Source organism: Rhodanobacter sp. C05 (genome assembly GCF_002001165.1).
GTDB lineage: Bacteria > Pseudomonadota > Gammaproteobacteria > Xanthomonadales > Rhodanobacteraceae > Rhodanobacter.
Genome location: NZ_MUNQ01000018.1, coordinates 172,465 through 230,135, shown reverse-complemented (window position 1 = coordinate 230,135; position 57,671 = coordinate 172,465). Strand labels below are relative to the sequence as shown.

Genomic DNA, 57,671 nt, shown 5'->3' with positions numbered 1-57,671 from the left:
GGATTCGTGTTGCAGCGTCTCGCGCTGTTTCAAAACAAACGGCTCAGTCATGACAGATACCTCGAAAAAATGGATGAGAGTAGTAGCGCTAGCTGGAAATCCTCCGTCAAATATAAATGTGGCTATAGCAGGTATAGCGACACAATCTCTGCCGGCCCGACCAACAGCTCGCCTAGAATGCGAAGAAATTACCCATAAGCAATGTTCGCCTGCCTCAGATCTAAATTAGGTAAATTGCTGTGAGTGCTGCTTGGCCGAGACCTCAAACCATCGGCAACTTCAACCCCTGCTCCTTCGCACACTCAACAGCAATCTCATACCCCGCATCCGCATGCCGCATCACGCCAGTACCCGGATCGTTCCACAGCACCCGCGCAATGCGCTTGTCCGCTTCCGGCGTACCGTCGCACACGATCACCACACCGGAATGCTGCGAATACCCCATCCCCACCCCACCGCCATGATGCAACGACACCCACGTCGCGCCACCTGCGACATTCAGCATCGCATTGAGCAACGGCCAGTCGGACACCGCATCGCTGCCATCCTTCATCGCTTCGGTTTCGCGGTTCGGTGAGGCAACGGAGCCAGAGTCCAGATGATCGCGCCCAATCACCACCGGCGCCTTCAACTCCCCGTTGCGCACCATCTCGTTGAACGCCAGCCCCAGCTTGTGGCGCAGCCCCAACCCGACCCAGCAGATACGCGCCGGCAAGCCCTGGAAACTGATGCGCTCCTTCGCCATGTCGAGCCAGTTGTGCAGGTGCTGGTCGTCGGGGATGAGTTCCTTGACCTTGGCGTCGGTCTTGTAGATGTCTTCAGGATCGCCGGACAGTGCAACCCAGCGGAACGGGCCGATGCCGCGGCAGAACAGCGGGCGCACGTAGGCAGGCACGAAGCCGGGGAACGCGAACGCGTTTTCGCAGCCGACGTCCTGCGCCATCTGGCGGATGTTGTTGCCGTAGTCGAAGGTGGGGATGCCCTGCGCGTGGAACGCAAGCATCGCCTCGACGTGGGTGCGCATGGAGTGCTTGGCGGCGTCACGGGTGCCTTCAGGATCGCTCTTGCGGCGCTCGAACCACTGCTCCACCGTCCAGCCCTGCGGCAGGTAGCCGTTGACCGGATCGTGCGCGCTGGTCTGGTCGGTGACGGCATCGGGACGCACGCCGCGCTTGACCAGTTCCGGCAGGATGTCGGCGGCGTTGCCGAGCAGCGCGATGGATTTCGCTTCACCCGCCTTCGTGTATTTCTCGATGCGCGCCAGTGCGTCGTCCAGGTCGGTGGCCTGCTCGTCGACGTAGCGCGTCTTCAGGCGCATGTCGATGCGGCTCTGCTGGCATTCGATGTTGAGCGAGCACGCACCGGCCAGCGACGCGGCCAGCGGCTGCGCGCCGCCCATGCCGCCGAGGCCGGCGGTGAGGATCCACTTTCCTTTCAGGCTGCCGTTGTAATGCTGGCGGCCCATCTCGACGAAGGTTTCGTAGGTGCCCTGCACGATGCCCTGCGAGCCGATGTAGATCCACGAGCCGGCCGTCATCTGGCCGTACATCATCAGGCCCTTCTTGTCGAGCTCGTTGAAGTGCTCCCAGGTCGCCCACGCCGGCACCAGGTTGGAGTTGGCGATCAGTACGCGCGGCGCGTCCTTGTGCGTGGGGAACACGCCGACCGGCTTGCCGGACTGCACCAGCAGGGTCTCGTCGTCGTTCAACTCGCGCAGGCTGCGCAGGATCGCGTCGAAGCACTCCCAGTTGCGCGCGGCGCGCCCGATGCCGCCGTACACCACCAGCTCCGCCGGGTTCTCCGCCACCTCCGGATCGAGGTTGTTCTGCAACATGCGGAACGGCGCCTCGCTGAGCCAGCTCTTGCAGGAAAGCTCGGTGCCGCGCGGCGCGCGGATGGTACGGGTGGTGTCGATGCGGGTGGGGGCGTTCATCACGAAGGGCTCCGGTGGGACAGACTCCGGAGTATAGGCCAGCACCCGCGCGGGCCGAACCTGCCGGCAGCGCGCTAGGCGGCCGCAGGCAGCTGCAGGCGCGGGAACGCCAGGGTCATCGTGGTGCCCCGACCCGGCGCGGATTCCACATCGACAAAACCGCCGGCCTGGCGCATCACGCCGTACACCTGGGCCAGGCCCAGTCCGGTGCCGGCGCCTTCGGGCTTGGTGGTGAAATACGGTTCGAACATGCGCTCGCTTACTTCCTCGGCCATGCCGCAGCCGTTGTCGATGACCGCCAGCGTGACGTAGTCGCCCGCGGGTCGCAGGGTGCTGGCCTGCGCCTCGCTGACCACCAGCTCGCCCAGACGGACCCGGATCGCGCCCTGCCCGTTGCAGGCGTCGCGCGCGTTGATGCACAGGTTGATGAAGGCCTGTTCGATGGAATGGCTGTCGCCCAGGGTTGGCAGCTCGACGGCGGCCGACTCGACCTGGAAATTCATGCTGGCGCCCAGGCTGTGGCGCGCGAAGCTCTCGATGTCGCGGACGATGGCGGCCAGCTCGACCGGCTCGGCGGTATAGCGGTGCACGCGCGCAAAGGCCAGCAGGCGTTTGGACAGCAGCGCAGCGTGGTGCACACCGTCCATGCTGTAGCCAAGCAGGCGGCGCTGGGTCTCGGTGAGGTTGGCCGGATCGTCCTGGATGCTGCTCAACGCCACGATGGCGATCTGCAGCATGTTGGAGAAGTCATGCGAGAGGCCCGCCACCAGCTGACCGATCGCCTCGTTCTTCTGCGCCTGTTGCGCGGCGTGCTCGGCAACGGCCTGCGCGGCGCTGGCCAGACCCAGCTGCAATCTCAGCGACTGCTCGCGATCGACCACCTGCTTCTGGAATATCTGTGCACGGGCCAACTGCCGGCCCAGCGCTTCGTTGCGGGCGACGCCGGTTTCTCCTGCGGACTCGCTGAGGCTGAGCCGGCTGTGCAGGCCGAGGATCACCGTGTCCAGCGCCTGCTTGGCCTGCACGCGTTCGGTGATGTCGTGACTGATGACGGCGATACCCTCGACTTGATCGGCACTCCCCAGATACGGATGCACGCTGACCAGCCACCAGCACACCTCGCCGCTGACCGATGGCAGCGTCTGGGTGAACTGCGCGGACTGCCCCATGCGCGCGGTGAACAACGCCGTCTCGATCGCAGCACGCGCTTGCTCGGGCCAGAACGCGGCCAGCGGCTGACCGATCGCGGCGACCGGGTCGGCGATGCACAGCGCGGCACAGCCACTGTCGTTCATGTGGATGATGCGGCCCTGCACGTCGAGTTCGTGCACGCCATCCGGGGAGAATCCGATCAACTGCCGATAGCGTTCGAGATCGTTCATACGCCCAGCTCTGCCCTAGAAACACAGCATAAGCGCAATCAAGCCTCACTGCTCGTTGACATGGAACAGACCATGGTCACCGGCAGATTCCCTCTATCGAGAATCCGAATACCCATGACCCACGCGCAGAACAACACCATCCTGCTGGCCGAGGATGACCGCAGCGCCCGTGAGGTCACTGCCCTGGTGCTGGAGGCCGAGGGCTACCACGTCATCACCGCCAGCAACGGCACCAGCGCGCTGAACATCCTGCTGCACGACGCCACCATCGGCTTGCTGGTGAGCGACATCCACATGCCCGGCGGCATCGATGGCATCGAGCTGGCCCAACGCGCGCAGATGAACCGGCAGATCCGGATCATGCTGATCTCGGCCGACCCGCGCAGCAGCTTCGCCTACTTCCCCGAAAACGTGGCGTTCCTGCCCAAGCCCTACGACCGCCGCGCCCTGCTCGGGGCCGTGGATGGGCTGCTGCGCCGCACGGGTACATGACGCCTGACATTGCCTGCGCTGACCGGCCCGACCCTAACGAGACTCGGGGCCTTTGCCGGCCGGATCGCCGTGCGGCGCCTTGGCGAGTAGCTCGCGCATGTGGCTGATCTGCCATTGCATGCCGGGGTTGGGATCATTGCCAAAGTGGCTGACGAAATACCGATAGCTTTCGTTCAAACCAGCGCGCGGCTGGTTTTCCTGGATGGTGACTCGCATGACCCAGCCAGCCTGACCGCCGGGATATTTGCGGATGATGCGATCGGTGATATCCCAGGCCTTGTCCCACTCATGCGTCTGGTCGATGTAGAGGCTGCCGAGCGGCACGAGCACATTGATGTCGTCGGGATTCAGGGCAAGCGCGCGCTCGAGGTCTTTTTCGGCGTGCCGAGTGTCCATGAGGGACATGTAGACCGTACCGCGCAGCTGGTAGTTGTCGGCATTTTTCGGATCAGCCGCGATCAGGCTGTTGGCATCGTCGAGCGCCATCTGGGACTCGCCCACGCCGGAGAGGTTGGAATCACGCCGCCGGCGTGCGTCGTCGGCCCACGGCTGAAAGCGCAACACCTCTGAAAGATAGATCGCTGCCTGTTCGGAATGCCCATTCTCGCTGGCGGCATAACCGGCACTGGAGAGGAGAGCGGTGCTGGCGACGTTGTCGAATACCAGGGGATAGGCCGACCAGTTGGCTGACGATTCGCAGTTGCACACGTCGTATCGGTAAGCAGGTTCCGCGGACAGCAGGATCGCCAGCAGCGGGTTTTGCTTTACGTGGGCCTGCGCCTGTTCGGCGACATGATCCATGGCGACCAGCGAGCCGCCCCATTTGGGCTCCGCCGCATGGCTGAGCAAACCGTAGATCGCGTAGTTGTCCGGCGCCGCGGCGAGACCTCGCCTGGCGGCATCCTGGATATAGGTACTACCAAGGCTCATCGAGCCGGCCTTGATCATCGCGACATAGGCTGGTGTGACCTTCGGATCCAGGGCAACTGCGCGCTGCAGATCGGCATCGGCCTGCGACAACAACCGGTCCATCGCATCAATGTTGCTTTGCGGCGTATCGCGAATGTAGGCCCCGCCGCGTGCCTTTGAAGCCATGGCCACATAAGCCCAGCCACTGGCCGCGTAGGCAAAGGCGCTGGAGGGCGACGCGCGTTTCCACGCATCCAGCGTCGAACGGACGTCGAATGAAGCATCGTCGAAAGCGCTGAAATACGTGCGATCAAGCAGACCATGCGATTCGGGACGGGTCAGCTGTGCCTGCAAATCCTGCGCAAGCCGGCGATCCAGATCGGCGGCATGTCCGCTCTGGATAAGCGTCTGCACGTCGGCGAACGAGAGCACCGGTTGCAGGTAGTACTGGCAATATGCCTCTACCGTCGCTGGCGACCAGTGGCTGCGAGGCGGATCGGGATAGGCCACGCAGCGCTGCAACGGATCCTTGATCGCCTCGGCCTGTTTGGCTGCGGCGAGAAACGTCTTCACCTCGGCGCGAGTGAAAAGATGAAGCTTGCTGGCGTCCAGGTGGCGAGGAGCTTGCTGCTTCGCCAACTCGGCAGTCATCTGGTGGAACTGTGTCATCCCTGACCAGATACCCCATGCCCACTCGCCAATGGCGAGCAGGATGATCGCCACAATCAGCAACCAACGCGGACCTGAACCCATGTTTGCCTCCCCTGGCAGATGTGTCGCGACAGTATCACTGGCCTGACGCAGATGTCAGTCGAGCCAGCCGCCTGCAGGACCATCCAGCCATCGAATTTTCGTCGTGCCTGGGGGTGTCGACGCGAGCGAGAGCGTTCAGCGCACCCACAACGTCATCGCTTACTCCCCCGACTCCCAAGTGCACGACATGATCAAGCGGATGCGTACCATGTCGGAAGCGTCGACATTCATGCGCCCGCATTTCGCGCTGGCACCATGAATGACTGGAGCATCGGATACGCCACAGGTTATCTTGCCGCCTCGGTTCAACAGGAGTGAAACCCCATGCATGCAATCGGACGCGTTGCTGTTGGTGCCGTTCTGGCATTGCTCGCGTCGTCGGGCATGGGCGCAGCAACTGAGGCCATCAGCCAAAGCCACGAACAGGTGGCTGCGTTCGCCAGGCTTTATGGCGTGGTCCGTTATTTCTATCCGGGCGACACCGCAAGGGACATCGACTGGAACCGTTTCGCCGTGGCCGGCGTCAGCGACGCACAACAGGCGCATGGCAGCGCCGACCTGCAAGGAAAATTGAGCGCCCTGTTCGAACCGCTGGGACCGGGCATCGACATCGTTGCGGACGCAGCGACATTTCCCGCGTTGCCGCTCGACACTGCAACGCAGCCGCTGGTGGCCTGGCGTTACCTTGGCTTTCCGGCGAGAGATCCAGCCTACGCGCGTGAAAGAACGTCACGCGCAGCGATCAGCCAGCTCACCGGCATCGCCACCAACCCGCATGGCGAGTCAGGCGCAAGGACCTTGTTCGATGCGCCCCCGGTGGCGGGGAAAACCGCTGAATTTCCGCTGGGTGACGGATTGAAGGCGCGGGTCGCGCTGACCTTGACCGATGCGCAGGCGCGTCCGATGCCGGATCGCGCCACGGCACTGGCGGCACTCAAGGCCCGCCTGGCCGCACTGCCTGATCCGAAAACCGGGATGGCTTCTTCTGCGGTGCGTGAGGCCGACATCGTGGTGGCCTGGAACGTGTTTCGGCACTTTTATCCGTACTGGGACGTGATCCACGTCGATTGGAACGATGCCCTGCCACGGGCGTTGGCTGACGCCGACAAGGCGGATTCACGGCCCGCACAGAAACGCGCCCTGCAGCGGCTGCAAGCTCCGCTCGAGGATGCACACGGCACGGTTGTCGACACGACGGTAAAGAAGTGGGCCAGCCTGCCCATCGCCCTTGAGCCAGTCGAGCATCAGTGGGTAGTTGTTGCCACGACGGTGCCCGATCAAGCCCACGTCGGCGATGTCATCACTTCGATCGATGGCGTGGCCATGCCACAGGCCAGAGAGCGTGCCGAGGCTCTCATGTCGGGCCAGCCATCCAAGCGTCCCTGGAAGGCATCGCAAGGCCTGCAGTGGGGGCCCGCATCGGAGTCGCACACGTTCGGCTTGGTCCACGCCAATGGATCAGCCAGCACCGTGTCGCTTGCTTATACCGAACAGACGGGGCCGCTCGCGGCCCGACCCGCACCGATCACGGAACTGAAACCAGGCATCTGGTACGTGGATGCGGCACGTACCGACATCGCGCAGTTCTCGGCGAACTTTGCGCAAATGGCAAGCGCACGCGCGGTGATTTACGACGTGCGTGGCTACCCGAAGGATTTCAACGTCAGCCACGCCATCGTTGCCCATCTGCTCGACCACGCCGAGAACGCGAAGTGGATGCACATTCCGCGCTATGTCGGACCGTTTGGCGAACTCGCCGGCTACAAGGACGAAGGCTGGGACATCCAGCCCGCGATCCCGCATTTCACGTCGCACGCGATCTTCCTCGTCAATGGCAACACGATGAGCCAGGCCGAGTCGATCATGGGTTACGTGCAGGATGAAAAACTGGGCACGATTGTCGGGGCGACCACCGGCGGGGTGAACGGAGACATCACATCGTTCTATGTCCCGCTCGGATTCCGGCTGATCTTTACCGGCATGAAGGTGACACATCACGATGGTGTCAGCCGCTATCACGCGCTCGGCACAAGCCCGGATGTGGCCGTGTCGCCGACGATCGCCGGCATTCGCGCCGGGCGCGACGAAGTGCTGGAGGCTGCGCTGAAGCTGGCGAAGTGATGCGGCGCCTGCCTTCCAGCACTGGCGGCCTGCCGCCGCGGCGTGGATGCTGGTCTTTCCAACGATGAGAGGGGTAGCTCATGTCACGCATGTCCTGGATCGCGATCTTGCTGGTCTGTTCGCCCGGCGCGTTCGCCGCGACGCCATCGTCCGGCTCGGACAAGGCCGCGTGCGAGGTATGGCAGCGCGAGCTGTCGTTTGCGCAAAGCGTCGAGCAGCACGACTCGACTGCATTTGCAGGCTACCTCCAGGCAGATGCGATCTTCGATGCGAACACGGCCAAGCCGGTGCGCGGACATGATGCGATCCGGAAAAATTGGGCCGCAATCATCGCCGGCAAGAGCGTGCATCTGGGCTGGTATCCGCAGCACGTCGTCGTCACGGACGATGGTCGTCTGGCGAATTCCAGTGGTGCGTATCTGTTCGAGGATCCGGCACCGAACGCGAAGCCGCGTTACACGATCGGCAAGTTCTCCACGGTGTGGCGGCGTGGCCGCGATGGCCAGTGGCGTGTTGCGTTCGATGGCGGTGACGAAGGCAAGCCGGCAAGCGATGCCGAAGCCGCTGCGTTCCACGCGGGACGACAAACTGGTTGCCCGGCAGGTGCCGGCGCAGGCTGATTCACGGCTTGGCATTGATGTCCGAAAACGGCGAGTCCGGCCTCGCGCCCGGTGCTAACCTGCGTGCATGTCCGAACCTTCCATCGCCGCCCTGCCCGACATCAAGGTCTGTGAACGGGCCCGCCTGAGTCGCGATGCGCGCTTCGACGGCCTGTTCTTCACCGCCGTCACCAGCACGCGCATCTATTGCCGCCCGGTGTGCCCGGCCCCGTCGCCGAAACCGGCGAACATCCGTTATTACGCGAGCGCCGCGGCAGCGGAAGCCGCAGGGTTCCGGCCGTGCCTGCGCTGCCGGCCGGAGCTCGCGCCCGGCAATGCGGTGTGGCAGCGCGGCGAACATGTGGTGGCGCGTGCGCTGAAGCTGATCGACGCCGGCGTGCTCGCGGATCATTCGCTGGAGCAGCTGGCGGCACGTGTCGACATCGGCGCGCGGCAGTTGCGGCGCTTGTTTGTCGAACATCTTGGTGCGCCGCCGATCGACGTGCACACAACACGGCGCCTGTTGTTTGCGAAGCAGCTGCTGACCGAGACCGCGCTGCCGGTGACTGAAGTGGCGCTCGCATCGGGCTTCGGCAGCCTGCGCCGCTTCAATGCTGCATTCCTGCAGGCGAACCGCATCCCGCCCCGCGAACTGCGCCGGCATCCTCGCGCGGTCGTCGGCGAAGCGCTGGTGCTGCGGCTCGGCTATCGGCCGCCGTATGACTTCGAGACCTTGCTGGCCTTCCTGCGCACACGCTCGCTGCCGGGTGTGGAGCTGGTCGACGAGCACAGTTACATGCGCGTGTTCGGCAGTGCCGATGCACCGGGCTGGCTGCGATTGAGCGCGTGGCCGAACGGTGAGCATGCGCTGAAACTGGAACTGCACTGCCCGCAGCCGGCGCAGCTGTTGCCGGTGGTGACGCGGTTGCGGCGGATGTTCGACCTGGACGCGGAGCCGCAGGCAATCGCCGCCACGCTCGGTGCCGGCGGCGTGCTGAAGCCGCTGCTGCGCAAGCGCCCGGGATTGCGCCTGCCCGGCGGCTGGGACGGCTTCGAGATCGCGGTACGTGCCGTGCTCGGCCAGCAGGTCAGCGTGGCGGCGGCGCGTACGCTGGCGACGCGCATCGTGCACCGCTACGGCGAGCGGCTGGCGGTGCCGTTGCTGCCAGGACTCGAACGCTTGTTCCCGTCGCCCGAGCGGTTGGCCGAAGCAGACCTGCGCGAGATCGGGGTGACCACGGCACGGGCCGCCACGATCCGCGGTGTCGCGCAGGCGTTGCTGGACGGTCGCATCGACTTTCGCGCCGAGCAGCCGCTGGACGAATTCGTGGAGCGCTGGATCGCGCTGCCCGGCATTGGCGAATGGACTGCGCACTACATGGCGATGCGTGCGTTGAGTCATCCGGATGCGTTTCCTGCCGCCGATCTTATCCTGCGCCGCGTCGCCGCCGGCGATGCGCCCGAGCTGAGTACGAAAGCGCTCACTGCGCTGGCCGAGACGTGGCGCCCGTGGCGCGCGTATGCGGTGATGCATCTGTGGCGCAGTGCCAGCGATGCCGCGCCGGCGAAACGGAGCAAAGCATGACCGCTGACAAAATCCATTACGACGACATGCTCACGCCGATCGGCACGCTGCGCCTGGTCGCCGATGCATCGGGCCTGCGCGAGGTATGGTTTGAAACCAACCGGCACCCGAAGGCAGCATCACCGTCATGGGTGCATTCGTCCAAGGCACTGGCGTTCGCACGTGTGCAGCTGGAGGAGTATTTCGCCGGGGCACGGCAAGTGTTCGATTTGCCGCTGCATCCGTTGGGCACGCCGTTCCAGCTTGCCGTATGGGACGAGCTCAAGCGGATACCGTATGGCATCACGGTCAGCTACGGCGAAGTGGCCCGACGCATCGACCAGCCTGCTGCGGTACGCGCTGTGGGCGCCGCGAACGGTCGCAACCCGCTGCCGATCATCGTGCCCTGCCACCGCGTGATCGGCAGCAACGGCAGCCTTACCGGTTTCGGCGGTGGCCTGCCGACGAAGCGCTTTCTGCTGGCGATGGAGGATCGTGTCGCGCGCGGCGATTTGTTCGTCAGTTCGCTCTAAGTTGCGAACTTTCCGCGTGGCACTGGCTCGACACGACACCCAGCTCGTCATTCCGGCGCAGGCCGGAATCGCTTTATCTGCGGGAACAGGCCATTCATCAGCGAGGAAGGGGAAAGCAAGTGCGATTCCGGCCTTCGCCGGAATGACGACTTGGGGCCTTCGCCGGAATGACGACTTGGGGCCTTGCGCCGGAATGACGACTTGGGGCCTTGCGCAGGAGTGACGACTTGAGGCTGCTCGAATGAGGCCACAGGGCCGCACGGCTATTTGCTCTTGCTCGATTCTGCTCGATATTGACGCGATGAAAATCGCATGTATACACTGTATACATGAAGAAGCTAACCACGCCGGAAAAGATCCTGCGCGCAGCCCACAAGCTGTTCGATCGCGAGGGCGCCGATGCCGTCAGCATGCGACGGGTCGCCGACGCGGTCGGCATCACGCCGATGGCGATCTACCGGCATTTCCCGAATCGCGAGGCGTTGCTGAAACGGCTGTCCGACGATGCCTTCAACACGACCGCACAGACCTGGGCACAGCGCACCAGCGACCCTGACGTGCTCAAGCGCCTGATGGCGCTGCTGGAGCCGTACCTCGACTACGCGCTGGCGCATCCGCACTTGTTCGACCATGCGTTCTCGGTACGCCGCGACGATGCACGACGCTATCCGGAGGATTTTCACGCGCGTCGCTCGCCAACTTTCAATGTCGCCCTCGATACGATCATCGAAGGCATGGCGCAGGGCGTGCTGAAACAGGACGACCCGTACGACGTCACGATGGCGGTATGGGCACAGCAGCATGGTCTGGTCGCGCTCTACCGCGCCGGCCGCTTCAGTTACGACGAGGCGCAGTTCCGCGCCTTCTATCTGCAATCGCTGGGGAGATTGATCGATGGCATCAAGGCTTGATCGTTTCGCGCTGCCCGCCTGGCTGGCAGCGACCACACTGGCCGCGTTGGGCTGGTGGTTCGGCAGCGGCGTGCAACCACTGTGGTGGCTGACCTGGCTGGCACCGCTGCCGGTGCTGTGGCTCACACCGCGGGTTCGCGCCCACTGGGCGGCGCTGGCAGCCTTCATCGCGTATGCGATCGGCGGACTCGATCAATGGGACTACCTGCACGGGTACATCGGCCTGCCGCTGGCGATGATCATCAACGCCGTTGGCACACCTGCGCTCGTGTTCGCTCTGTGCGTGCTGCTGTTCCGGCGACTGTTGCTGCGCGGCCACGCGCTTGCGGCGATGTTGGCGCTGCCGGCAGTGTGGGTTGCCGTCGAATACGTCAACAGCCTGGTCTCGCCGCACGGCACGTTCGGCAGCATCGGCTACACGCAGATGGATGCGCTGCCCGTCATCCAGGTCGCCGCTGTTGCCGGCATCTGGGGTATCGGCTTCCTGGTCTTGCTGTTGCCGGCGGCGATCGCCGTGCAGATCGCGCCGCAGGCGCCGAAACATGGCCGCATGCCGGCGGCGGCGACTGCCGTACTGTTGATCGTGGCTGCGCTCGGCTACGGCGGCTGGCGACTTCAGGCGCCGGCCACGGCAACGCTGCGCGTCGGTCTGGTGTCGCTTGAGAAACCGATACGCCCCGCACTGCACGATGCCGACGGGCAGGCGCTGGAAGCGCGTTACGTCGATGCGATCGGTCGCCTCGCCGACAAGGGCGCAAAGGTCGTGCTGATCCCGGAAACCTCCTTCGCCACCACCGACGCCAGCGTGCCTGCGTTCGCGCAGCTGGCGCAGCAACATGGTCTGATCGTGGATGCCGGCATCGACTTCAAGGGTGATCCACACGCCGAACGCAATATGGTGATGGTGTTCCAGCAGGGAGCCACCTCGCCGGCCACCTATAGCAAGCATCACCTGATCCCCGGCTTCGAAAGGCAGTACACGCCGGGCGACAGCTATACCCTGCTCGACGGCACGCCACGGATCGGACTGGCGATCTGCAAGGACATGGATTTCCATGACATCGGCCATGCCTATGCCGCGCGCCATGCCCAGCTATTGCTGGCGCCGGCGTGGGATTTCAGCATCGATGGCTGGCTGCACAGCCGCATGGCGATCATGCGCGGCGTGGAAAGCGGTTTCGCCATCGCGCGTGCCGCCCGCTCCGGCCGCCTCACGCTGAGCGACGACCGCGGTCGCGTGCTGGCCGAGGCTTCCAGCGAGCAGCACGACGCCGAATTGGTCGGCGAGCTGCCGTTGCGCGAAACGCATACGCTGTATGCGCGCTGGGGCGACTGGTTCGCCTGGCTGGATCTGGCTGGCTTGATCGTGCTGCTGGGGTTGGCCTTGCGCCCCTCGTCCCGTTGAAGCGACCGCTCAGCCGCCGTTGGTTGGCGCCGGCTGCGGTTGCGGCACGACACGTGGCAAGCCGGCGGCATCCTGCTGGCGATCGAGCAAGGCCCGCTGAGCGGCACGATCGCGATCCTGCTGCGCACGATCGGCCTGTTCGATCTGCTGCTGCGCCTGCGGGTTGTCGGCGAGCGGGCGCTTCGCGTTGTCCGATACGTCCTGATGCAGCTGCTGTTGCTGCTGGCTCTTCTGCAGCTGGTCGCGCGTCTGCTGCTGTTGCACGGTCTGCTGGAACTGCGCAGCCTGCGCCTGGGTGGACTGCGCGGCACAGGCTGCACCGAAAGGCAGCAGTGCGATGATGCCGGCGAGCAGCAGGGCATGCGTAACGGAAAAATGCGTGACGAAGCGTGTAATGGTCATGACAGTGCGCGATCATGTGCGGATGGTTGCCACATCGTAGGACTCCCCCCATGAAATTCCCGTTTCGCCTGCTGCTGTGCCTGCTGGCGGCATTCGGCGCCGGTTGCGCCACGCAGCCGCCGGTTGCGCCAGCGACCACCGTGTCGACTGCCGCCCAGCCTGCGCCGCTGCTGCTGATCTCGATCGACGCCTATCGTTACGACTATATCGACCGCGGCCTCAGCCCCACGCTGGCGATGCTGGCAAAGGACGGCGTGCAGGCGGCATCGATGCAGCCGTCGTTTCCGTCGCTGACGTTCCCGAACCACTACACCATCGTCACCGGCCTGTACCCGGATCACCACGGCATCGTCAACAACACGATGTTCGATGCGCAACTGGGCAAGTTCTCGCTGGGCAATCGCAAGGCGGTCAGCGACGGCCGCTGGTGGGCCGAGGGCACGCCGATCTGGGAGACCGCCGATGCGCATGGCCTGCGTACCGCGACGATGTTCTGGCCTGGCGCCGAGGCGAACATCCACGGTCGCCATCCGGATGAGTGGATGCCTTACGACGGCAAGGTGACGCCGGACCAGCGGGTGGATCAGGTGCTGGCGTGGCTGGATGAACCGGCCGGTCAGCGACCGACGTTCCTCACTCTGTATTTCGATGCGGTGGATCACGCCGGTCACAAATACGGACCGGATACGCCGCAGGTGAATGATGCGCTGCGCGAAACCGACGAAGCGATGACACGGCTGGTGCAGGGACTCAGGCAACGCGGCCTGTTCGACAGGATCAACCTGATCGTGCTGGCCGATCACGGCATGGCCAGCACGCCGCTGCCGAACAGCGTGCTGATCGACCGGCTGATCCCGCTCGACCAGGTGCAGACCGTGGCCATGGGCATCCTGGCCGGCTTCAACCCGAAGGACGACAGCGCGAAGGCTGTCGGCGATTTCGCCGCGATCGAACATCAACTCGAGCAGCCACAGCAGCACATGCAGTGCTGGGACAAGACACGGGTGCCGGCGCGCCTGCACTACGGCAGCAATCCGCGCGTACCGCAGCTGCTGTGCCTGGCCAATGTCGGCTGGCGCGTCACCACCACCGACTACCTCGCCAGCCACAAGGGCGACGTGAGCATCGGCGAACACGGTTACGACAATGCCGATCCGCTGATGCAGGCGCTGTTCGTGGCGCATGGCCCGGCGTTCCGTGTGGGAGCGAAGGTTCCGGCGTTTCCGAATGTGGACGTCTATCCGCTGATGACGCACCTGCTCGGCCTGCCGCCCGCAGCGAACGATGGCGACTACGACGCGGTGAAGGACATGCTGAAACCGGCCACGCGCTGAGCCTTTACCCCTCCCCTGCTCGCAGGGGAGGGCTGGGGTGGGGTGCTCTTGCCCGCACTTCAGATCAAGAGCCTTACCCCTCCCGGCCTCCCCCTGCAAGCAGGGGGAGGAGGAGTGCAGGCGCTACGGCATCGCGCCCTTGCTCATCGGCGTCGGCGGCGTCGCCACATTGACCAGCGGCGGCAGGCGGAACAGGCGCAGTGCGATCAGCAGGCCCGCCAGCACCAGCGCACCGACGAACAGCGCCACGCCATTCCAGCCATGTGCGGCGTAGAACAGGCCGCCACTGGCGCCGGCCACACTCGATCCCATGTAGTACGAAAACAGGTACATCGACGAAGCCTGCGCCTTCGCCGCACCGGCGCGGCGGCCGACCCAGCTGCTGACGATGGAATGGCCACCGAAGAAACCGAAGGTGACCGCCACGATGCCGAGCATGATCAGCAGCAGCGGCTTCATCATCGTCAGCACCGCACCGAACAGCATCAAGGCGAAAGCCGTCCACAGCACCTTGCGCCGCCCGAGCTGGCCGGCCAGATGGCCCATCCACGCCGAGCTGAAGGTGCCGACCAGATAGATGCCGAAGATCAGCCCGACCACGGCCTGGCTCAGGCTGTACGGCGGTGCCAGCAGGCGGTAACCGAGGTAGTTGTAGACCGTGACGAATGCGCCGAGCAGCAGGAAACCCTCGGCAAACAACCACGGCAGGCCACGGTCACGGAACATGCCGGTGAAACGCCCCAGCAGGATGCGCCAGCGCAATGGCTGTGCCACGAAATGCCGCGACGGTGGCAGCGCGCGCCAGAAGATCAGGCCCGCCAGCACACCGATCACGCCGACCACACCCACGCCGATACGCCAGCCGAAAAAATCAGCCAGTACACCGCTGATCAGTCGTCCGCCCATGCCACCGACTGCGCTGCCGCTGATGTACAGGCCCATGCCCAGGCCGATCGACTCGACGTGCATTTCCTCGCCGAGGTAGGTCATCGCCACCGCTGGCAGGCCGCTCAGGGTCAACCCGAGCAAGGTGCGCACCAACAGCAACGCCGGCCAGTTCGGCATCAGCGCAGTCACCAGCACCAGCAGCGCGGACGACAGCAGCGACACCACCATCACCGACTTGCGTCCCCACGCGTCCGACAGCGCACCGGCAAACAGCATCGCGAACGCCAGCACGCCGGTGGTCAGCGACAGCGACAGCGCGCTGACCGCCGCGCTCACGCCATAGTCGTGGCTGAACTCCGGCATCAGCGGCTGCACGCAATACAGCAGGCCGAACGTGGCGAAGCCTGCAGCGAACAACGCGAGGTTGGTGCGACGGAACGCCGGCGTGCCATGGCGGATCGTCGATGTCGTCTCGGCGCTGTTCATCGGCACAGTGTAATCGCCGCATCGTGCAGATGATCCCGCTACTCGGAGTACCCGCGTGCAAAGAACGCCACGATCAGTCCGAACAGCATCATCGCCAGCAGGTTCTCGATAAACGACGGCGTGGTGAAATGCGGTTTCGGCCATGCTGCGGAAAGCGGCACGACCACATATTCCATCACCGCGAATACCACTACGCCGTACAGCACGCCGGCGCTCACCCAGCGTCGGTTCAACCAGGTCAATTGCCGCGCGGCAAACACGAAGATCGCCGCGATCAGCAACGACATTGCCCATTGCAAGCCCAACCCCAGCAGCGAGACCGGCAAGCCACCCTGAAACGCCGCCTTGCCCAGCAGGCCGCTGGCAATCGCACGCAGGATGATCAATGGGTTGATGCCGTTGATCAGGGATGCGACGCCAATGTCGATCGTGCCGGCCATGAAACCGCCGTAGAGAATCGCTATCAGCGTCGTTGAGCGCGTGTTTGCCATGGAGATACCTCATCGGGCAGGAGTTGTGCGGTGGCTTCGACACGGACTGCAGGTCGCGATCCGCGCTATGTCCGTATGGCGATATGCCAACGGGCTGACCACCAGGCGGTACAGCCTGATCGAGATACGCCAGCTCGGATGCGCTCACATGTGCCAGCAGTCATGGCGTCCAGTCGACGCCCCGATCAGGAGCAACGCCCCGCGCGTGCACGACCCTCGCCGATGGAAGCAACGCTGGTCGCCCTGGGTACCGGCGGAACAGCATCCGGTGCCTGCCAGAACCAGCGCTCTTCGAACGGCAGCCTGGCATCGGATTCACCAAGGGCGAACACCACGGCACTACGCGGCGCCACACGAAGTTCGGTGCCGACTTGCAGGCCCAGCCGGGCTACGTCTTCGCCGCCCACGTCGGCCTCCAGTGTCTGGCCGATCGCGGGAATATGCAGTTCGAGATGGGCCACACTGCCGGCCAGGTAGACATGCCGCAACCGGGCCGTCCATCCGGGTCGGGTTTCGGGCAGGCCCAGCGACAGATGTTCCGGGCGGACATAGGCCACCACCTTGGCATGACGATCGTTCCCGGGGAGCCCCTCCAGCACCCAGTCACCCACGCTCATGCGGCCATCCGCACAGGTCACCGCAAGCTTGTTCATCTTGCCGATGAATTCGCAGACGAAAGGTGTCGCCGGCTGCTGATAGATGACCTCGGGCGTGCCGACCTGTTCGATGTGGCCATGGTTCATGACCGCGATGCGGTCGGCCAGCTCCAGTGCTTCTTCCTGGTCATGCGTGACGAAGACCGTGGTCAGCCTCAGTTCCTCGTGCAACTCGCGCAGCCAGCGACGCAAGGCGACACGCACTTGCGCATCCAGTGCACCGAAGGGCTCGTCCAGCAGCAGCAGGCTCGGCTCCACCGCCAGCGCACGCGCCAGCGCCACCCGCTGGCGCTGACCGCCCGACAGTTGCGCCGGGTAGCGACGGCCGTAGCCATCCAGTTGCACCCGTTTGAGCAGCTGCTCGACGCGCCTGTTGATATCCGCATTCGAAGGCCGCGATTTCCGCGCTCGAACGCGCAACCCGAAGGCCACGTTCTCCGCCACGGTAAGGTGGCGGAACAGCGCATAGTGCTGGAACACCAGACCGACCTTGCGCTCACGCGCTTCGGCCGCCAGAAAATCACGACCATCCAGTTGCACGGTTCCGGCATCGGGATAATCCAGCCCCGCCAGGATGCGCAGCAAGGTGGTCTTGCCCGAACCGGATGAACCGAGCAGTGCGAGAAATTCACCGGGTGCAATGGCCAGACTGACATCGTCCAGTGCAGGAATGCCGGTGAAACGGCGACTCAGATGCGAAAGCTGCAAGGTCATGGCAGTCTCAATGGCCACCGGGGGCATGTGCGGCAATCTCGTCGCTGTATCGCCACTCCAGCAACGTCTTGATCGCCAGGGTCAGCAGTGCAAGCAAAGCCAGCAGGGTCGCGATGGCGAAGGCTCCGACATAGTCGTATTCGTTGTAGCGCATCTCCACTTCCAGCGGCATCGTCGTGGTCAGGCCGCGGATGTGCCCGGACACGACCGACACCGCACCGAATTCACCCATTGCACGGGCATTGCACAGCAGCACGCCATACAGCAGGGCCCAGCGGATGTTCGGCAGGGTCACCCGGAAGAACATCTGCCAGCCGCCGGCGCCCAGCACCCGCGCAGCCTCTTCCTCATCGCTGCCTTGCGACTGCATCAACGGAATCAGCTCGCGCGCGACGAATGGCAGTGTGATGAAGATGGTTGCCAGCACCAGGCCTGGCACCGCGAAAATGATCTTGATGTCGTGTGCGCCCAGCCACGATCCGAACCAGCCCTGGGCGCCGAACAGCAACACATAGACCAGGCCGGAGATCACCGGCGAAACCGAAAACGGCAAGTCGATGAAGGCGCCAAGCAGCGCCTTGCCGCGAAACTCGAAGCGCGCCATGAGCCATGCCGCCGCGACACCGAACACCACATTCAGCGGCACGGAAATCGCCGCCACCAGCAGGGTCAGCCGGATCGCCGCCAGCGCTTCGTGCTGACCGATGCTCGACAGGTAGACATGCAGACCCTGCCGGAGCGCCTCGACAAACACCACTGCCAGCGGCAGCAGAAGAAAAAGGACCAGAAAGCTGATTGCCACAAGAGCCAGCAGCACGCGTCCGATCTGGCGTGACCAGGGCGGCTGGCGTTTCAGCCGGCTCATTGCAGTTGCTCCGCCCAGCGCCCGCTCCAGCGCTGCAGTCGCGAGATCAGGATCAGCAGGATGAACGAGGCAAGCAGCATCACCATGCCCAGGGCAGCGGCACCGGCGTAGTCGAATTCCTCCAGCTTTTCCACGATCAGCAGCGGCGCGATTTCCGAGCGCATGGGAATGTTGCCGGCAATGAAGATCACCGAACCGTATTCGCCGACCGCCCTGGCCAGCGCCAGCGCAAAACCGGTCAGCAGGGTCGGCACCAGCACCGGCAGGATTACCCGGAAGAAGGTTTGCAGATGGCTGGCACCGAGACTTTCGGCGGCCTCCTCCACATCGCGATCCAGCGATGCGAGCACGGGTTGCAGCGTGCGCACCACGAACGGGAAGCCCACGAAAACCATCGCCAGAATCACGCCGGGTGGCGCATAGGCAATCTGGATACCCCACGACGTAAGCCATCGACCTAGCCAGCCATTGGGCGCATACAAGGCAGTCAGTGCGATGCCGGCAACCGCCGTGGGCAGCGCGAATGGCAGGTCGACCAGGGCATCGAACAGGCGACGCCCGGGAAAGCGGTAACGCACCAGCACCCATGCCACCAGCAGACCAAAACCGGCATTGATCACGGCAGCAAGCATGGCGCCGGCGAAGCTGAGCCTGAGTGCGGCCAGGGTGCGCGGGGAACTCAGCAGATGCAGCATGCCGCCGATACCGATGCCCGATGCCTTCCATGCCAGCGCCGCCAGCGGCAGCAGCACGATCAGACCCAGATATGCCAGCGCATATCCCAGGCTGAGTCCGAAACCAGGCAGGATGCGCCGGCGCATGATGGTCCTCAGTGCCCCGGACCGATCTGGTCGAAGATGGCGCCATCGGCAAAGAACTTCGCCTGGGCCTGACGCCAGTGACCGAATACGTCGTGGATGGTGAAGGTGTTCACCTTCGGAAACTGTGCGGCGTACCTGGCCGACACTTCCGGCAAACGTGGCCGATAGAAGTTCTTCGCCTCGATGGCCTGCGCCTGCGGCGAGTAGAGGAACTTCACGTAGGCCTCGGCCACGGCGCGGCTGCCGTGCTTGTCGATGTTGCTGTCCACCACCGCTACCGGCGGCTCGGCGAGAATGCTGATCGAGGGTACGACGATATCGAACGTGCCCTTGCCGAGTTCCTGCTGTGCCAGCAGCGCCTCGCTTTCCCAGGCCACCAGCACGTCGCCGACACCTCGCTGCGCGAAGGTGTTGGTGGCACCGCGCGCCCCGGTATCGAGCACTGGCACGTGCTGGTAGAGCGCCTGCACATAAGCCCGTGCCTTCGCCTCGTTGCCGCCGGGTTGCTTCAGGGCGTAGCCCCAGGCAGCGAGAAAATTCCAGCGGGCACCGCCGGAAGTCTTCGGATTGGGGGTGATCACCTGCACGCCTGGCTTGATCAGGTCGGCCCAGTCCCTGATGCCTTTCGGATTGCCCTTGCGCACCAGGAAAACGACGGTGGATGTGTAAGGCGAAGAGTTGTTCGGCAGGCGCTTCTGCCAGTCCCTGGCGAGCAGCCCGTGATCGGCCACCGCGTCGATGTCGTAAGCCAGTGCCAGCGTGACGATATCGGCCGGCAGTCCGTCGACCACGGAGCGCGCCTGCTTGCCCGATCCGCCATGCGACATCTGGATCGTCACGGTATCGCCATGCTGCGCTTTCCACTGTGCGGCAAACGCAGCATTGATGTCCCGATACAACTCGCGTGTGGGGTCGTAGGACACGTTCAGCAACGTGACGTCCCTGGCAGCCACCGATGCCGCGAACACAGTACCAAGCAGCGCCAGTATCACCCGCGATTTTTTCATTGCCATCTCCAGCCACTGAGCAGGAAGGCCAGCCTAGCCATTACGGAATCCGCCCCGAAATGGCCAAAAGCCATTTGCATATGTCTCTTGGCGAAAAGCACCGGAAAGATCATCGCTTCACATCAACCCTGCACCGCGCACTACTGACCAGACGCCACATCCAGCCACGGATGTGCACGCTGGCGTGCACGGCATGCCCTGTCCCTGCAATGGCCGATCGTCGCAACCGCCATGTACAAAGATTTTACATTTGGCCGTCTTTACCTCTTGGCGTCTGAATTGATTCCATATCCGCCATGAAAAATGTGTTCATTGGCATATCCATATGTCAACGCCTCATTTTTCCTGGCGGCTGTCTCATGCCCAGACTGGATGCACCACCAAACCACCGCCAGGAATCACATGACGGGCCTCAAATACATCCTCGCAGCAAGCCTGCTGCTGTCGCAGGTCGTTCACGCCGACGACACTCCCAACACCTATGTCAGCACGCCGTATATCGGCCTGCGCTATCGCGACAGCACGCTGCGTCAGGACAACCTGGCGGATACCGGCCACGCCCACACGCTGCGTCTGCAACTGGGCTATCTGTGGGCACTGACGCCACACTTTGCCGCGTATGCGGAAGGCACCAAGGTATGGTCCTTGTTCGGTCGGCAATACAACGACACGACCGGTCGTCGCACGCCGTATCCGGCCGAGGCCGATCCGCGTTCGACCGAGCTCAGCAGCGCCTGGGTCGGTTACACCGATGACTGGTTTGAAGTCCGCGCCGGACGGCAGTACCTGAACCTCGACGACAAGCGCTTCTTCAGCTCAAACGCCTGGCGGCAGAATCCGCAGTCGTTCGACGGCATCACCGGCAAGGTGAAACTGGGCAGCAGTACCACGCTTGGTCTCGACTGGATCGACCAGGTCAATCGCACGGTGGGCGCGGACTTCCCCGACATCAACCAGCGCCGCTGGAAACTCGACGGGAAGTTGCTGCATCTGGATCAAACGCTGCCGCTGGGCACCTTGACCGCCTATGGCTACTTCATCAAGAACCTGACCCTGACCACCAATTCCGTGCGCACCGAAGGCGCACGCTGGACCGGCAAGGTGCCGTTGCAGGACGGCACCACCAGGTTGAGCTGGACGCTGGAAGCGGCGCACCAGAACAATTACGACAACAATCCGACCCACTTCAGCCTGCCCTACCACCTGTTCGAGCTGGGCTACGGCCTGCCTGCGCTATCGGCGCGACTGGGTGAGGAATCGCTGGGCGGCAATGGCCACACCGCATTCAACATCGCCTATGGCTCGGGCCACAGCTTCGATGGCTGGGTCGGCGTTTTCAGCATTCCCCCGCATGGCCTGCTCGATCGCTACGGCGGCGTCTACGGCGATCTGCCCTGGCACCAGCTGACCTGGCAGGTCACCTATCACGACTTCCAGCCGGTGAGCGGCAGCGGTTCGCGCTACGGCGACGAAATCGACGCCGGCCTGCGTGCGAACATCGACGCACGCCTGAGTCTGGAACTGCAGTACGGCGACTACCGCGCCGGCAGTTTCAGCGTGAGCCAGCGCAAGCTGTGGCTGCTGGCGGAGTACCGCTATGGCAAGCAGGCGATCTAGTGCGGTCAGCCGGAACAACGCGGGGGCGCCGAAGATCACACCCCGGCAACCACCCGGCATGCGATGCGGGAGATGCCACCATGAGTCAGGCGAACGTCCGCATCAGTGGATCTTGCCGCCGAATTTCAAGGTTGCCTGGAGCAGGATTTCACGGCCATAGATGTTGTAATTTTCCACGTTGAAGTACGGATACGTGGTGTACGTCGCATCAACCGGTGGCATCCGGTTGGCGATGTTGTTGACCAGGACGGCCAGATCCAGATTGGCGATCGGGGTATACCGCAGGCTCCAGTTGAACGTGATCCAGGGATGCAGCCAGCCGGAGCCTGCATACGCCGCACCGTAGGTGGCCGCTGTGTAGTTGGGTGAAGATCCGTAGCGGTGTCCGTACCATGTGCTCTTCCATTGGCCATTGGGACTGGTCCAGCTCAATGCTCCGCTGAGCACGCTCTTGAATCCCGCGCTGTACAGGGGATTGGCCAACTCGTCGAATGGAGGCTGGCCGGGCGCCAGCTGATAGCTGTGCTTGAGCATGTCGCTGTAGTCGAGCTGCAGGCCGAACTTGCCCAGACGCGTCGGGTCCGACTGATACCTGCCGCTGGCGATGAGCGAATCCGTCACCTCATTGGCAAGATTGGCGTAGTAGGTGGTGATGCCGATGACGGGCCCAGGCACGCCGCCCTGATCGGCGCGCTGCACCTGGCCATTGACCGCATTGGTGATGGCCTGGCACTCGGCGGAAGCAGGATTGATTTGACCGAGCAGACACTGCGCATCCTGCTGCATCAGGAGATCCGTGCTCTGCGCGACGATCTCGTCGTCGATGCTGGCATGAATGTAATCGATGCTTGCACTGAACCGGCTGTCCGGCGACCAGATCGCGCCAACCGCCCAGCTCCGTGCAGTCGTGGGTTGCAAGCTGCGACTGGCCCGCGACTCGCCCAGAACACTGGTCTGGTACTCGCTGCAATTGCTGCTCTGTGCCTGGGCACACAAGTAGTAATCGGTGACCTGCGTGTAATAGTCGGAAGGGCCCAGATAAATGGTGGACAGATCCGGTGCCTTGAATGCCGTGGCGTAATTGCCGCGCAGCAGCAGGCTGTCGAAAGGACGATATTCGATGCCGGCCTTGTAGGTGAATTTGCTGTTGTCGCTGCCGTCATCCAGGGCGTAATGGTCGTAGCGGCCGGACAGGTCGACCGTCAGCTGCTTCAGCAGCGGCAGGTTCAGTTCGAACGCGCTGGCGAGGTGCGAGCGGCGGCCACCGCCACCGGTCGTGGCATGTTCGTAGATGTCCGCATCGGCAAAAAGCGGATTGAGCGGCTGGTACCACGCCTCGTTGCCGCCCTCGGCCAGAACGGCGAGTCCGGCATCGCCCCCGGCGAGATGGAACAGGCGCGTGTTGCTGATGGTGAGCCGCGTACTGTTGATCCATGTGTTGCTGGATTCGCCGACACCCTCGGTGAAGCTCGCGTACTGTGCCGGCGTGACGGGTTGAAAGAATGCCGTGTAGTTTGGCTGATAGAGGGCAAGGCCCGTGGCGGGATCGCTACTGCCTGTCGGCTGGAACATGTTGACGAAGAACCGATCGATCTCGTCGGCAATGGCCAGGGATTCCACGACCTCCGTGCGATCACCGGAGCGCAGATAGTAGGCGTCCCAGTCCCAGTCGGACTCGCCGAACTGCCCATTCGCGCCGATGTCGATCTGGTACAGCAGATCCTGCTGTCGATCCATCTGACCGGCAGTGCCGTTCAGCATTTCTTCCGGAGCAAAACTCTTTTCGGGATAGAGGATGTTGCCGCTGCCGGCATCTTCGATCGCGCCTCCCGGCAGATCGTCGGGAAACCACTCGAGCACTGCAGGAAACCATTTCTGCTGTTGCCAGTCCAGCAGCACATCGCTGTAAAGACGAAGCTTGTCGTTGACGTCGTACCTGAGCTTGAGCATGCCGTCGTAACTTCGGCTCTGATTGCTGTAGGTGGTATAGCCAGCCATCTTGGGCGAGCCGCAATAGTGCCCTGCAAGATTCGAGGATGCACTGATGTTGATCAGAGCCGTGCTGCCACCGAACAGGTTGCTGCTGCATCCGGCAGGAGGATCGAGAAATCCCAGCGGATATCCGGTGAAGCTGTCGATCGTGCCGTAGTTGAGAATGCCCGACTGGATGCTGGGCATGCTCGTTCCACCAGACGGAGGGCCAGCGGTCAGGGGGCGCTGGTAGCCCCAGATCGGCGCCGCGTTGTCGAATTCCAGCATGGCCAGCACGCTGAGCTTCTGGAAATCGTGACCGTAGGCAAAGCTCATGCGCTGGCTGGCGCCACCGCCGTCGGCAAAATCGCCCGTGCCCACCGATATCTCGCCACCGTCCATATGCTGCCTGGTCACGATGTTGATCACGCCAGCCACGGCTTGCGATCCGTATATCGTCGAGCTTCCACCCGGCATCACGTCGATATGGTCGATCATCGACATGGGAATATTGGCGAGGTTGCTGAAGTTGATCGTGCCGTCGTACAGCCTGCCGAAATTCGCCACCGGCTTGCCATCGATCAGGATCGACGTGAATTCCGGGCCGAGGCCAAACAGGCTGATCGCCCGAGCACCCTGGGTGAACGAACCTGCCAGCTGGGGTCCCTGCACCGAGCCGGACGCAAGCACGGAGTTCTGCAGAATCTCGGCCACGCTGTTGAAACCGCTTGTCCTGATCTCTTCGAAGGAAATCGTGTAGGTCGGGGTGGCCGTCTGGATCTGGATATTGCCAATCAGCGAGCCGCTGATATTGATGGTTTCGAGTGTCTTGGGGGCGCTGATCGGCTCCCTTGTCATCACGGCATGCATGACTTTGTCGGGGAGCAATGCCGGTTGCAGCACGATGGTCGAGTCATTGACCGTCTTCCAGGTCAGTGGTGTGCCCGTCAGCAGCAGCCGCAGGGCGTTGATGAGCGTATAGCGACCCGAAATCCCTGGCGCCCGCTTCCCCGCCACCAGCTCGGGCGCGTAGATGATTTGCGCATTGCCTTGTGTCGCCAGCGCATCCAGAGCATCACGCAAGCTGCCCGGTGCAATGGCGTATTGCCGGGTCGGGATCGGTGGCGTGTGCGCCGAGACCGGCACGGCAATCGCGAGAATCGCGCTACCTAACGCTGCCAGCAGCAAATACCGGCCCAATGCCCTGCAGCGACCGGAACCCTGTGCCCTTCTGACGGAACACTCGCGAGGAGAGCCGCGCGTACTACCGGCCACCCGAAACCCCGCCTGCCATCCAGGCTCGTCTGCCAGCATACGGGAACCAGACGGCAACCCATGCCTGAAAGCATATCCAGTGCTGCTTCCACGGTCAGCGCGACAGCGGACCATGTCCGCCATCGACGACCGTTCGCAAGACATGCGGTTGAACAAGCGCAAATTCACCAGTAAGTCATGCCCATGCGGAGAGCGTAGCGCGACGGCACAAGTAGAACATGGTGCGACCTGCGAAAGCACCTGCTCGATCGCAGGCACACCGATATGCGGGGCGATGTTGCACTGGGGCGATCGCCTGCGCAGTCAGGATCCTGGAGGTGCTTACTGTGTGGCCGCAGGCATAGGGCGCTCTGACGCCGTTGGAGACATCAGACACAAAAAGCCCGGCCATCGCTGGCCGGGCCCGGTGACACCATGCAATGGGCGGTCACGTCCCTGTCCCCACCCATCCGCCCGGGCATCCAGTCCCGGTTGTTCAACATGCCATGGCTTCCTGCTGGCACAACTCAAGATCGCCGGTCACATCCTGTATCCGGCTACTCGAAAGAAACAGGAACAGTCATCCTGACTTGCATGACCGACTGGTCCCTCGACTTACTGCACGGTCAAGGTGACGTCGTCGAGCGTGAAGTCCGTGTTGCCCGAGGACGAGGTCTCCGCACCGGTGAACTTGATCACCACCGTCTGGCCGATGTACGCAGCCAGGTTGGCCGTCTCGACGGCATAACCGGTGTTCTTGTTCAAGTTGGTGAAGGAACCCACCGTCGCCAGCACCGTGCCCGACGTATTCAGCACCTGCACCTTGAGGGTGTCGACTGCCGTGGTCTTGGTGGTGTCGATATGCAGGTAGTACTGCAAGGTTGCGGTCGTCTTGCCGCTCGGAATCACCACTTGCTGCGAGACCGTGTCGGTGTGCGAAGCACCATAACCGTCAAGCCATGCGAACCAGGTACCCGCATGCGAGGTTTCGCCGCTGCCGCAATAGCTGGACGAGGAACTGCTGGTGCTGCAGAGCGTGCCCGAGCTCACCGTCCACGGCGAGGCTGCACCGGTTTCGAAGCCGGTGTTGCCCAGCAGTTGGGTCGGAGCGCTGCTGGTGACCGTCACCGAGCCGGTCTTGGTGCTGCTGGCACCGGTGTTGTCGGTCACCTTCAGCGACACGCTGTAGGTACCTGCGGCTGCGTAGCTGTGGCTGGGGCTGGCTGCGGTCGAGGTGCTGCTGTCACCGAAGTTCCAGGCGTACGAGTTGATGGTGCCGCCGGTATCCGTGGAAGTGTTGGTGAAGGTTGCGGTCAGACCGCTCACCGTGTCGGTGAAGCCGGCCACCGGATTGCCAGCGGCGGCGGCTGTTACCGTCACCGAGCCAGTCTTGGTACTGGTGGCACCGGTGTTGTCGGTCACCTGCAACGACACCGTGTACGTGCCCGCCGCGGTGTAGGTGTGGCTCGGGCTGGCCGCCGTCGAGGTGCTGCCGTCACCAAAGTTCCAGGCGTACGAGCTGATGGTGCCGCCGGTATCCGTGGAGGTGTTGGTGAAGCTCGCAGTCAGGTTGCTCACCGTATCGGTGAAGCTGGCCACGGGTGTGCTGCCGCTGCTGCTGCCGCCCCAGTACTTGGTGACGTAGGCGCTGAACTTGGAGATGTCCAGACTGCCCCAGCCGGTAGTGTTGTCGAAGCCGGCGGCAGCGTTGTAACCGTACCCGTTGTAACCGTTGTTGCCCGAGGTCACGTCATGCAGCGCCGTGGCGTCCTTGGGGAAATAGGTGTAGATGTTCTGGGCCGGCAGGCCGAGTGAATTGCTGTTGGCCGACTCGATACGCGCCCAGATGCCCACGAAGATCGGCGAAGCCAGGCTGGTGCCGCCGTACTGCTGGCCGGTCTGGCCGTTGGCGACGATGATGGCGCCAGTGGATGAAGCCGCATCGAACGCGAGGTCAGGTACCTGACGCTTGGTCACCGAGGAACCCAGCGCCGTGGTCTGCCAGGCGGGTGCCGCCTCGAACAGGCTCACGCCGCCGCCGGTCGCCCACAGGCGCTTGTTGTTGTCGCCGTTGTTCGGATCGACCGCGGCCAGGCCTTCGTTCCAGACGGTTTCGCCAGCCCAGGTGGTGGTACCGGTGGTGCTCAGCGTGGTGCCGCCCACCGCAATCACATTCGGCGAGGTGGCCGGCTCGCTGACGCCATAGTGCGACAGGGTGATCTTGACGGTGCCGCTGGAATTGGCGACATAACCCGGCGCGCCTTCGGTCGGATCGCTCGACCACTGATAGACGCCCGCATCACCGGCGGCGATCGAGAACGTCTGGCCCTGCGCGACAGCCTGCACGAAGACCTTGTCGTCCGCCGCCTGGGTGCCGGAGTTGTTGGCCGCCGTCTCGTCCTCGCCAAGCGACACGTTGATGACCTTGGCGACATTGGCGGTCACGGCGGTGTTGTAGGCCGCGGTGATGGTCGCATCCGTCAACCCGCTGTCGTTGCTGTCGCCGTTGATGGCTGCGTAGAAGATCAGCTGCTTGACGCCACCCGAAACCGCCGTGATGTCCTGGCTGTCCAGCGCCCATTCGCCGTCGTCGCCGTCGCTGGCCAGAGTGCCGCTGCCACCGGGAACGGTCAGCGTATTGACCGTGGCCAGGCCGGCGTTCTTGGTGAAGGTGTTCAGATCCTTGATGGTCTGGGTCATGTCGCCCCAGGTGATGATGCCCACCGTGGTGTTCGAGGCATTCGCCGTGCTGCCGACGTCATAGATCGTGGGGAAATCCGTCGGCTGATGACCGACCTGGCTACCCGTGGCCATCGTGCCCGCCATGTCCGGCGTCACGCGATGCGACATCACGTGCGGCTTGTTGATGTCCTGCAGACCGAGTACCGAGCCCACGATGCCACCCAATGCCTGCGGCACCGCCACATCGGTATCGTTCGCGAAATGCTGTTTGCCGTTGTAGCTGAAGGTCTTCAGGCTGGTGTTGAACGCACCGCTGGCGCTCATCGGGGTGCCATTGGCACTGACCAGCATGTTGTTCGGCGTCACGCTGATGTTGCTGAAGCCGTACTTCTGCAGATGCGCCACCACGGCCTGCACCTGGGCGTCCGTCGGAGCGTACTGGGCCTTGAACTGCGCCGGAGTCAGGTACTTGTGGTAATTGGCGCTGCCCGGCTGGTTGAGTTCGCGCAGGAAGGTCTGCAGTTGTGCTGCATTGCGCAGGTTCAGGCTGAGCACGACATGCAGTTGCTTGCTTGCCTCCAGCGGCATGATCTGCGAGGCATCAATGGCCGGGTGGCCGGTCATGACCAGCGTGGATACATTCGCGACAGCACTCTTTTGAATGCTGGCGTGTGTATTCGTCGATACCCATGTATCAGCGGCATGCGCAGACAGACTGAACATGGCCAACGACAGAGCCGCCGGCAACAACGCCTTGCGATACCCCGAAAACTGAAAACTGCTCGACATTTAGTGAACTCCCATGGATTTTTTTAGGACGCACGAAGCTATCGCGGCTGCATCAGCCCCACGCGTTAAGTCATTGCCGCCTCGGGGCGGCCCTCCACTCACCAGGATTTGTCCAGCGACCTGCAAGACCACCGGATACCGATGTCCCCTACGCTCCCTGTACATCGGCATATTTCAGCGTCGCCTTTCTTAAGACGGGGGACGAGGGAAAAGGCCTACTAGGAAATTTTGAGAGAAGCGCAGCTGTTGCCGATCTCTCCCACCGAGGGAGATAAGCAGGAATTATCTGCGACGAAGCAGCACGACCCGCTGGGCGGAAACGCGGTCGGCACGGATCGGCCAGCCTTGCTGCAAGGCCTGGATCAGGGTTGCCTGATCCCCGGCATGGAAAGCACCACTGATGCGTATGTCCTGCAGCGATGGATCACCGATCTGCAGCTGGATTGCACTGTACCGATTCATTTCGGCAAGCAGATCCGGCAAGCGCCAGTCATGCGCGAACAGTTTTCCTCTGGTCCATCCCTCGGCTCCCTGGACATCGGCAGAATGCACGGGATCGATGCGGCCGGACTGGTCGAACGCCAATTGCTCGCCAGCCACCAGGGACGCGAATTGCGGTGTGCCGGTCTGCGGCTGGGTGGCGATGGCGAGCTTGCCCTTCAGCAGGGTCACGGCTGTCCTGTCGCCATTTATGCGTACCTGGAATTCGGTGCCGACGGCGGTCACCGTGCCGCTCTCGGCATGCACGACAAACGGCCACGCCGGGTTGCCCTGCACCTGGAACTGGGCCCGTCCGTGCAGCAGATCGATGCGCCGCCTACTCTCGCTGTAACGTTCGACCAGCTCGGTGTCGGTGTCCAGCACGATGGATGAGCCGTCCTTGAGATGCACGGTGCGTTGCTGGCCTGTGATCGTGGCGTAATGGGTGCCAGGCGGATCGGTGGGCGCCACGTACCAGCGCGGTATCACCACCAGGGCGAGAACCGCCGAAAACGTCAAGGCCGCCGCCGGGTAGAACCAGCGATGCAACAGCCGGGGCTCGGGGTGGGACGAATGCAGCGCACGATTCGCGGCCACCATGATCGCGACATCCTTTACCGCATCCTCACTCTGTTTCCAGAGGTAGACGGTCTCCCGGTAGGCGGCGGCATGCACCGGACTGGCTGCGCGCCAGCGCTCGAATTCGGCGCGCACGTGCTCCGGGCAGTCCGGCTCCAGCAGCCGCACAAACCACACTCCGGCCTCGTCGTCCGCATCTGCCCGAGGACTATTGTCAGCGATTCGCTCGTCCATGTTCATCACAACGTGTCCGCCGACGAATCGCCTACCTTGCGCTTCAAAAAAGCCAGTGCCGTGGCAAGGTGCTTTTCGACCGTCTTCACGGAAATGCCGCAGCGCGCCGCAATCTGGGCACGACTCATACCGTGCACCCGTTTCAGGAGATAGACACGCTGGCATTTGGGCGGCAGGGCCAGGATGGCCTGGGTAAGGCGTGCGACCTGCTGCTCGTATTCGGCACGCTCTTCCGGCGAATATTCATGGTCGGCGATGTCATGACCGTCCAGCGCCACGTGGTCCCTGCTGCAATGCGTATGCGCGACGCGAAACTGGTCATGCGCCACATTGACCGCGATGCGGTACAGCAACTGCTTCCAGGCAGTGGCCGGCTCCGACTCACGGTAACGCAGCAACTTGGTCATGCTTTCCTGTGCGGCATCTTCGGCGTCCTGTTCGGTCGCTGTGCGACGACGCAGGAACTGGACGAGGCTCCGGTACTGCTCGCGGATGAAGGCATCGAAACTGCGTACTTCCGCGCACCGCTCGACCGCCGTTATCTGCGGCAATGGAATGCTCGATGCGCCATCACGCTTGTTGTCCATGCCCAAATTCGTACCTGCCGCTGCCTGACGTGATGCTTGCCGAATCATCATGTCACAAAATCAGCCGCGCCCTTACCACGAGACTGTTGCGTGATGACGACAACGCGAACGGTTCGAAGCAACGCGCGATCCGGTTCAAACAATCGTCACAGCGCATGCCCCCATGCGCCCCTCCATCATCTCCCCCTGCGGGGGGAGATCGCCCACTCCCCAAGCACACTATCGCAGATCAACTCTGTCGAGGGTATGGCCCACGAGCCACATCAGACGCCCGGATGCAGAAGCTCTGAGCCAGATCACAGGCGTGGCGCAATAATTTGCGATTCAGCCGATTGAAGATTTCTCAGGCGCTGCGATCGCTGCGCAAGGCACGCACCGCTTCATCATTGCCGGCCGCACCACGCCCGCTGACCCAGCCGAACAGTGCGATGCCGACGATGATCGCCAGTGCACCAAACAGCGCATAGCCGTGCGGCCATGCCTCGTCGAGAAACAGCACACCGAGGAAGGTGGCGAACAGCAGCTCGGCCGCCTGCATCGCCTCGACCGCAGCCAGCGCGGTCGGCTCACGCCGCACCATGTCGGTGGCGCGGAAAAACATCACCGTGGCGATGGTGCCCGACGACAGGGCGACGCCACCGGCCAGCAACGCTTCGCGCAGGGTCGGTGGACCCATCGTGCACCAGGCGATGCCGGCAAACAGCAACCACAACGGCCAACTGCACAAGGTCATGCCGAATACGCGCTGCACTGCGTTGATATGGCTTTCACCATGCTCCAGATGCAGCAGCAGCTTGCGGTTGCCGAGCGGATATGCAAACGCGGACAGCACCACCGCAGCGATCGCCAGCCAGTCGCTCGCATGCAGCTGGCCCTGCGCGTGACCCCATTGCAGCGCGAACACACCTGCGACGATCAGCGCACCGATCGCCAGCGTGCGCCACGCCAACCGGCGCCGCTCGTCGCGATAGATCAGCGGCGCCAGCAACGGTCCGGCCAGCACGGTGGTCTGGAAGCTGCCGGCAATCAGCCACGATGGTCCGCTGCTGGCCGCCCAGGTCAGCGGAATGCCGAACAGTACGAAACCGACGCTGCTCCAGATCAGCCATGTGCGTGGATGCCGGCGCAGTTCGCGGGGCAATTCGCCCAAGCCGCCCTGTAACGGGAGCACCGTGGCCAGCAACGGCAGCGTGATCAGGTAACGCAGGATCACCGCCCACGCCCAATGACCGCCGCCAGCGACAAGACTGCGGTTGAGCACATAGGTGAGCGTGAAGAACAACGCTGCACATAACGCGAGACCCACAGCAGCAAGCGAAGACGAACGCATGAAAAATCCGGGGCGGTCACGGCAAGGCCGCAGTGTTGCAAATCAGCCAGCGATTGCGAAGCACGCCGCGTCACTGCGACCTTCGCATGACTTGGTGCACATGCTGCAGCTCCGTGCCGGATCCAGACTCACGGCCATCCATCAAGGAGAAACGATCATGCGGATGTTTCGGTTGGCATCAGCGCTGGCATGGCTCACGGTTTTGCCAGTATCGGCCCTGCACGCGACCGAGGCACCGAGCACATTGCGTGCTCAGCTGCTGGCGATCACGCAAGCCTGGGTAGATGCGATTCCTTTGGGCAGGCAGGATGTGTGGGAACACACGCTGACCCATGACGCAGTTCTCATCGACGAGTTCGGTCGTATCCAGCACAAGCAGGATGCGGTGGCCTCGCTGCATCCCCTCCCGTCGGGCTTGTCCGGCAGCATCGAGCTGCGCGATCCGCATGTGCAGCAATACGGCGATACGGCCCTGCTGCAAGTCGAGTGGTACGAGCGCGAGAGCGTGTTCGGACAACAACTGGTGGTGCGCTACCAGTCGCTGCTCACCTTCGTGAAGCAGGATGGCGCATGGAAGCTGGCCGGCGCCGAGGACGTGACGATCCCGACGGCACCGCCGAAACTGCAGGTCAACGGACTCGTGCTCGGCGACTACACCGGCAGCTATCGCTATGGGCCGGACCGTGCGTGGTCGGTCAGCGTGAAGGATGGCGTGCTCGGCTACGTCACCAGGGCTGGTCGGCCGTTCAATCGGATCGAACCGATCGCCAGGGACGTGTTCATGGGCACCGACGACGAGAGGAACCTGCTGATCTTCCGTCGCGATGCCGCCGGCCATGTCACCGAACTGATCGAACGGCGCAAGTTCAACGACCTGCATCTCACGCGTGACACAAGCAGCGGCAAAACCTGAGCCAATGCGTCAAGCCTCTCTAGACTGGCGACGCCAGTGGCAACCGCAGGTGCACTTCCAGTCCGCCATGCACACCGTTGCTGGCGTGGATATTTCCGCCATGAACCTGCACTACCCGCTGCACGATCGCCAGGCCCAGACCATGACCGTTGGTCAACGCAGCATTGCTGCCACGAAAGAATGGCCGGAACAAGGACTCCAGCTCGGCGTCGGGCACGCCTGGACCATGATCGCGGATGGACAACTCCGCGCTGTCCTCGCGAACCTGCACGGCAAGCTCCACGCTGCCGCCTGCAGGGCTGAACTTGATCGCATTGGTGATCAGGTTGTCCACGGCCCGTTCCAGCAACAGTGGGCTACCCAGGACGGTGACCGGTCGACTGGGCATCCACTGCAGCCGCACCTGACGCGCATCGGCTTCCAGTTCGGCCTGTGCGATGCACGCCTGTACCAGTTCAGCCAACTCGACAGGCTCGCGTTCCATGCCCGGAATGCCGCCTTCCAGACGCGATAAAGTAAGCATCTCCCCGGTCATGCGATCGAGCCGGGCAATCTCCTGTTCGGCCTGGCGGAAATACGAATCCGCTTCGGCCGCACTGGTACTGCGCTGTGCCAGATCGAGGATCAGATGCAGCCGCGCCAGCGGCGAGCGCAGTTCGTGCGACAAATCCTGCAACACGCCGCGATCGTGCGTCACCAGCGCTTCGATGCGTTCGGCCATCGCATCGAAGTCGAGTGCAAGCTGCGCGAGCTCATCGTGCGCCATGCCGCCCTGGTGGCCGACCCGAGTTGAAAGTTCGCCAGCCGCCATGCGCCGGGTCGCCTCGCGCAAGGCCTCGACCGGCCTGGCCACGCTGCGCGCGACCCACCAGCCCAGCAATCCGATGCACAGCAGCGACAGCACCAGCTGAATGCACAACAGGATCGTTTGCCTGGTCTGCGGACGCAGTCGCGTATGCGTCCTGCTCATCGCCACCAATTGGCGGACCTGGCCATCGTCGCCGGTGACCTGCTGCACGGCGATGTAGATGCCTGGCCACGGCTGCACGACGATATCGCGGTTCTCTTCGAGCCAATTCGGCAGCGATTTCGCGACGGATGCATGCAGGTGAATCGGATAGAGCGTCTGACCCTTCTCATACAGGGTCGCCTCGATACCCTCCTGCCGTTGTTGCTCGGACCAGTCGGCCAACGCCGGGGCACCGCCGCTTTCATAGGCTTGGTCTGCGCTCTGGGCCAGCAGCACCCAGTTGATTTCCCTGGCCGTGGTGTACTCGATGAAACCGCGGGTCAGCAGGCCGCCAAGCAGAAGCACCAACAGGTTGGCCACGCAGAACCAGATCAGCACACGCCAGTACAGCGAACTCCTGAACGGGTTCATGACTCACCCACGATCAGCACGTAACCTGCGCCACGCACCGACTCGATACGCGGAGATTGCGGCGAGGCTTCCATCAATTTGTGGCGCAGCCGACTCACATGCACATCGACACTGCGGTCGAAACGCTCCAGCTCGCGCCCCAATGCCATGCGCGTCAGCACGGCCTTGTCGACCAGTTCGCCGGCACGTTGAGCGAGCACCTGCAACAGCAGGAATTCGGCCCCGGTCAGCGACAATTCCTTGCCCTCGGCATACGCACGCCTTTCACTGGGTTGCAGGCGCAACGTACCCACCTGCAGCGTCCCTGCCGCTGCCGGTGTATTGCGTCGCAACTGCGCACGCACGCGCGCAAGCAATTCCCGCGGCAGGCAGGGTTTGGCCAGGTAGTCGTCCGCGCCAAGCTCCAGCCCGATCACCCGGTCCACCGCCTCGCCGCGTGCGGAAAGCATGATGACCGGCAGCCGGTACTGCAGCCGTAACTCCCGCAGGGTTTCCAGGCCATCGCGGCCCGGCATCATCACATCGAGTATCAGCAAATCAGGCCTCGATGCCTGGGTGCGCAACTGAGCCAGCGCCGCATCGCCGTCATGGGCGATGTCCACGACAAAGCCTTCGCGCTGGAGATATTCGGCCAGCAAGCTGCATAGCGCGCGGTCATCGTCGACAATCAGGATTCTGGACATGGTGGCCGGGTGGTTTTGACCCATTCAAAGCGGGTGCCTGCGGGAACACCATGCTCTTTACGCATCTTTACCCTACGGCAAAGAACATACACGCGACATGGTCGTCTAATGGGTGCAAGACAAACTCCCCCACTACGACAAAGGTACTACCCATGCGCAAGAGCATCTCACTCGGCCTGATCCTGGCCTCGGCCGTAGCAGCCACCACCATTGCTGTCGCCGCTCCGGGCGCCGGTTCATTCGGCGGCGGGCACCACGGCCAGCACCACGGCCAGTTCATGGCCTTCAGCAAGCTCAACCTGACTGATGCCCAGCGTGCCAGCATCAAGCAGATCATGCAGAACAGCTTTGCCCAGAACAAGACACAGCGTCAGGCGCTTCACCAGCAGCGCAGCGCGTTTGCCTCGATGACCCCTGATCAGGTCGGCTACCAGGCAGCCGCAGCCAGTCTGGCCCAGGCGGAAGGCGCAGCAACTCAGCAGCGTGTGCAGCAGCGCGCCAATATCCGTGCGCAGGTCTACGCCGTACTGACCGCGCCGCAGAAGGCGCAGCTGGCCACCTTCAAGGCCCAGCAGCAGGCCCGCAAGCAGCAGTGGGAACAGTTCAAGGCTCAGCACCCGGCCTCGCCGGCGACTCCGTAAGCAGTCAGCGGCAGGAGGCTGCGCCAGCGGCAGGGCTGGCGCAGCTTTTTATGGTGCGGAATGGCTGAGCAATCAACGGTAGTGATAGTGGCCGCCGACCCAGACATGGCCGACTGCCCAATAACCCGGCACCCAGACACCCACCGGTCGTCCCGGCACCATCACGCAGCCACTGAGCAACACGGCAGACATCAACAGCACGGACATGAAACGACGCATGGGGACACTCCTTGATGGGGATGTGTCGCCAGGAACGGTGTCTTGCTGTTCCACGATGACGGTGCCAACCGCAACAGATGGTTGGCATTCATTTGAAGCGCGTTCAGCTGCTGCTGCGCAACTTCTCCCAGGCCCGATGATTCACTGCGCGGCAAGCGCGGTGACTGCGCTGTGATAACGCGCAGCTATGCGCTCTTCATCGTGATGCCGGAAATCCCGCACGAGCCAGCGACCAGCGACCATCACGTCGCGCACCAGCGGCGTATTGCCGGCAAACAGGAAACTGTCCAGCACCGAGCGTGTATCGCGTGCAGCCAGCAAGGGTGAGGATTCGTCCAGCACGATCAGATCCGCACGCGTACCCTCACGCAACTCGCCAACGGGCAAGCCGGAAGCCCGTGCACCGCCATGCAACGTGGCGCGCCACAGCGTCTCGCCGACGCTGTCGCCTTCGCGCCGTGCTGCGATATTCCGATGACGCGTATGCAGGCGCTGGCCGTATTCCAGCCAGCGCAACTCCTCCACCGGCGAGATCGAGATGTGCGAGTCCGAACCGATGCCCAGTGTGCCGCCGGCATCGAGATAATCGGCCAATGGGAACAACCCGTCGCCAAGATTCGCCTCGGTAGTGGGGCACAGTCCGGCCACCGCCCCACTGCGCGCGATCCGTGCGGCTTCCACCGTGGTCAGGTGGGTCGCATGCACCAGACACCAGCGCGCATCGACTTCAGCGTGGTCGAACAACCACTCCACCGGCCGTGCGCCGCGCGTGGCCAGGCAGTCCTGCACCTCACCGATCTGTTCGGCGATGTGGATGTGGATCGGGCAGGTTCTTGCCACGTCGCTGGCAAGCACCTCGCGCATCGCCCGCTCCGGCACCGCGCGCAATGAGTGCAGGGCAATGCCGACACGCACGCCCTCACTTTCATGCCGGCGCAGAGTTTCCAGCAGACGCAGATAACCGTCCACCGTGTGACCGAAGCGGCGCTGCCGTGCAGTGAGCGCGCGACCGTCGAAACCGCCGCTGATGTACAGCACCGGCAGCAGGGTCAGCGCGATGCCCGCCTCGCGTGCCGCCTCGATCAGTACCAGCGACATCGCCTCCGGCTGCGCATAGGGCGTGCCGTCCGGCTGGTGATGCAGGTAGTGGAATTCGCAGACCTGGGTGTAACCGGCCTTCAACATCTCGACATAGAGCTGGGTGGCGATCGCCCTGAGTTCGTCCGGGCCGATCGCCGCAGCGAACGCATACATCGTCTCGCGCCAGCTCCAGAAACTGTCGTCGGCCCTGCCCTTGCGCTCGGCCAGCCCGGCCATCGCGCGCTGGAACGCATGCGAATGCAGGTTCGGCATGCCGGGCAGAACCCATGCACCCAGGGATTCGGCTGAAGTAGCAACAGGCTCGACCAGTCGGCCGCCCGCATCCACGCCAAGCAAGCCATCGGCGTGCCAGCCACCGGCCTGCCAGAACTGGCCGGTCTTGAAGCTGCGGATGGCTGCGCTATCACTCATGGACTTGCTCCCGGGCTGATGTCGCGCAGTGTAACCGGGCCGATGACATCGTCTTCACTCGGGCCACCACCGCCCTATGCATAATCAAGCGATGGCAAAGAAGACGAACGAACACACGCCCAAGCTGTTGTTGCGGCAGGCAGTTCCAGCGGACGTACCGGCCCTGGTCACACTCACCGGGCGAATCTACACCCTGGAATGGGGCCACTCGGCGGAGATGCTGCGCTCCCAGCAGACGCACTTCCCCGAAGGCCAGTTCGTGGTGGAGTACGAAGGCGTGCTCGTCGGCTACTGCGCCACGTTCCGCATCGACGAGGCGACCGCGCTGGCCCCGCATACCTGGATGCAGATCACCGGCGGCGGCATGGGCTCGCGCCACAAGCCCGACGGCGACTGGCTGTACGGCATGGAAGTGGTGGTGCATCCGGACTACCGCGGCATGCGCATCGGCCAGCGGCTGTACCAGGCACGCAAACGCCTGTGTATCGACCTCAAGTTGCGCGGCATCGTGTTTGGTGGGCGCATTCCAGGCCTGGCGAAGAACATGCAACGCTACGGCAGCGCCGAGGCGTACGTGCAGGCTGTGGTGGAAGGCAAGCGGCGCGATCTCACCCTGAGTTTCCAGCTCAACAACGATTTCGAGGCGATCGGACTCCTGCGCGCGTATGTGCCGTCCGACTACGACTCGCTCGGCTATGCGGTGCACCTGGTCTGGCGCAATCCGCGCCTGCTCGACCATCCGGACATGCCGTCGATCCCCTCGACGCAGCGCCTGCCCGACTCCGTGCGGGTGGCCTCGGTGCAGTACCAGCAGCGGCGCATCAAGTCGTTCGAGGAGTTCGCCACCCAGGTCGAATACTTCACCGACATCGCCGCCGACTACAACGCCGATTTCGTCACCTTCCCCGAGCTGATCACGCTGCAGCTGCTGTCGATCGAGAACGAAGAGCAGTCGCCGTTCGACACGATCCGCAAGCTCAGTCAGTACACGCCGCAAGTAAAGGAACTCTTCAGTCATCTCGCGGTGCACTACAACATCAACATCGTCGCCGGCTCGCATCCGACCGAGCAACCGAACGGCGACATCCACAACGTCTGCTATGTGTGCCTGCGCGATGGTTCGATCCACGAGCGCGAGAAGCTGCATCCCACGCCGAGCGAACGGAACGTGTGGAACATCAGCGGGGGCGACAGCGCGGCGACGGTGCTCACCGACTGCGGGCCGATCGGCGTGATGATCTGCTACGACTCCGAATTCCCGGAAGTCGCCCGCCACCTCACCGACCAGGGCGCGCTGATCCTGTTCGTGCCGTTCTGCACCGACGTGCGCGAGGGCTACCTGCGCGTGCGCTACTGCTCGCAGGCGCGGGCGATCGAGAACCAGTGCTACGTGGTGCTCTCCGGCAACGTCGGCAACCTGCCTGGCGTCAACAATTTCGACATCCAGTACGGCCAGAGCTGCATCCTCACGCCCAGCGACTTCCCGTTCGCACGCGACGGCATCGCCGCCGATTCCACACCGAACATCGAGACCGTGCTGTTCGCCGACCTGCGGCTGGAAAGCCTGGCCCGTGCGCGCAACGCCGGCGCGGTGCAGAATTTGAAAGATCGCCGCTTCGATCTGTACGAAACGCGTTGGCGACCGCGCTGACTATGTCGGACATGGCGCGGTGTCTGCGATAATCGCGCCATGTCCGAATCGCCCGAACCGGTATCGAAGTCGTCGAATCCGCGCCTGCAGGCGTTGCTTGGCCACGAATTCTTTGCGCCGCACGAGTGGAAGCGTCGCCTCGTGCTGTGGTCCGGCGCCGTGCTGGTGGCACTGGCGGCGATCCTGTTTGCCAAGGCCAGCAACTGGGCTTATCAGCTGTTCCAGCAGATCCTCAGCCATGGCGTATGGATTCCGCTGATCCTGACCCCGGTGGTGTTCGGCCTGCTCGCCTGGGTCACCGAAGGGCGCCTGCGCGCCACCCGCGGCAGTGGTATTCCACAGGTGATCGGCACCCTGCATATCGAGGACGAGGGTTTTCGCGAACGCATGCTGTCGCTGCCGATTGCCGCCGGCAAGATGACACTGACCCTGGTTGCGCTGGCCGTGGGTGCCTCGATCGGACGCGAGGGGCCCACCGTGCATGTCGGCGCCGGGCTGTTCCACTGGCTGGGCCGCCGTTTTGGCTTCACCGATCCCAAGGCCGCTTCGCGCTTCATCCTCGCTGGCGGTGCCTGCGGCATCGCTGCCGCCTTCAATGCCCCGCTGGCCGGTGTGGTGTTCGCGATCGAGGAACTGGCCGGCACATTCGAGCATCGCTTCAGCGGCCTGTTGCTGACCGCGGTATTCATTGGCGGCGTGGTGTCGCTCGGCATCATGGGCAACTACTCGTACTTCGGCAGGGTGCAGGCCGAGCTGCCCCTGGGTCATGCATGGCTGGCGGTGTTGCTGACCGGCGTCATCTGCGGCCTGCTCGGTGGCCTGTTCGCGCGGCTGATCCTGCTTAGCCGCCATGGACCACTGGCGTACATCGGCCGGCTGCGCGCGTATGCGCCGGTGCTGTTTGCCACCGGTTGCGGTCTGGCGCTGGCGGTGATCGGAGTGCTGTCACACAACACGGTCTACGGCACCGGCTACGACCAGGCACGCGCGTTCGTGCAGGAAGCAGCCACCACGCCGGGCCAGAGTTTCGGCATCGCCAAGCTGCTGGCGAATGTGGTCTCCTACTGGGCTGGCATTCCTGGCGGTATCTTCTCGCCCGCGCTTGCCGTAGGCGCTGGCCTCGGCCAGAACATCGCCCATTTCCTGCCGGGCGTACCGGCCAGTGCGGTGGTACTGCTGGGCATGAGTGCATATCTGGCCGGCGTCACTGGTGCGCCGCTGACCTCGGCGGTGATCGCGATGGAGCTGACCGACAATCAGGGCATGGTGATCCCGATCATGGCGGCCTGCCTGCTCGCCCGCGCCGCGGCTTCGCTGTTCTGTCCCACGCCGGTGTACAAGGATTTCGCCGAGCGCATGGTGCAGGACTTCGAGCGGCAACAGGCTGCGCATGCCGAAAGCAGCGAGAAGGCCAGACTGGAAGCCGAGGCCTTGCAGCACGTCGGCATTACCAGCGCCTTCGACGAACCAGCCGCTCCGCAGGATGACGTGGACGATGAGCCATCCCGTCAGCCATGAACGCAGCCACGGAGTCACCGGAAACATGAGCGAGCCACGTTGGGATAGGTTGCTGTTGAATGCCACGTTGGCCACCTTCGCTGGCGACACCGCCTGTGGCTTGATCGAGCATGGTGCCATCGCGCTGCATCACGGTCGCATCGCCTGGGTCGGCCTGATGGATGCGCTGCCGGCGGCGCCGAACGAGCTGGCCGTGACCGTGGAATCGCTGGATGCTGCGCTGGTCACACCGGGACTGATCGACTGCCATACCCATCTGGTATTCGGTGGCGACCGTGCGCAGGAATTCGACCTGCGCCTGAATGGTGCCAGCTACGAGGAGATCGCCCGTGCCGGCGGCGGCATCGTTTCCACGGTCAATGCCACCCGTGCCGCCAGCGAGGAGCAGCTGTTCGCGCAATCGCTGCCGCGCGCGCAGGCCCTGCTCGCCGATGGCGTGACCACGCTGGAAATCAAGTCCGGCTACGGCCTCGATCTGGAAAGCGAACGGCGCATGCTGCGGGTGGCGCGACATATCGGCCGCGAGCTGGGAATCAGCGTCCGCACGAGCTTCCTTGGGCTGCATGCGCTGCCACCGGAATACAAGGATCGGCGCAACGACTATGTGACCCTGGTCTGCGACGAACTGCTGCCGGGGCTCGCCGCCGAAGGTCTGGTCGATGCGGTCGATGCATTTTGCGAGAACATCGGTTTCACCCGCGAGGAAACCCGTCGCGTATTCGAACGCGCGAAGCAGCTGGGGCTGCCGGTGAAGCTGCACGCCGAACAACTTTCCGATCAGGACGGCGCTGCGCTGGTTGCCGAGTTCGGCGGATTGTCGGCCGATCACCTGGAACACTTGAGCGAATCCGGCATCGCGGCGATGGCGCAAGCCGGCACCGTCGCGGTGCTGTTGCCCGGCGCATTCTACGCACTGCGTGAAACGAAGTTGCCACCGATTGCGCTACTGCGTGAGCACCGGGTACCCATCGCGATCGCCACCGACTGCAATCCAGGTACCTCGCCCCTGCTGTCGCTGCGGCTGGCTGCCGGCATGGCCTGCACGCTGTTCCGGCTGACACCTGGGGAAGCGCTGCACGGCGTCACCATCAACGCGGCACGCGCACTCGGCCTGCACGATCGCGGCACCCTGGCTGTCGGTCAGCGTGCGGATCTGGTGGTCTGGCAGGCGAAGCGGCCCGCCGAGCTGTGCTACTGGATCGGTGGGTCGATGGTGCGCGAGGTCTATGTGGGCGGTGAGTCAGTGGCGATCTGACGCCTCGATGCGCTGGATCAGCGCATCGACAAAGGCTGATGGCAATTCGGCATGTACCGGCACCCGCCACCAGTGCGGCTGGACGAACTGCCGGCATTTCACCGCATCCTTGTCGGTCATCAGCACCGGCAGATCCTCCACAAAGGCCAGATCGGCTGCTGCGAACGCGTGATGATCGGCGAACGCATGCTCGATGACTCCAATGCCCATCGCACGCAGGCTGTCGAAAAATCGCTGCGGGTTGCCGATCGCCGCCACCGCATGCACCTGCTGACTGCTGAAACTGGCCAGTGGTTGCCGCCGACCGTCATCCAGCGCCACCACCTCACCACCGCGTAGCTGCATCGGATATTCACCCGTTTCGGCGACACCGCCATTGCAGACACGCAGATCCACGCGCTGCAGTCGGCTCAGCGGCTCGCGCAATGGCCCAGCCGGCAACAACCGCCGGTTGCCGAACCGGCGCACGCCGTCGATCACGCAGATCTCCACATCGCGCGCCAGCCGGTAGTGTTGCAGTCCATCGTCGGCCACCAGCACATTGCAGCCGGCGTCGAGCAGCAACCGTGCTGCCGCAGGACGATCCCGCCCTACGGCCACTTGCACGCCCGTGGCGTGGATCAGGCAGGGTTCGTCACCAACCTGTATCGGATCGGGTGCTTCGCCCAGCAACAACGGCTCGCGCTGGCTGCCGCCATGGCCGCGGCTGACCACACCAGGCTGGTAGCCACGTGCGTGCAAGGCTTCGACCACCGCGATCGTCAATGGTGTCTTGCCGGTACCGCCCACGCTGAGGTTGCCGATCACCACGACAGGAACCGGCAGCCGCACACTGCGCAGTGCACCGGATCGATACAGCCAGCCACGCAGACGAACCACGCCGCCGTAAAGCAGCATCAACGGCCATGTCCACCACGGAGCGCGGCCACCGCCGTACCAGGCTGATTCGAGCGTATCGATCAGCGCCATCGGTGATCCTCAGTCGCCAGCCTGTTGATCGGCGTGATCGTGGAACTGCATGCGGTGCAGCGCGGCGTACTGTCCATTCAGCGCGATCAGCTCGGCATGCGTGCCACGCTCGACGATGCAGCCCTGGTCCATCACCGCGATCTGTTCGGCGCCCTCGACTGTCGACAGGCGATGTGCAATCACCAACGTGGTGCGATCCTTCATCAAGCGCTGCAGCGCCTGCTGGATCAGCCGCTCCGACTCGGTATCGAGTGCGCTGGTGGCTTCGTCCAGCACCAGGATCGGCGCATTCTTGAGAATCGCGCGGGCGATCGCAAGACGCTGGCGCTGGCCGCCGGAGAGCGTGTTTCCGCTCTGGCCGATCTGCGTGTGAATGCCCTTGGGCAGGCGTTCGATGAATTCCATCGCATTGGCGGCTTCGGCAGCGGCAATGATGTCCGCCTCACTTGCTCCGGCCAGCTCACCATAGGCGATGTTGTTGGCGACCGTGTCATCGAACAGCACCACGTTCTGTCCGACCCAGGCGATCTGGCGGCGCAACGAAGCCAGTGTGTATTCCCGGTAATCATGGTCGTCGAGCACGATGCGGCCAGCGCTTGACTCATTGAAGCGTGGCAACAGGCTGACCAGACTGCTCTTGCCGCTGCCGGAACGCCCCACCAGCGCGGTCACCGTTCCCGGTGCGCATTGCAGCGTGACACCGCGCAACGCTTCGAATCCTTCGCGTGGATAAACCATTCGCACATCCTCGAAGCGCAGGTCGCCGCGAGTGCGCACCAGTTCGAGCTTGCCATCATCGGTTTCCGGTGGCAGGTCGATGACTTCAAAGAGGTCTTCAGCAGCGGACAGGCCACGCTGGATATTCGCCTGCACCGTGGCCAAGCGTTTCAGCGACGGCAGCATCGTGCCCATCGCGATCAGGACGGCAAAGAATTTGCCGGGCGACATCTGATACAGCACGTCTGGCCGGGTGCCCAGAAAGACCAGGGCAGCCATGGCTGTTGCGGCTATCAGCTGGACCGTGGAGCTGGATGCCGCGTTCGTCGCTGAAATCTTGAGATTGAGCGAGCGCGTGCGTTCGGTTATCGCGTCGAAACGCCTGGCCTCATGCTCCTGGCCGCCGTAGATGCGCACTTCGCGGTGTGCACCGACCGATTCCTCGACCGTGCCGGTGACCGATCCCATCGTGCCCTGGATCCTGCGGCTGATCAGCCGGTAGCGCCTGCTCACCACGGTGGCCACGAAGGCGATCGCCGGCACCATGATCAACAGCGACATGGTGAGATAGGCGCTGTTGTACAGCATCACGATGAACATGTAGATGACGGTGAGGCCGTCGGTGACGGAAACCTTCAGTGCATCGGTGGCCGCCGACGCCACCTGTTCACTGGTATAGGTGATGCGTGAAATCTGCTGGCCCGAGGATTCGCCGCCGAAGAACGACGCCGGCAGCCTCAGATAGGCCGCAAAGACATCGTGCCGCATCTTCTGCACGACATGACGGCCGATGTACGAGATGCCGTAATCGCTGACGAAGGTGCCGCAGGAGCGCACCAGAAAGATGCCGATGATCCAGATCGGCATCCAGAAGATCAGATACGGATCCTTTCTCACGAAAAGGCCGTCGATCATGGTTTTCAGCAGATTCGTGAAAAGCGCCAGGCCGCCACCATCGGCTGCCATGCCGACCATCGCGACCAGACCGATCGGCCAGTAGCGTGCGGAATAGCCAAGCAGGCGCTTGTAGACACGCCAGCTTTCGGCACCCCACATGCGGGCCTTCGACTTGCTCACTGAGCCGCGCCTGGCTTGCTCGGCGTAGTGGCGATCGACAGCTTGGTGAAGCCGAGCTGGCCCAGCGCATCCATCGCGGTGACCACGTCCTGGTTCGGCGTCATCGCGTCGGCACGGATCGTCACTGGCCGGTCGTGGTCGGCACCCGCGTTGCGCGCGATGGCCTGCTTGAGCGGCTCGATGCCCTCGCCCATCACCTCGTCGCTGCCCACGTAGTAGCGGCCGTCCCGGTCGATCATGATGGTCAGCGCCGGAGCGTTCATGTCGCGATCCTGCGTGCTTGCCTTGGGCAAGGTCACCTGCAGGCGCGAGTGCTGCACAAAGGTGCTGGTCAGCACGAAGAACATCAACAGGGTCAGCAGTACGTCGATCAACGGGATCACGTTGATCTCGAAATCATCCCCGCGGCGGTCATTGCTGATACGCATCGGTGCGTGCTCAGCCCGCGTTCGGCGCGGACGATGCCGGCGTCGTACGACGCGGGCGCGCAGGTGCCGGCGCAGTCGCTGCAGGCGCCAGGGTCAGGTCGTCGAGCAAGGCGGTGGCCTGTTTCTCCATCTCCACGCAATAGCCAGCCACGCGCGAACGGAAATAACGGTGCAGCACATAGGCGGGAATCGCCACGGTCAGGCCCGACGCGGTGCAGATCAGCGCCTCGCCGATGCCGCCGGCCATCTTGGCCGGATCGCCGATGCCGCCGGCCATGACTTCCATGAACATGCGGATCAGGCCGATCACGGTACCGAACAGGCCCAGCAGCGGGCCAATCAGCGCGATCGTGCCCAGCGTGTTGAGATAACGCTCCATCCGGTGGATCACGTGCCGACCGGTGTCCTCGATGCGCTCCTTGATGAGGTCGCGCGGCTGGTTGCGCACTGCCAGCGCCGAGGCCAGCAATTCACCCAACGGGGAACCGTTCGTCAGCGCTTCCAGGTGCGCCGGATACAACTGACCGGTACGTGCCCACTCGCGTACCTCGTCGCCCAGACCCGGCGGCAGCACCGATTTGCGGCGCAAGGTCCAGCAACGCTCCAGCACGATCGCCAGCGCGATCGCCGAGCAGATCAGGATGGGCACCATCGCCCAGCCGCCAGCCATCAGGATTTCCAGCACTTTCGACCCCACCGCACGACCTGTCAGGAAGCGCGCATGATAGCAGTCCCGCCCCGTCGTACTGCGGCACGCGTGGCAATCCCTCATTCACGCCAGTAACGTGGCTGGCGCCAGCGCCAGCCACGTTCGCGCCGGGCGGGGGCATCGGCAGGAAAATCCAGCGGAATCGCCCCCTCCACAGCAGTATTGAACACCGGCACGCCAGCCTCGGCATAACGCGCCAGCACCTCGGGCTTCGGATGACCGAAGCGGTTGCGCCAGCCCGCCGACACCACCGCCAGGGGCGGTTGCAGCGCAGCGATGAAGCCCGCGCTGGACGAGGTCTTGCTGCCGTGATGCGGCACCAGCAGCACCGGGCGCATCCCTGGATCGAGCGCGGCAGCCACCTGCGGTTCCATCTTCGAACTGATATCGCCGGTCAGCAGCAGATGGCCGCCGCGCCCCTCGACCAGCAACACGCAGGAGCTGTCGTTGTCGCGATCGCCACCATCATCGGCCGGACTCAGCACGCGAAAACGCACACCATCCCATTGCCACGATTGTCCGGCAACACACTGGCGCATTGGCAACTTCATTCGTGCCATCCGTGCCGGCTCGCCGGTATAGCGCTGCGCCTCCGGGAAAGCGGTTACAACCGCCTGCGCACCACCGGCATGATCGTTGTCGCCATGACTGATCATCAGCATGTCCAGGTGCGTGATGCCCAACGCATGGATCGACGGCAACACGGCTGCCTCACCGAGATCGAAACCGGATGGATAACGCGCGCCAGTGTCATAGACCAGTGCGTGATCGCGAGTGCGCAGCAGCACCGACAAGCCCTGTCCCACATCCAGCACCCAGACCTGGAACGCGCCATCGCCGAGTAACGGGCGCGGTGGCCACAACAGCGGCAGGAACAGCAGCACACCGAATCCGCGCAACGGCATGCCGCGCGGCAGGAACAGCCACAGCGCGCCCAGTACCGCCAGCAGCAACGCCCACGGCTGCACAGTCGGCAGATACCAGTGTGCACCGGGCCAGTCCGCCATCTGTTCCAGCAGCCACCATTGTGCGTGTGCCAGTTGCGCGGCCAGCCACAGCACCGGTGTGGCCAGCGGCGGGCACAGTCCCAGCAGCAACATGCCACACAACGCGCATGGCACGATCACGAAACTGACCAGCGGCACCGCGATCAGGTTGGACAACGCCCCTACCAGCGAAGCCTGCCCGAAAAACCACAAAGTCAGCGGCAGCAGTGACACCGTCATCACCATCTGCCCGGCCGACAGCTCATGCAGGAACGCACGCAGGCCGCGGCCGTGCGACTGCAGGCACAGCATCAGGAACGCCACGCCGACGAACGACAACCAGAACCCCGCCGCCAGGACTGCCAGCGGATCGAACAGCAGGATCGCGATCATCGCCAGCGCCAGCGAGTGCGCGCCGCTGCTGCTGCGCCGGCTGCAGCGCGCCACGGCGACCACCGCGATCATCAGCAAGGTGCGCACCGTGGGCAGGCCGAAACCGGCCAGCGCGCTATAGATGCCGGCGACCAGCAACGCGCCGGCCGCCTGCGCCTGCGGACGCGGCAACCGCAGCGCCAGCCGCGGACACAGCAGATAGGCCAGCATCGCCAGCCAGACTCCGAACACCGCCGCCACGCCGACGTGGAAACCGGAAATCGCGATCAGGTGCGACACGCCGTTCGCCCGCGCGACTTCCCAGTCGCGCTGCTCCAGCCCACGCGTGTCGCCGACCGAGAACGCCTGCAGCAGCGTTGCATCGTGCGGATCATGCACGCGTGCGGCGATGCCGCGGGCGATCGCATCGCGCACGCCATCGATGCACCAGTGCGGAGCAGCCAATTGGGTATTGCCGGGGTCGTCGCGTACATAACCGGTGGCCACGATGCCGCGCTCCAGCGCCGAGCGCTCGCTGTCGGCCACGCCGGGATTGAGCAGGCCACGCGGACGTTTCAGCCGCAGCAACAACTGCCAGCGGGTGCATGGCTGCAACAATGGCGCGTCGTCATACCAGGACACCGTCACCCGGCCATGCAACGCGACCGGATGGCCATCCAGCGTGGCCTGCTCCACCCGCAGCGTGAACCGGCTGGCATCGCTGCCAGGCTGCGGCAGATCGATGATGCTGCCGATCACCGCGATATCCTGGCCTTCCAGTGCACGCGGCAGGCGCGCTTCCATTGCCGCGACGCCATGCCAGGCCGCCCAGACGATGCCGAACAGCACACACGCCAGCCAGCGCCCGCGTGGCCATCGCCAAGCCAGCAACAATGCTCCGGACTGCAGCAGACCGAGGCACCAGCGTGGCGGCAAATTCGGCAGCCATTGCACCAGCAGCACGCCTGACAGCAACGCCACTGCTGCCGTGATTGCCGCCGCTCGTGCCATGCCGCGCCCCGCCGTTCCATCCTGGATACGGCCAAGCCTAACGCGGCCCCGGCGACATCGAGGATGAAAAGCACGTAGGCACTCGCCGCATAGGCGGCGGCGCCACGGTACAGCTGACGATCAGACCTTCGGACTTTCCTGCAGCACGCCGTTGTGCAGCACCAGGGTGCGATCCATACGCCCCGCCAGATGCGTGTCATGGGTGACCAGGATGAAGCTGGTGCCGATCTCGCGATTGAGTTCCAGCATCAGCGCGTAGACCTGCGCCGCGTTGCCTTCGTCGAGGTTGCCGGTGGGCTCGTCGCCAAGCACACAGGCCGGCCGGGTCACCAGTGCGCGCGCCACCGCACAGCGCTGGCGCTCGCCGCCGGACAGTTCAGACGGCTTGTGGTGGGAACGTCCGCCCAGGCCCACCCGTTCCAGCAACGTACTGGCCTGCCGCTGCGCCTCGGCAATCGCGGTGCCGCGGATCAGCAGCGGCATGCACACGTTCTCCAGCGCGGTGAACTCCGGCAACAGGTGATGGAACTGGTAGATGAAACCGAGCGAGCGGTTACGCACGCGGCCGCGTTCGGCATCGGAGAGCTTCGACAGCACGCGGCCGTCCACTTCCACTTCACCGGCGGTCAGCGTATCCAGCCCGCCGATGATGTGCAGCAGCGTGCTCTTGCCCGAGCCGGAGGCACCGACGATCGCCATCGTCTCGCCGCGCTTCAGGGTGAAGCTCACGTCGCTGAGCACGTCGGTGCGCAGGCCGCCTTCGTCGTAGGTCTTGGCGACGTGGCTGGCGCGCAGCACGTTTTCGCCGGCTTGATCGGTAACGGTCGGGTTCATGGCGGTCTTATTCATAGCGCAATGCCTGCGCAGGCTGGGTACGCGAGGCGCGCCACGCGGGATAAAGGGTAGCCAGCAGCGAGAAGGCAAAGGTCAGCAATGCGGTCCAGCCCACATCGTGCCAGTCCAGCCGGCTCGGCACCTCGCTGATGTAGTAGACGTCCGGCGACAGGAAGGTCACGTGGAAGGTGTGCTCGATCCACTTGATGATGCCCGGCAGCTTCCACGACAGCAGCGAGCCGAGACCCACGCCGAAGCCGATCCCGACAAACCCCACCAGCACACCTTGCACCATGAACATGCCCATGATGCTGCGCGGCGTGGCGCCGAGCGTGCGCAGGATCGCGATGTCGGCCTGCTTGTCGGTGACCAGCATCATCAGCATCGAGATCAGGTTGATCACCGCCACCAGAATGATCAGCGACAGGATCACGAACATCACCATCTTTTCCATCGACAGCGCGGCAAACAGGTTCGCGTTGGTATCCATCCAGGTCTGCACCCGGTACACCTGCCCCAGCTTGTCGGCCAGTTCACGCGCCACCGGACGGGCGTTGAACATGTCGTCGAGGCGCAGACGGATGCCGGTGGGACCGCTGAGGCTGTTGAGCTTCTCGGCATCACCCATGTTGACCAGCGCCAGGCCGGAGTCAAACTGCTCCATGCCCAGTTCGAACAAGCCCACTACATGGAAACTGCGCATCTTCGGCACGCCACCCATCGGTGTGGCATACAGTTGCTGCACGATCACCGTCACCCGGTCGCCGACGCCCACGCCGAGTGTCATGGCCAGATCCCGGCCAAGCACAATGTTCCAGCTGTTCGGGGTCAGTTCGTTCAGCGAGCCCTCGATCATGTGCTTGCTGATATCGACGACCTTGGGCTCCTGCGTCGGCTCGATGCCACGCAGCAGCGCAGCGCTGGAATGGCCGGCGGTCAGATAAGCCTCGGCTTCCACGTAAGGCGCAGCCCCCAGCACATGCGGGTTCGTCTCGGCGACCTGCAGCGTGCGCGGCCAGTCCTGCACGCTTTCGCCGACACCGGATACCGTGGCATGCGAGATCGCGCCGAGGATGCGCGACTTCATCTGGTAATCGAAACCGTTCATCACCGACATCACGGTGATCAGCGCAATCACGCTGATCGCGATGCACACGATCGATACGGTGGAGATGAACGAGATGAACTGGTTGCGTCGCTTGGCACGCGTGTAGCGCAGGCCGATGAAGAGTTCGAGCGGTCGGAACATGGGCGGGTCGCTTGTGGGGATCGCAGGGCGGGCCGCCCGGACAGGCATTATCAGGTATTCGGTGAGACCGCGCTGGGTTGGCGAAGTTGCCGGCGACTAAGAGCCCTGTGAATCAGAGCCGCGGCACAGCCTCGCCCGGCTGCACCGTCGCCAGCCGCATGCGCAGACGACGACGGATATCCGCATCGCTGTTGTCCGGCGCCAGCAGCAATACCTGCGCGCCCTGCTCCGCGGTCCGCAGGCGCAGCAACACGAAACCACCCAACACCCGGAACGAAGCCAGCATGGCCGGCACGTCCTCATGATCAGCCAGATGCAGTGTCCAGCTGTCGTCGGCACTCCAGCCCGCGGCCGCTACCGGTGAGCCTGCCGCCTTGCGGGCGGATTGCCATGTCGCCAGCAGTACGCCGGCGATCAGCAGCAGTTTCAGCCACAGCGCCAATGCGCACAGCACGACAGACAGCATCGCCAGGGCAGCGACCACGAGCAACATGCGTTGCAACAGGCGCGACGGCCGGTACTCAAAGCCGATGGCGGGCGCGGATGTCATCGATGATCACCTGCCAATCCGTTCGTTCCGGACGCGCATGACCCATCACCCAGTCCCACAGGTCCGGATCCTGCACATCGAGCAGTTCGTCGAACGCCTGCTGCTGCGCTTCATCGGCGTCAGCAAAGCGTTCGTCCAGCCAGCCGCCGAACAGGGCATCCAGTTCGCGGGTGCCGCGACGGGTGCGCCAGCGCAGGCGCTTGAGACGTGCTTCATCCATAAGATCAACTCGCGCGAAGCGCCTCCATGGCCTCCTCTCCCCAAAGGGGAGAGGTTATGCGGTGTCGCCGCGTAGCGGCGACAGCTGCTTCATGCCGAGCGACGCTCCACCATCAGCTTCTTGATCTCGGCAATCGCCTTGGCCGGGTTCAGACCCTTCGGGCAGGTGCGTGTGCAGTTCATGATGGTGTGGCAGCGATACAGCTTGAACGGATCTTCCAGATCATCCAGCCGTGCACCGGTGGCCTCGTCACGCGAGTCGACGATCCAGCGATAGGCCTGCAGCAGGATCGCCGGGCCGAGGTACTTGTCGCCGTTCCACCAGTAGCTCGGGCAGCTGGTCGAGCAGCAGGCGCACAGGATGCACTCGTACAGGCCGTCGAGCTTCTTGCGCTCTTCCGGCGACTGCAGCCGCTCACGATCCGGCGCCGGGCTCTGCGTGCGCAGCCATGGCTTGATCGAGGCGAATTGCGCATAGAAATGGGTCAGGTCAGGTACCAGATCCTTCACCACTTGCATGTGCGGCAGCGGATAGATCTTCACGTCGCCGGACGCACACTCCGAGATTGCCCGGGTGCAGGCCAGCGTGTTGGTACCGTCGATGTTCATCGCACACGAACCGCAGATGCCTTCACGGCAGGAACGGCGCAGCGTCAGCGTGGAATCGATCTCGTTCTTGATCTTCAGCAGCGCGTCCAGAACCATCGGGCCGCACGCGGCCAGATCGACCTCGTACGTATCGATACGCGGGTTCTGGCCGTCGTCCGGCGACCAGCGATAAATGCGGAAGGTGCGCGGATTCTTCGCATCCTTCGCCGGATAGTGCTTGCCCGGCTGGATCTTGGAATTCTTGGGTAGCGTGAACTCGGCCACGGTTGCCTCTCCAGTCGAAAACTTAGTAAACGCGCTTCTTCGGCGGCACAACCTCAACCTCATCGGTCAAGGTGTACATGTGTACCGGACGGAAGTCGAAGCTGCTCTTGCCGGCCTCGTCCACCTTCACCAGCGTGTGCTTCATCCACTCGGCGTCGTTGCGGTCGGGGAAGTCCTCGCGCGCATGACCGCCGCGGCTTTCCGTGCGCTGCTGGGCCGAGTGCATCGTGGCAATGGCCTGATCCAGCAGGTTGGCCAGCTCCAGCGTCTCGATCAGGTCGGAGTTCCACACCATCGAGCGATCGCTGACGCGGACATCCTTGAACGATTCGCGCACGGCGGAAATCTTCTCGGAACCTTCCTTAAGCGTCGTACCCGTACGGAATACCGCCGCATCACTCTGCATGATGCGCTGCATCTCCAGACGGATCTGTGCAGTCGGCTTGCTGCCATTGGCATTGCGCAGGCCATCGAAACGGGCGAGTGCCTTGTCCAGCACGTTGGTCGGCAAATCCCGATGCGCCGTCTCCGGCTTGATCAGTTCGGCGCAGCGATGCGCCACCGCGCGACCGAACACGACCAGATCGAGCAGCGAGTTGGAGCCAAGGCGATTCGCGCCATGCACCGACACGCAAGCCGCCTCGCCGATCGCGAACAGGCCCGGCACGATGGCATCGACATCGTCGCCCTTCTTCTGCACGACTTCGCCGTGATAGTTGGTCGGGATGCCGCCCATGTTGTAGTGCACCGTCGGGATGACCGGGATCGGCTCCTTGGTCACATCGACACCGGCGAAGATGCGCGCCGACTCGGCGATGCCTGGCAGGCGCTCGTGGATCACCTCGGGACCAAGATGCATCAGGTTGATGAAGATGTGGTCCTTGTGCTCGCCGACACCGCGGCCTTCACGGATCTCCATCGTCATCGCACGACTGACCACGTCGCGCGAGGCCAGATCCTTCGCGTTCGGCGCGTAGCGCTCCATGAAGCGCTCGCCCTCGGAGTTGGTGAGGTAGCCACCTTCGCCACGTACGCCTTCGGTGATCAGGCAGCCGGCACCGTAGATGCCGGTGGGATGGAACTGCACGAACTCCATGTCCTGCAGCGCGAGACCCGCACGCAGCACCATGCCGCCACCGTCGCCGGTGCAGGTATGCGCCGAGGTGGCGCTGAAGTAGGCGCGACCGTAACCGCCGGTCGCCATCACCACCGCGTGACCGCGGAAGAAATGCAGGGTGCCTTCGTTCATGTCGAGCGCGAGCACGCCGCGGCAGACGCCCGCCTCGTCGAAGATCAGGTCGATCGCGAAGTATTCGATGAAAAACGTGGCGTCATGCGCCAGTGCCTGCTGGTACAGCGTGTGCAGGATCGCGTGACCGGTGCGGTCGGCCGCGGCGCAGGTGCGCTGCGCGGTGCCCTTGCCGTAATGTGTGGTCATGCCGCCGAACGGGCGCTGGTAGATCTTGCCTTCTTCGGTACGCGAGAACGGCACGCCGTAGTGTTCCAGCTCGATGATCGAGGGAATCGCCTCGCGGCACATGTACTCGATCGCGTCCTGGTCGCCGAGCCAGTCGGAACCCTTGACGGTGTCGTAGAAGTGGAAGCGCCAGTCGTCCTCGCCCATGTTGCCGAGCGCGGCCGAGATGCCACCCTGTGCAGCCACCGTGTGCGAACGCGTCGGGAACACCTTGGTGATGCAGGCCGCCTTGAGACCTTTCTCGGCCAGACCGAAGGTGGCGCGCAGCCCGGCGCCACCGGCGCCGACCACGATCACGTCATACAGATGCTGCTGGATCTTGTAGCTTTCCATGAACTCTTGGCCTCGCGTCTTATGGGGTCAGCGCAATGCGCAGCACGGCCAGCACGCTCGCCAGCGCGCCCAGCACCGCGAGGAACTTGATCGCCACCAGCAGGACGACTTCCTTCCAGCGGGTATGCACGTAATCCTCGATCACCACCTGCAGGCCTAGCACGGCATGCCAGAACATGGTGAGCACGAACGCGATCAGCAGCAGCGCGTTCCACGGCTTCGCCACCGCCGCATGCGCCGTGGCGTAATCGGCATGCAACAGGCACAGCACGGTGGCGACAAACCAGACACCGAGCAGCACCAAGGCAGCGGCAGTCACGCGCTGTGTCCACCAGTGGCCCACACCCGACTGGGATGAGCCCAGCCCAAGTGCGGTCTTCAGCGGGTTACGCAAATCCTTCGCGGTCATGCCGCACCTCCGGCCGTCAATACATATGCCCACACCAGCAAAGTAAGCACGATGCTGCCGGCCACCGACAGCCAGCTGGAGCGCACGAACTGCGGAATCGCATAACCGGCGCCGGCATCCTGGACCAGGTGACGGATACCGTTGCACAGGTGGTAAAACAGTGCCCAGCTCCAGCCGAACAGCAGTACCAGACCAAGCGGGCTGCCTGTGCAGATCTTGAATTGATTGAAGCTGGCCTCGCCTCCAGCCAGCGCGAGCAATCCCCATATCACCAGCAAGCTGCCGACGGCCAGGGCGATACCGGTAGCGCGATGCAGGATGGAACTCATCATCTGCACTTGCCAGCGGTAAACCTGAAGATGCGGCGAGAGCGGTCGTTGCGTGTCTGCCATGGCGGCTATCCTGTGTGGAATCGCTGATGTCCGTGCCGCACCGTCCCCTGGTCCATTCGCGACAATCGCCGCGATGGTTGCTCAGAAGTCGATACAACGTCCGTTCTTCTCCCAGTCGCCGTAACGAGTGGGATCAGGAGCCGGTCGCTCCCCCGGAACCTTGTCCTGATCAGGTCGTTCGGACACGACCACGGGCTCCGTGGGAACGGAAGCCGGTTGGGACTCGGTTGGGGAGGAGGTCTCGGACATGGTTTTTTGTTAGCCGCAAAAGGTTAATACCTGTGGCAAAGCAGCACAACCTCGACCAGGGGCACACTACTTGTACTTGAACACACCAGCCCCAACCATTGTTGCCTTATGCCGACACCTTACCCCGCAGAAACCCTGCTGATCGAAGGCGCGGACGCCATCGCGTTTGCGCAGGCCCAGTTCAGCAGCAAGGTCAGTTCACTTGCCACCGGCCAATGGCAGTTCGGCGCATGGCTCGATCCGCAAGGTCGCGTGCGCGCATTTTTCCACCTGGCCAGGCTCGCCGACGATCGACTGCTGCTGCTGCTGCGCGGAGGGAGCGCCGCAACCATGGCCGATGCGCTGCGCCGCTTCGTGTTTCGTTCGAAACTCACATTGACGGCACTGCCGTCGCGTTCGCTGACCACAGGCCACGCTCGACCGATGCACGCAGTCGATGGCAACACAGAAACATTGCTGCTCGGCTGCGGCACGTACAGCATGCAGGTCACGACAGCGGCTCATGATGATAGTGCGTGGCACCTGACACAGCTGCGTGAAGGCTGGCCCTGGCTGCCAGCACAGGCATTGAACGAACTACTGCCGCCTGCACTGTCGTTGCATCGACTGCAGGCTGTCGCGATCGACAAGGGTTGCTACCCGGGCCAGGAAATTGTTGCGCGACTGCACTATCGCGGTGGCAACAAGCGACACCTTCATCATGTCTTCTTGTCGCAGGCAGTAAGCATCGGGAGCGTATTGCGTTCCGACGAACATGAAATCGGTCGCGTGATCGATGCCGTCAACACGGATGTCGGCATCGAGGCACTGGCTGTACTGAATGATGACGTTGTTGCGCAGTCAGTAAATGGACGTCTAAATGAATTGCATGAACATCTCGTTGTTCAAATCGACAACACGTGGCCGGCATGAGTCATGCATGTCCACAACAACGAAAATTCGTCATGGCACTTGCCAACACAAGGTGAGCATCAGTTAAACTGCGGCATCACGGCACTTGCCAGCGGACTGATCCGCAACTAGGCTCCGCCGATTGAATATCGCGACATCCGGAACATGGGGTGTCGAAGTACGCGACGAACCGGATGTATCCGAATCGGCGCGACCCGGTAGCAACATCGCCGGATGGCATACCGCCTCGCATCCACGAGTGCGGAGAAGTTGCAGGCAACAGGGCCGATACGGCCCGCATATCGCCCATGCAGCAATCAATCCAGATCGGCACAGAGACTCCGCCGCTCGTACCGCCACAATCCCGTGGCAAAGCGCTCAGCCACAAGTTTCGGCTGCGGCGATCAATCCAGGTGGAACGGCGCCTGCCAGCCCGTCCACCGCAATGGCGCACAAAGCTCGCAATCCGCTTTGCGCGTACAGCACGTTGGAGGCAGATACATGAAACTTTCCATGCTGTTGTGGCTGACTTCACTGATGCCCCAGCCCGTCGCCGACCAGGCCTGCCTGGCCACCACCGTGTATCTGGAGGCACGCAGCGAACCCACCATCGGCCAGCTCGCGGTAGCTGAGGTGGCCCTGCGTCGTCGCGAGCGCGGTCAGTGGGGCAACACCGTATGCAAGGTGGTAACCGCACCGCACCAGTTCGCAACGACCACCACTCCAGGTTCATTCGACGTCGACAATCTGGACTCGTTCAGCAAAGCCTGGGAAATTGCCGGGCGATCGTTGCACAACTGGCAGTTGCCATTGACTGAGCGTCGCATGCTGGTGCCACATGCCGATCATTTCGCGACGACCGCGATCAGTCCGGCATGGTCCCGCAATCGTCGCAGCGTCACCATCGGCGAACATGCATTCTATGCAGTGAACTAGTCAGAAAACATGCTGGCAAGACAAATAAAAAAGGCCATCCTTCGATGGCCTTTTTTATTTGGACGTCCATACATATGGATGTCTATTCAATAGCACAACGATCAACGTGCATAAACCAACCCATCACGCACCTCGACGTAATCACCATTGCGCACGCCAGGATTGTCACGCTGTGTCACTGTGGCGTATTGGCCGTTGTCCAGCTGGACAACGATCCGCCACCCCGTACCATTGCCGTCGCTACGCTGACCGACCTGGTTGCCGACGGCACCGCCAGCGACTGCACCAACCACGGTAGCGGCCGTACGGCCATCACCCTTGCCCACCGTGCTGCCAAGTATGCCGCCAGCCACCGCACCGATGATCGTGCCGAGGGCGCTGTTGTTGCTGCCATTGTTGATGTAGATCTGCCGCACATCCTGTACTACGCCACAGGTCTGGCAGCGGCTGTTATGACCACCGTAGTTGCCCGGCTGCCCCTGATAGCCATAACTGCCGTTGTTGCCATAAGGCTGGGTAACACAGCCCGCCAGTACAAGGCTGCCAGCCATCGCTGCCACCATGACAAACTTGCGTTTCATTGGACTCATGATCCCGTTCCTTTGGTTGGGTCAGCTCAGCGAGCGTCGGATACCGCCGTCACACCTTCCTGCACCTGTACCCGATCACCCGGGTCGTGGTCCATACGTACCGTACGGGTCACGCCGTTGTACACGTAACGCACATCGTAAGCGACGATCGGACTGTCAGCGCTGTTCACGGTGCTGCACTGGCGTTGTACCGATGAGGTCACCTGGGCCTGCTGGTGACTGGCTTCGATGCGGTTGCCGGCATAACCACCGCCCACCGCCCCGGCCACCGTGGCCAGCGTGTTGCCCCTGCCCCCACCCACCATATGACCAAGCAGACCGCCAGCCACGGCGCCGATCGCCGTACCGGCAATCCTGTGCTGATCTTTCGGTGGCGCAGTATGGGTCACGGTCTGATCGTGACAGACTTGCCGGGAACCGTTCGCCGAATCACGTACCGGCTCAACGCTGACCACCTTGGCGTACCTGACGCCATTGTCTGACGTATTTGCGCTCGCATCGCTTGGCGCACCCGGCGACGCGGCCACACCATTGGCAGCCACTGCCGAGCCATCGGATGTGCCTGCATCCGCACTGCGGTTGCATGCTGCCAGACTCAGCGCGAGTGCCGCAGCGATACCGACATTGAAGGCATTGACCATCAACCTGTTCATTACAATCCTCTCCTGTGTTTATGCATGGTGGTAATACCGATGCAGCATGCGTCGCCGCAATTACCTGCGCCCATTGAACCGCTGTCCAACTGAATCAGAGCTAGCTCGGGCCCGTTACATTATCTTCACGACGAAGTCGCAGGACTCACGGTCACCGCACGGAATTGCATTATGCCCAAGCTCAA

52 protein-coding genes and 1 pseudogene (2 of these 53 only partly in view) are annotated in these 57,671 nt (G+C 63.4%); 17 read left to right on the top strand and 36 right to left on the bottom strand.

Annotation, left to right across the window (positions count from 1 at the left end):
* The 3 genes from B0E51_RS19345 to B0E51_RS15615 form a co-directional block, all read right to left on the bottom strand.
* Positions 1-51, bottom strand: the start of a protein-coding gene (locus B0E51_RS19345) for a hypothetical protein (protein ID WP_143525952.1). 348 nt of this gene lie to the left of the window's left edge; 51 of the gene's 399 nt are visible here — the first part of the coding sequence; its start codon is at positions 49-51; the stop codon falls past the left edge of the window.
* Between the two features lie 211 nt (positions 52-262).
* On the bottom strand, positions 263-1,933 hold the full coding sequence (gene hutU / locus B0E51_RS15620) for a urocanate hydratase (protein WP_077445781.1): 1,671 nt from the start codon (positions 1,931-1,933) through the stop codon (positions 263-265).
* Positions 1,934-2,007: 74 nt separating this feature from the next.
* Positions 2,008-3,315, bottom strand: a complete 1,308-nt coding sequence (locus B0E51_RS15615) for a PAS domain-containing sensor histidine kinase (RefSeq protein WP_077445780.1) — start codon at positions 3,313-3,315, stop codon at positions 2,008-2,010.
* Positions 3,316-3,429: 114 nt separating this feature from the next.
* On the opposite strand from B0E51_RS15615, the gene B0E51_RS15610 reads away from it, so the two are divergent.
* Entirely contained in the window at positions 3,430-3,807 is a 378-nt protein-coding gene (locus B0E51_RS15610) for a response regulator (protein WP_077445779.1), read from the top strand.
* A 33-nt stretch (positions 3,808-3,840) separates the two neighbouring features.
* Here B0E51_RS15610 and B0E51_RS15605 read toward each other — a convergent pair whose 3' ends face one another.
* Positions 3,841-5,469 (bottom strand): DUF4034 domain-containing protein, encoded by a 1,629-nt coding sequence (locus tag B0E51_RS15605; protein WP_143525951.1) that lies wholly within the window; start codon positions 5,467-5,469, stop codon positions 3,841-3,843.
* Positions 5,470-5,793: 324 nt separating this feature from the next.
* Between B0E51_RS15605 and B0E51_RS15600 the strand changes: the two genes are divergently transcribed.
* From B0E51_RS15600 to B0E51_RS15575, 6 genes are all read left to right on the top strand, one after another.
* Entirely contained in the window at positions 5,794-7,590 is a 1,797-nt protein-coding gene (locus tag B0E51_RS15600) for a S41 family peptidase (RefSeq protein ID WP_077445777.1), read from the top strand.
* Between the two features lie 80 nt (positions 7,591-7,670).
* Positions 7,671-8,210: a nuclear transport factor 2 family protein gene (locus B0E51_RS15595; RefSeq protein WP_077445776.1), complete on the top strand. Its 540-nt coding sequence runs from the start codon at positions 7,671-7,673 to the stop codon at positions 8,208-8,210.
* 67 nt (positions 8,211-8,277) lie between these two features.
* Complete coding sequence (locus B0E51_RS15590) at positions 8,278-9,774, top strand: DNA-3-methyladenine glycosylase 2 (protein WP_077445775.1); 1,497 nt, start codon at positions 8,278-8,280, stop codon at positions 9,772-9,774.
* Complete coding sequence (locus tag B0E51_RS15585; RefSeq protein WP_077445774.1) at positions 9,771-10,286, top strand: methylated-DNA--[protein]-cysteine S-methyltransferase; 516 nt, start codon at positions 9,771-9,773, stop codon at positions 10,284-10,286. The genes B0E51_RS15590 and B0E51_RS15585 overlap by 4 nt, the downstream gene beginning before the upstream one ends.
* A gap of 329 nt (positions 10,287-10,615) precedes the next feature.
* On the top strand, positions 10,616-11,197 hold the full coding sequence (locus B0E51_RS15580) for a TetR/AcrR family transcriptional regulator (RefSeq protein WP_077445773.1): 582 nt from the start codon (positions 10,616-10,618) through the stop codon (positions 11,195-11,197).
* Positions 11,181-12,602 carry a nitrilase-related carbon-nitrogen hydrolase gene (locus B0E51_RS15575; protein WP_077445772.1) on the top strand — a complete coding sequence of 474 codons (1,422 nt, stop codon included), beginning with the start codon at positions 11,181-11,183 and terminating at the stop codon, positions 12,600-12,602. The genes B0E51_RS15580 and B0E51_RS15575 overlap by 17 nt, the downstream gene beginning before the upstream one ends.
* A 9-nt stretch (positions 12,603-12,611) precedes the next feature.
* Here the strand turns inward: B0E51_RS15575 and B0E51_RS15570 are convergent, their stop codons facing one another.
* Positions 12,612-13,004: a hypothetical protein gene (locus B0E51_RS15570; RefSeq protein ID WP_077445771.1), complete on the bottom strand. Its 393-nt coding sequence runs from the start codon at positions 13,002-13,004 to the stop codon at positions 12,612-12,614.
* A gap of 50 nt (positions 13,005-13,054) precedes the next feature.
* On the opposite strand from B0E51_RS15570, the gene B0E51_RS15565 reads away from it, so the two are divergent.
* On the top strand, positions 13,055-14,338 hold the full coding sequence (locus B0E51_RS15565; protein WP_077445770.1) for an ectonucleotide pyrophosphatase/phosphodiesterase: 1,284 nt from the start codon (positions 13,055-13,057) through the stop codon (positions 14,336-14,338).
* Positions 14,339-14,461: 123 nt separating this feature from the next.
* On the opposite strand, the gene B0E51_RS15560 is transcribed toward B0E51_RS15565, so the two are convergent.
* The 6 genes and pseudogenes from B0E51_RS15560 to B0E51_RS15535 form a co-directional block, all read right to left on the bottom strand.
* Positions 14,462-15,712, bottom strand: coding sequence for an MFS transporter (locus tag B0E51_RS15560; RefSeq protein WP_077445769.1), 1,251 nt, complete (start codon positions 15,710-15,712; stop codon positions 14,462-14,464).
* Between the two features lie 38 nt (positions 15,713-15,750).
* On the bottom strand, positions 15,751-16,203 hold the full coding sequence (locus B0E51_RS15555) for a hypothetical protein (RefSeq protein WP_077445768.1): 453 nt from the start codon (positions 16,201-16,203) through the stop codon (positions 15,751-15,753).
* 323 nt (positions 16,204-16,526) lie between these two features.
* Positions 16,527-17,573, bottom strand: a pseudogene (locus B0E51_RS15550) (TOBE-like domain-containing protein); the annotation flags it as partial.
* 7 nt (positions 17,574-17,580) lie between these two features.
* A complete protein-coding gene (gene cysW, locus B0E51_RS15545) occupies positions 17,581-18,438 on the bottom strand; it encodes a sulfate ABC transporter permease subunit CysW (protein ID WP_077445767.1) in 858 nt (285 codons plus the stop codon).
* Complete coding sequence (gene cysT / locus B0E51_RS15540; RefSeq protein ID WP_077445766.1) at positions 18,435-19,259, bottom strand: sulfate ABC transporter permease subunit CysT; 825 nt, start codon at positions 19,257-19,259, stop codon at positions 18,435-18,437. Before cysT ends, cysW begins: the two co-directional genes overlap by 4 nt.
* A gap of 8 nt (positions 19,260-19,267) precedes the next feature.
* The gene (locus B0E51_RS15535) at positions 19,268-20,266 is read right to left on the bottom strand and encodes a sulfate ABC transporter substrate-binding protein (protein ID WP_077445765.1); all 999 of its coding nucleotides are present in this window, start codon (positions 20,264-20,266) and stop codon (positions 19,268-19,270) included.
* Between the two features lie 402 nt (positions 20,267-20,668).
* Between B0E51_RS15535 and B0E51_RS15530 the strand changes: the two genes are divergently transcribed.
* A complete protein-coding gene (locus tag B0E51_RS15530) occupies positions 20,669-21,883 on the top strand; it encodes an alginate export family protein (protein WP_168172656.1) in 1,215 nt (404 codons plus the stop codon).
* 102 nt (positions 21,884-21,985) lie between these two features.
* Here B0E51_RS15530 and B0E51_RS15525 read toward each other — a convergent pair whose 3' ends face one another.
* The 5 genes from B0E51_RS15525 to B0E51_RS15505 form a co-directional block, all read right to left on the bottom strand.
* Complete coding sequence (locus B0E51_RS15525) at positions 21,986-25,054, bottom strand: TonB-dependent receptor (protein WP_168172655.1); 3,069 nt, start codon at positions 25,052-25,054, stop codon at positions 21,986-21,988.
* 669 nt (positions 25,055-25,723) lie between these two features.
* A complete protein-coding gene (locus B0E51_RS15520; protein WP_077445762.1) occupies positions 25,724-28,579 on the bottom strand; it encodes a PKD domain-containing protein in 2,856 nt (951 codons plus the stop codon).
* Between the two features lie 282 nt (positions 28,580-28,861).
* On the bottom strand, positions 28,862-29,872 hold the full coding sequence (locus B0E51_RS15515) for a FecR family protein (protein ID WP_168172654.1): 1,011 nt from the start codon (positions 29,870-29,872) through the stop codon (positions 28,862-28,864).
* Between the two features lie 5 nt (positions 29,873-29,877).
* Positions 29,878-30,459 (bottom strand): RNA polymerase sigma factor, encoded by a 582-nt coding sequence (locus B0E51_RS15510; RefSeq protein ID WP_168172653.1) that lies wholly within the window; start codon positions 30,457-30,459, stop codon positions 29,878-29,880.
* A 343-nt stretch (positions 30,460-30,802) separates the two neighbouring features.
* Positions 30,803-31,789, bottom strand: a complete 987-nt coding sequence (locus B0E51_RS15505; protein ID WP_077445759.1) for a multidrug resistance efflux transporter family protein — start codon at positions 31,787-31,789, stop codon at positions 30,803-30,805.
* Between the two features lie 157 nt (positions 31,790-31,946).
* Here B0E51_RS15505 and B0E51_RS15500 point away from each other — a divergent pair, with 157 nt between their 5' ends.
* Positions 31,947-32,702, top strand: coding sequence for a nuclear transport factor 2 family protein (locus tag B0E51_RS15500; protein ID WP_168172652.1), 756 nt, complete (start codon positions 31,947-31,949; stop codon positions 32,700-32,702).
* 19 nt (positions 32,703-32,721) lie between these two features.
* On the opposite strand, the gene B0E51_RS15495 is transcribed toward B0E51_RS15500, so the two are convergent.
* Both B0E51_RS15495 and B0E51_RS15490 read right to left on the bottom strand, forming a co-directional pair.
* On the bottom strand, positions 32,722-34,083 hold the full coding sequence (locus B0E51_RS15495; RefSeq protein WP_077445757.1) for a HAMP domain-containing sensor histidine kinase: 1,362 nt from the start codon (positions 34,081-34,083) through the stop codon (positions 32,722-32,724).
* Positions 34,080-34,766 carry a response regulator transcription factor gene (locus B0E51_RS15490; protein WP_077445756.1) on the bottom strand — a complete coding sequence of 229 codons (687 nt, stop codon included), beginning with the start codon at positions 34,764-34,766 and terminating at the stop codon, positions 34,080-34,082. The genes B0E51_RS15495 and B0E51_RS15490 overlap by 4 nt, the downstream gene beginning before the upstream one ends.
* A 152-nt stretch (positions 34,767-34,918) precedes the next feature.
* Between B0E51_RS15490 and B0E51_RS15485 the strand changes: the two genes are divergently transcribed.
* On the top strand, positions 34,919-35,407 hold the full coding sequence (locus B0E51_RS15485) for a Spy/CpxP family protein refolding chaperone (RefSeq protein ID WP_077445755.1): 489 nt from the start codon (positions 34,919-34,921) through the stop codon (positions 35,405-35,407).
* Positions 35,408-35,479: 72 nt separating this feature from the next.
* Here the strand turns inward: B0E51_RS15485 and B0E51_RS19545 are convergent, their stop codons facing one another.
* Positions 35,480-35,626, bottom strand: a complete 147-nt coding sequence (locus B0E51_RS19545; protein ID WP_168172651.1) for a hypothetical protein — start codon at positions 35,624-35,626, stop codon at positions 35,480-35,482.
* Positions 35,627-35,767: 141 nt separating this feature from the next.
* Positions 35,768-37,138, bottom strand: coding sequence for a formimidoylglutamate deiminase (locus B0E51_RS15480; RefSeq protein ID WP_077445754.1), 1,371 nt, complete (start codon positions 37,136-37,138; stop codon positions 35,768-35,770).
* 91 nt (positions 37,139-37,229) lie between these two features.
* Here B0E51_RS15480 and B0E51_RS15475 point away from each other — a divergent pair, with 91 nt between their 5' ends.
* The 3 genes from B0E51_RS15475 to hutI are packed head-to-tail and all read left to right on the top strand — an operon-like array spanning position 37,230 to position 41,562.
* Entirely contained in the window at positions 37,230-38,789 is a 1,560-nt protein-coding gene (locus tag B0E51_RS15475) for a bifunctional GNAT family N-acetyltransferase/carbon-nitrogen hydrolase family protein (protein WP_077445753.1), read from the top strand.
* 39 nt (positions 38,790-38,828) lie between these two features.
* Positions 38,829-40,307 (top strand): chloride channel protein, encoded by a 1,479-nt coding sequence (locus B0E51_RS15470; RefSeq protein WP_077445752.1) that lies wholly within the window; start codon positions 38,829-38,831, stop codon positions 40,305-40,307.
* Between the two features lie 25 nt (positions 40,308-40,332).
* Positions 40,333-41,562, top strand: a complete 1,230-nt coding sequence (hutI, locus tag B0E51_RS15465; RefSeq protein WP_077445751.1) for an imidazolonepropionase — start codon at positions 40,333-40,335, stop codon at positions 41,560-41,562.
* Here the strand turns inward: hutI and lpxK are convergent.
* From lpxK to B0E51_RS15395, 14 genes are all read right to left on the bottom strand, one after another.
* On the bottom strand, positions 41,548-42,531 hold the full coding sequence (gene lpxK / locus B0E51_RS15460) for a tetraacyldisaccharide 4'-kinase (protein ID WP_077445750.1): 984 nt from the start codon (positions 42,529-42,531) through the stop codon (positions 41,548-41,550). The two genes, hutI and lpxK, sit on opposite strands and share 15 nt — an antisense overlap.
* 9 nt (positions 42,532-42,540) lie before the next feature.
* Positions 42,541-44,304, bottom strand: coding sequence for a lipid A export permease/ATP-binding protein MsbA (gene msbA / locus B0E51_RS15455; protein WP_077445806.1), 1,764 nt, complete (start codon positions 44,302-44,304; stop codon positions 42,541-42,543).
* 17 nt (positions 44,305-44,321) lie between these two features.
* The gene (locus B0E51_RS15450) at positions 44,322-44,753 is read right to left on the bottom strand and encodes a biopolymer transporter ExbD (RefSeq protein WP_077445749.1); all 432 of its coding nucleotides are present in this window, start codon (positions 44,751-44,753) and stop codon (positions 44,322-44,324) included.
* A 10-nt stretch (positions 44,754-44,763) separates the two neighbouring features.
* Positions 44,764-45,438 (bottom strand): MotA/TolQ/ExbB proton channel family protein, encoded by a 675-nt coding sequence (locus tag B0E51_RS15445; protein WP_217333114.1) that lies wholly within the window; start codon positions 45,436-45,438, stop codon positions 44,764-44,766.
* An 83-nt stretch (positions 45,439-45,521) separates the two neighbouring features.
* Entirely contained in the window at positions 45,522-47,831 is a 2,310-nt protein-coding gene (locus B0E51_RS15440; protein WP_077445748.1) for a DNA internalization-related competence protein ComEC/Rec2, read from the bottom strand.
* 120 nt (positions 47,832-47,951) lie between these two features.
* The gene (gene lolD / locus B0E51_RS15435; RefSeq protein ID WP_143525950.1) at positions 47,952-48,680 is read right to left on the bottom strand and encodes a lipoprotein-releasing ABC transporter ATP-binding protein LolD; all 729 of its coding nucleotides are present in this window, start codon (positions 48,678-48,680) and stop codon (positions 47,952-47,954) included.
* Complete coding sequence (locus B0E51_RS15430) at positions 48,673-49,914, bottom strand: lipoprotein-releasing ABC transporter permease subunit (RefSeq protein WP_077445746.1); 1,242 nt, start codon at positions 49,912-49,914, stop codon at positions 48,673-48,675. The genes lolD and B0E51_RS15430 overlap by 8 nt, the downstream gene beginning before the upstream one ends.
* A gap of 112 nt (positions 49,915-50,026) precedes the next feature.
* Positions 50,027-50,464, bottom strand: coding sequence for a protein YgfX (locus B0E51_RS15425; protein ID WP_077445745.1), 438 nt, complete (start codon positions 50,462-50,464; stop codon positions 50,027-50,029).
* Complete coding sequence (locus tag B0E51_RS15420; RefSeq protein ID WP_077445744.1) at positions 50,436-50,684, bottom strand: succinate dehydrogenase assembly factor 2; 249 nt, start codon at positions 50,682-50,684, stop codon at positions 50,436-50,438. The genes B0E51_RS15425 and B0E51_RS15420 overlap by 29 nt, the downstream gene beginning before the upstream one ends.
* An 89-nt stretch (positions 50,685-50,773) precedes the next feature.
* Complete coding sequence (locus tag B0E51_RS15415; protein ID WP_077445743.1) at positions 50,774-51,556, bottom strand: succinate dehydrogenase iron-sulfur subunit; 783 nt, start codon at positions 51,554-51,556, stop codon at positions 50,774-50,776.
* 22 nt (positions 51,557-51,578) lie between these two features.
* On the bottom strand, positions 51,579-53,366 hold the full coding sequence (sdhA, locus tag B0E51_RS15410; protein ID WP_077445742.1) for a succinate dehydrogenase flavoprotein subunit: 1,788 nt from the start codon (positions 53,364-53,366) through the stop codon (positions 51,579-51,581).
* A 19-nt stretch (positions 53,367-53,385) separates the two neighbouring features.
* The gene (gene sdhD / locus B0E51_RS15405) at positions 53,386-53,775 is read right to left on the bottom strand and encodes a succinate dehydrogenase, hydrophobic membrane anchor protein (protein WP_077445741.1); all 390 of its coding nucleotides are present in this window, start codon (positions 53,773-53,775) and stop codon (positions 53,386-53,388) included.
* The gene (gene sdhC, locus B0E51_RS15400; RefSeq protein WP_077445740.1) at positions 53,772-54,167 is read right to left on the bottom strand and encodes a succinate dehydrogenase, cytochrome b556 subunit; all 396 of its coding nucleotides are present in this window, start codon (positions 54,165-54,167) and stop codon (positions 53,772-53,774) included. The genes sdhD and sdhC overlap by 4 nt, the downstream gene beginning before the upstream one ends.
* A gap of 81 nt (positions 54,168-54,248) precedes the next feature.
* Positions 54,249-54,416, bottom strand: a complete 168-nt coding sequence (locus B0E51_RS15395; RefSeq protein ID WP_077445739.1) for a DUF1674 domain-containing protein — start codon at positions 54,414-54,416, stop codon at positions 54,249-54,251.
* Positions 54,417-54,746: 330 nt separating this feature from the next.
* On the opposite strand from B0E51_RS15395, the gene B0E51_RS15390 reads away from it, so the two are divergent.
* Positions 54,747-55,328: a folate-binding protein gene (locus B0E51_RS15390; RefSeq protein WP_254424547.1), complete on the top strand. Its 582-nt coding sequence runs from the start codon at positions 54,747-54,749 to the stop codon at positions 55,326-55,328.
* 480 nt (positions 55,329-55,808) lie between these two features.
* The gene (locus B0E51_RS15385; protein WP_254424546.1) at positions 55,809-56,243 is read left to right on the top strand and encodes a cell wall hydrolase; all 435 of its coding nucleotides are present in this window, start codon (positions 55,809-55,811) and stop codon (positions 56,241-56,243) included.
* Positions 56,244-56,344: 101 nt separating this feature from the next.
* On the opposite strand, the gene B0E51_RS15380 is transcribed toward B0E51_RS15385, so the two are convergent.
* Complete coding sequence (locus B0E51_RS15380; protein ID WP_077445736.1) at positions 56,345-56,833, bottom strand: glycine zipper 2TM domain-containing protein; 489 nt, start codon at positions 56,831-56,833, stop codon at positions 56,345-56,347.
* A 26-nt stretch (positions 56,834-56,859) separates the two neighbouring features.
* Positions 56,860-57,486 (bottom strand): glycine zipper 2TM domain-containing protein, encoded by a 627-nt coding sequence (locus B0E51_RS15375; protein ID WP_077445735.1) that lies wholly within the window; start codon positions 57,484-57,486, stop codon positions 56,860-56,862.
* Between the two features lie 171 nt (positions 57,487-57,657).
* On the opposite strand from B0E51_RS15375, the gene B0E51_RS15370 reads away from it, so the two are divergent.
* A protein-coding gene (locus tag B0E51_RS15370) for a TatD family hydrolase (protein WP_077445734.1) crosses the window boundary here: on the top strand, positions 57,658-57,671 show its 5' portion. It continues 766 nt past the right edge of the window; the window shows 14 of its 780 coding nt (coding positions 1-14); the start codon lies at positions 57,658-57,660; its stop codon lies off the right edge, out of view.

Bases quoted from the DNA above. Each gene is read 5' to 3' on its own strand.
- hutU (WP_077445781.1), bottom strand. From the start codon at position 1,933: ATGAACGCCCCCACCCGCATCGACACCACCCGTACCATCCGCGCGCCG.
- B0E51_RS15615 (WP_077445780.1), bottom strand. From the start codon at position 3,315: ATGAACGATCTCGAACGCTATCGGCAGTTGATCGGATTCTCCCCGGAT.
- B0E51_RS15610 (WP_077445779.1), top strand. From the start codon at position 3,430: ATGACCCACGCGCAGAACAACACCATCCTGCTGGCCGAGGATGACCGC.
- B0E51_RS15605 (WP_143525951.1), bottom strand. From the start codon at position 5,469: ATGGGTTCAGGTCCGCGTTGGTTGCTGATTGTGGCGATCATCCTGCTC.
- B0E51_RS15600 (WP_077445777.1), top strand. From the start codon at position 5,794: ATGCATGCAATCGGACGCGTTGCTGTTGGTGCCGTTCTGGCATTGCTC.
- B0E51_RS15595 (WP_077445776.1), top strand. From the start codon at position 7,671: ATGTCACGCATGTCCTGGATCGCGATCTTGCTGGTCTGTTCGCCCGGC.
- B0E51_RS15590 (WP_077445775.1), top strand. From the start codon at position 8,278: ATGTCCGAACCTTCCATCGCCGCCCTGCCCGACATCAAGGTCTGTGAA.
- B0E51_RS15585 (WP_077445774.1), top strand. From the start codon at position 9,771: ATGACCGCTGACAAAATCCATTACGACGACATGCTCACGCCGATCGGC.
- B0E51_RS15580 (WP_077445773.1), top strand. From the start codon at position 10,616: ATGAAGAAGCTAACCACGCCGGAAAAGATCCTGCGCGCAGCCCACAAG.
- B0E51_RS15575 (WP_077445772.1), top strand. From the start codon at position 11,181: ATGGCATCAAGGCTTGATCGTTTCGCGCTGCCCGCCTGGCTGGCAGCG.
- B0E51_RS15570 (WP_077445771.1), bottom strand. From the start codon at position 13,004: ATGACCATTACACGCTTCGTCACGCATTTTTCCGTTACGCATGCCCTG.
- B0E51_RS15565 (WP_077445770.1), top strand. From the start codon at position 13,055: ATGAAATTCCCGTTTCGCCTGCTGCTGTGCCTGCTGGCGGCATTCGGC.
- B0E51_RS15560 (WP_077445769.1), bottom strand. From the start codon at position 15,712: ATGAACAGCGCCGAGACGACATCGACGATCCGCCATGGCACGCCGGCG.
- B0E51_RS15555 (WP_077445768.1), bottom strand. From the start codon at position 16,203: ATGGCAAACACGCGCTCAACGACGCTGATAGCGATTCTCTACGGCGGT.
- cysW (WP_077445767.1), bottom strand. From the start codon at position 18,438: ATGAGCCGGCTGAAACGCCAGCCGCCCTGGTCACGCCAGATCGGACGC.
- cysT (WP_077445766.1), bottom strand. From the start codon at position 19,259: ATGCGCCGGCGCATCCTGCCTGGTTTCGGACTCAGCCTGGGATATGCG.
- B0E51_RS15535 (WP_077445765.1), bottom strand. From the start codon at position 20,266: ATGAAAAAATCGCGGGTGATACTGGCGCTGCTTGGTACTGTGTTCGCG.
- B0E51_RS15530 (WP_168172656.1), top strand. From the start codon at position 20,669: ATGACGGGCCTCAAATACATCCTCGCAGCAAGCCTGCTGCTGTCGCAG.
- B0E51_RS15520 (WP_077445762.1), bottom strand. From the start codon at position 28,579: ATGTCGAGCAGTTTTCAGTTTTCGGGGTATCGCAAGGCGTTGTTGCCG.
- B0E51_RS15515 (WP_168172654.1), bottom strand. From the start codon at position 29,872: ATGGACGAGCGAATCGCTGACAATAGTCCTCGGGCAGATGCGGACGAC.
- B0E51_RS15510 (WP_168172653.1), bottom strand. From the start codon at position 30,459: ATGGACAACAAGCGTGATGGCGCATCGAGCATTCCATTGCCGCAGATA.
- B0E51_RS15505 (WP_077445759.1), bottom strand. From the start codon at position 31,789: ATGCGTTCGTCTTCGCTTGCTGCTGTGGGTCTCGCGTTATGTGCAGCG.
- B0E51_RS15500 (WP_168172652.1), top strand. From the start codon at position 31,947: ATGCGGATGTTTCGGTTGGCATCAGCGCTGGCATGGCTCACGGTTTTG.
- B0E51_RS15495 (WP_077445757.1), bottom strand. From the start codon at position 34,083: ATGAACCCGTTCAGGAGTTCGCTGTACTGGCGTGTGCTGATCTGGTTC.
- B0E51_RS15490 (WP_077445756.1), bottom strand. From the start codon at position 34,766: ATGTCCAGAATCCTGATTGTCGACGATGACCGCGCGCTATGCAGCTTG.
- B0E51_RS15485 (WP_077445755.1), top strand. From the start codon at position 34,919: ATGCGCAAGAGCATCTCACTCGGCCTGATCCTGGCCTCGGCCGTAGCA.
- B0E51_RS19545 (WP_168172651.1), bottom strand. From the start codon at position 35,626: ATGCGTCGTTTCATGTCCGTGCTGTTGATGTCTGCCGTGTTGCTCAGT.
- B0E51_RS15480 (WP_077445754.1), bottom strand. From the start codon at position 37,138: ATGAGTGATAGCGCAGCCATCCGCAGCTTCAAGACCGGCCAGTTCTGG.
- B0E51_RS15475 (WP_077445753.1), top strand. From the start codon at position 37,230: ATGGCAAAGAAGACGAACGAACACACGCCCAAGCTGTTGTTGCGGCAG.
- B0E51_RS15470 (WP_077445752.1), top strand. From the start codon at position 38,829: ATGTCCGAATCGCCCGAACCGGTATCGAAGTCGTCGAATCCGCGCCTG.
- hutI (WP_077445751.1), top strand. From the start codon at position 40,333: ATGAGCGAGCCACGTTGGGATAGGTTGCTGTTGAATGCCACGTTGGCC.
- lpxK (WP_077445750.1), bottom strand. From the start codon at position 42,531: ATGGCGCTGATCGATACGCTCGAATCAGCCTGGTACGGCGGTGGCCGC.
- msbA (WP_077445806.1), bottom strand. From the start codon at position 44,304: ATGTGGGGTGCCGAAAGCTGGCGTGTCTACAAGCGCCTGCTTGGCTAT.
- B0E51_RS15450 (WP_077445749.1), bottom strand. From the start codon at position 44,753: ATGCGTATCAGCAATGACCGCCGCGGGGATGATTTCGAGATCAACGTG.
- B0E51_RS15440 (WP_077445748.1), bottom strand. From the start codon at position 47,831: ATGGCACGAGCGGCGGCAATCACGGCAGCAGTGGCGTTGCTGTCAGGC.
- lolD (WP_143525950.1), bottom strand. From the start codon at position 48,680: ATGAATAAGACCGCCATGAACCCGACCGTTACCGATCAAGCCGGCGAA.
- B0E51_RS15430 (WP_077445746.1), bottom strand. From the start codon at position 49,914: ATGTTCCGACCGCTCGAACTCTTCATCGGCCTGCGCTACACGCGTGCC.
- B0E51_RS15425 (WP_077445745.1), bottom strand. From the start codon at position 50,464: ATGACATCCGCGCCCGCCATCGGCTTTGAGTACCGGCCGTCGCGCCTG.
- B0E51_RS15420 (WP_077445744.1), bottom strand. From the start codon at position 50,684: ATGGATGAAGCACGTCTCAAGCGCCTGCGCTGGCGCACCCGTCGCGGC.
- sdhA (WP_077445742.1), bottom strand. From the start codon at position 53,366: ATGGAAAGCTACAAGATCCAGCAGCATCTGTATGACGTGATCGTGGTC.
- sdhD (WP_077445741.1), bottom strand. From the start codon at position 53,775: ATGACCGCGAAGGATTTGCGTAACCCGCTGAAGACCGCACTTGGGCTG.
- sdhC (WP_077445740.1), bottom strand. From the start codon at position 54,167: ATGGCAGACACGCAACGACCGCTCTCGCCGCATCTTCAGGTTTACCGC.
- B0E51_RS15395 (WP_077445739.1), bottom strand. From the start codon at position 54,416: ATGTCCGAGACCTCCTCCCCAACCGAGTCCCAACCGGCTTCCGTTCCC.
- B0E51_RS15390 (WP_254424547.1), top strand. From the start codon at position 54,747: ATGGCCGATGCGCTGCGCCGCTTCGTGTTTCGTTCGAAACTCACATTG.
- B0E51_RS15385 (WP_254424546.1), top strand. From the start codon at position 55,809: ATGAAACTTTCCATGCTGTTGTGGCTGACTTCACTGATGCCCCAGCCC.
- B0E51_RS15380 (WP_077445736.1), bottom strand. From the start codon at position 56,833: ATGAGTCCAATGAAACGCAAGTTTGTCATGGTGGCAGCGATGGCTGGC.
- B0E51_RS15375 (WP_077445735.1), bottom strand. From the start codon at position 57,486: ATGAACAGGTTGATGGTCAATGCCTTCAATGTCGGTATCGCTGCGGCA.